The sequence below is a fragment of the Candidatus Nitrotoga sp. BS genome, assembly GCF_927797785.1.
In the GTDB taxonomy this organism is placed as follows: Bacteria; Pseudomonadota; Gammaproteobacteria; order Burkholderiales; family Gallionellaceae; genus Nitrotoga.
This window is the reverse complement of record NZ_CAKMLL010000045.1, coordinates 1-48,357: the sequence shown is the minus strand read 5'-3', so window position 1 is coordinate 48,357 and position 48,357 is coordinate 1. Positions and strand designations below refer to the sequence as shown.

The following is a 48,357-nucleotide window of genomic DNA, read 5'->3' as shown; positions in this document are numbered from 1 at the left end:
GGGTAGTGGCAAACAATGGATGCCCTGGATTCATATCGACGACCATGTGGCCATTTGCTTGGCATTACTTAATAGCACTGAGCTTAATGGTCCATTTAACCTGACCGCACCTAACCCGGTTACTAACCAGGTATTTGCCCAAACACTAGCAAAAACCCTTCATCGTCCCGCTTTTCTACCTGCACCAGCATGGGTTCTTAAGCTCTTGCTGGGTGAAATGTCTGAATTGCTGCTGGGCAGTCAACGTGTTATTCCCAGGCGGATGTTAGGTGCTGATTATCAATTCAAGTTTACTGAATTGGGAGCAGCGCTACGTCAAGTTTTGTGTGATTAGATTATTGATACCATGTGGGCTCAGGTCTCACACAACTTAAAGTAAATCCGCTGTGATGAAATAAAACGATGAAGGTGGTTTATACAATATATGTAAGACCTGTTCCCGCTTCCCCTCAAGATACAATCTATCCGGTAACGAAATTCAATTCTGTTATAATCCGAAAAAAGTGGTATTAGTTTCTAGTCTTCTTGCCACTGTCCATACTGGTTAAAACCCACACTCTATCTGCCTAAGACTGGCGCCGTAAATGGCGACAGGCCGATTTTTTCTAGGAATAATTTATGACTTTCTCAGCTCTCGGCCTGTCCGATGAACTCGTTCGAGCCGTTACCGAGCGTGGTTACACTGAGCCAACGCCCATTCAGGCGCAGGCGATTCCTGTTGTGCTATCCGGCGGCGACCTGCTGGCTGGTGCACAGACCGGCACCGGCAAGACGGCTGGTTTTACCCTGCCTATTCTGCAACGTCTTACTGCTTCTGCGAAACCTGTAACCGGTAAGGCACCGATTCGCGCGTTAGTTCTTATTCCCACGCGCGAGCTTGCCGCACAGGTAGAAGAGAGCGTGCGCGATTATGGCAAATACCTGAAACTTACTTCGATGACGATGATTGGTGGCGTTAACATCAATCCGCAAATACAGCGCTTGAAAAGCCGCGTGGATATTTTAGTTGCCACGCCCGGTCGCTTGCTCGATCACTTGCAGCAGAAAACGCTGGATCTGTCACATGTAGAAATTCTGGTGCTGGATGAGGCCGACCGTATGCTGGACATGGGTTTTATTCGCGACATCAAAAAAATCCTGGCTATATTGCCCAAGCAACGGCAAAACTTGTTGTTTTCCGCCACCTTCTCCGACGAGATCAAAATGCTGGCCGATGGACTGCTCAACAAACCGGCGATGATAGAAGTGGCGCGCCGCAACGCTACTGCAGAGCTGATTACACAGAAAGTTTACCCGGTGGATCGCGAAAGAAAGCGTGAGCTACTCACTCATCTTATCAAGGAATACAACTGGCATCAGGTGCTGGTATTTACGCGCACAAAACATGGTGCCAACAAGTTAGCTGAGCAACTCAACAAGGACGACATTCCGGCACTGGCCATCCATGGTAATAAGAGCCAAGCAGCGCGCACCCGTGCATTGGCGGAATTTAAAACCGGCAAGCTACAGGTACTGGTGGCTACGGACATTGCTGCGCGGGGCATCGACATTATTGAGTTGCCGCACGTAGTTAACTTCGAGATGCCCAATATATCGGAAGATTATGTTCACCGCATTGGACGTACCGGTCGTGCGGGCAGCGAAGGTGAGGCAAGTTCGCTGGTATGTATTGATGAGCATAAGCTGCTGCATGACATTGAACGACTGACCAAACGCGAAATTCCGGTTGTGCAGGTGCCCGGCTTCGAACCAGATCCGCGCATCAAGGCAGAGCCTATTTTAAACGGTCAGAATCGCGGTCAAGGTAGTGGACGTGGGCAAGGACAAGGGCAAGGACGTGGTGGTCAAGGTCATGGTCGTACTCGGGCCGCGCCACGCACGGGCAATGGTCCGGGCCGCACCAGTGCTGCTACTGGCAAGCCTGCTGTTCGCGCACCTGCATCACACCGTTCCGGTGGATACAATCGCTAAAAAATGTATTCGCCAATACGCAGAGTCGGGTAATTAACCGAACCGCCCCCGACCAAGCTGATCAATTTTTTACGAAATTGTCAGCCGTGATGGCGAGCATCACTCAACTGTTCCAGAGCACCTGAAATGAATATCACAACAGACGAAACAATCATATCTGCGACCAAGCTGTGGTTGGAGCGGGCCGTCATTGGCCTCAACCTGTGCCCGTTCGCCAAGGCCGTTCATGTAAAAAATCAGATACGCTACGTGGTAAGCAATGCAGTCACGCATGAGGACTTACTAAGAGACCTCATGCGAGAGCTGGAAGTATTGGCCGAAACACCAGCAGTAGATATCGACACAACCTTGCTTATTCACCCCAGCGTGCTTACTGATTTTTTCGAATACAACGATTTTCTTGATGTAGTCGATGCGGCATTGGAAGACATGGATTTGGAAGGTGCGTTGCAAGTGGCCAGTTTTCACCCGCAGTATCAGTTCGCCGGGACGCAACCTGACGATATCGAAAACTACACCAACCGGTCGCCATATCCCATGATGCATTTGCTGCGTGAAGCGAGTATGGTGCAGGCGGTGTCGGCTTTTCCCGAGGCCGAGAAAATATTCGACAAGAACATTGAAACACTGCGTTGTTTGGGTCACACAGGTTGGAATGATTTGGGGCTGGTTCAGGTTAGCCCTCCCCCGAAAAAATAATGTCTGCGCAAAGTGCTTTATCGGTGACATCGCCCACTTTCTCTTCACTTACCCCCGATTGCGTTATGAACGCATTGGACAGTCTGGGCTGTTACAGCGATGGTCGCCTGTTGGCGCTTAATAGCTATGAGAACCGCGTCTACCAGGTCGGCATGGAAGAAGGCTTGCCGCTGGTAGCAAAATTCTATCGGCCGGAACGCTGGACCAATGCCGCCATACTCGAAGAACACGCTTTTGTGCAGGAGTTGGTCGAGCGCGAAATTCCAGTGGTACCTGCGTTGGTGCTGGGTGGTAAAACACTGCACACCTTCGAAGGATTCCGCTTCGCCGTTTTTTCCAAGCACGGCGGACGGGCGCCTGAGTTGGAAGATCGAAACACGCTGGAATGGATGGGGCGTTTTCTTGGTCGCATCCACGCCATAGGCGCGCTCAAGCCGTATCAGCATCGACCCATACTGGATATTGCAAGCTTCGGTGTAAAACCACTTGATTTTTTGCTGACCAATAATTTTATCCCGGCTGATCTTGAGACTGCCTATCGCAGCGTAGCAGAGCAGGCGCTGGCGGGTGTGCGGCATTGCTTTGAGCGTGCCGGTAGCAATGTAAAATCACTCCGTTTGCACGGAGATTGCCATGCGGGCAATGTGCTGTGGACGGATGATGGTCCGCACTTTGTTGATTTTGACGATAGCCGCATGGGGCCTGCTGTGCAGGACTTGTGGATGTTGTTGTCGGGTGAGCGTGTTGACATGGTGCGGCAGTTGAATGACGTGCTGGCGGGGTATGAAGATTTTTACGATTTTGATTCACGTGAATTGCATCTGATCGAAGCACTGCGCACCTTGCGCCTGATTCATTATTCCGCCTGGCTGGCACAGCGATGGGATGATCCAGCCTTCAAGCAAGCCTTCCCGTGGTTTAATACTCAACACTATTGGCAAGATCGAATTCTCGAATTGCGCGAGCAGATCGCGCTGATGGATGAACCGCCACTATTGTCTGCTTAATTGATATGCAAACTGATTGCGCTTGCGGCAGCAATAAAAACTTCACCGACTGTTGCGGGTGTTATATCGAGGGCAACACGCCTGCCCCCAGCGCTGAAGCATTGATGCGTTCCCGCTATGTTGCTTACACATTGGGACGCGAGGATTATTTACTGGCAACTTGGCATCCCTCAACACGCCCCGCCACGTTGGATATGGTTGATAAAATTGAGACAAAATGGCTGGGGTTGGAGGTAAAGCGCCATGAGTACACTCTTCAGGAACCAGACCGCGCCGTAGTGGAGTTTGTGGCGCGCTACAAAGTGGGGGGGCGTGCACATCGACTGCACGAAGTGAGTCGTTTCGTGTGCGAAGGCGAGCAATGGTTCTATGTGGATGGCGACATTCGCTAAATTAGACTTGGTTTCTTACAGCCTCTAGACTTACTTATTTTTTGCAATAACTATTTTCGCGAGAACATTTATCATGGCAACGGATTCAGTAACACAGCCTGCACTACCAGCAGCCGGCGCACCCGCACCTGTTTCGCGTGATTTAATCACGCGCGAAGTGGCGCGCCGTCGCACCTTTGGCATCATCTCTCACCCGGATGCGGGAAAAACTACACTGACCGAAAAATTACTGCTATTTTCTGGTGCGATTCAATTGGCGGGTACGGTGAAGGCACGCAAGAGCGGTCGCCACGCAACGTCCGACTGGATGGACATCGAGAAACAACGCGGCATTTCTGTAGCCAGCTCAGTAATGCAGTTCGAATATCGTAACCATGTGGTTAATTTGCTCGATACCCCCGGCCACCAGGATTTTTCTGAAGACACCTACCGCGTGCTCACCGCTGTAGACTCCGCGCTTATGGTTATCGACGCGGCCAAGGGTGTTGAAACGCAAACCATCAAATTGCTCAATGTTTGTCGCATGCGCAACACACCTATCATAACCTTCATTAACAAGATGGACCGTGAAACACGCGATCCGGTGGAACTGCTGGATGAGGTTGAGTCGGTTCTTAATATCCAGTGCGCACCGGTGACTTGGCCACTGGGAATGGGTAAGACTTTTCGTGGCGTCTATCACTTATTGCGTGATGAGATTCTATTGTTCGCGGCGGGCGATGAACGTGCCGATCAAGATTTTGAAATCGTTAAAGGCATCGATAACCCGCGCCTTGTAGAAATGTTTCCACTGGAAATAGAACAACTTAAAGCAGAAGTTGAGCTATTGCAGGGCGCTTCTCATCCTTTTGATCTGGCCGCGTTTCTGGCCGGCACACAAACCCCCGTATTCTTCGGCTCTGCCATCAACAACTTCGGTGTGCGCGAAATCCTCAACGCCCTGTTGGATTGGGCGCCGGCGCCGTGTGTACGCGATGCCACCGCGCGTGTTGTCGCGCCTAACGAGGCGGCTTTTACTGGCTTCGTATTCAAGATACAAGCCAACATGGACGCGAATCATCGTGACCGCATCGCCTTCTTGCGTGTTTGCTCCGGACACTTCGAGCGTGGCATGAAGATCAAACACCTGCGTATTAACCGCGAAATTCGTGTGTCCAACGTTGTCACTTTTATGGCCTCTAATCGTGAGCAGGTAGAGGAAGCCTACGCTGGCGACATCATTGGCTTACCCAACCACGGCAACATGCAAATCGGCGACAGTTTTTCTGAAGGCGAGTTATTGCAGTTCACCGGTATTCCTTATTTCGCGCCAGACTTCTTTCGCTCCGTGCGTATCCGGAACCCGATCAAGGTCAAGCAGCTGCATAAAGGGTTGCAGCAACTTGGTGAAGAGGGCGCAGTACAAGTGTTCAAGCCAGTTAATGGTGGTGATTTAATTCTGGGCGCGGTCGGCGTACTGCAGTTCGATGTCGTTGCCAGCCGCTTGATGGGCGAATACGGCGTGGATGCAGTATTCGATGGTACCAATACCACGAGCGCGCGCTGGGTGACTTGCGACGACAAAAGAATGCTCGCCGATTTTGAGAAGGCTTTATCGCACAACGTCGCCTACGATGCCGCCAATAACATGGCCTATCTCGCACCGAACAACGTCAATCTCAATCTCACCCAGGAACGCTGGCCAAAAGTGATTTTCCACACCACGCGCGAACATGCGGTGAAGTTGTAGTGAATTGTCTACCATGAAGACTTCCATGCAACAATTTGAATTCAAGCTTAATGGCGAATTTATCGAGCTAAACCAATTACTGAAAATGGTTGGTGTGTGCGATAGCGGCGGAGCGGGTAAGACGCTGGTCGCGGAAGGTGTCGTATCGGTGGACGGGCATGTGGAATTGCGCAAAACCTGCAAAATAAGGGCAGGATCAGTGGTGACATTAGGCGACGTGCGCATCACAGTGCTTGCATAATTTTCATGCTGTATATCTCCCACAACGTTATTATTGCTGATCATGAGATCGAGTTAACCGCCGTGCGTGCTCAGGGGGCGGGTGGGCAGAACGTCAACAAAGTTTCCAGTGCTGTGCATTTGCGTTTCGACATCAATGCCTCATCGTTACCGGAAGCATTTAAAGCACGACTCCTTGAACTGCACGATCACCGTATCACCAAAGACGGCGTGGTAATTATCAAGGCACAGGAATTTCGCAGTCAGGAAAAGAATCGTGATGAGGCATTGCGACGCTTGAAAGGGTTGGTGCAAAGCATCGCGGTGTTGCCCACCATCCGTCGTGCAACCAAACCTACGCGCAGTTCGCAGAAGAAGCGTATGGACAGCAAAGCCAGGCATGGTGCAACTAAAAGTATGCGCGGCCGGGTGGTGGAATAATTTGGCAGAGCCCATTTCTGCATGAGATGGATCCAGGAGTTATATGGCAATTAAAGCAACTATTTTCAAAGCCAATCTGCAAATCGCAGACATGGAGCGTCACTATTACCAAGATCACGCGTTGACTCTTGCACGACACCCTTCTGAAACAGACGAGCGCATGATGGTGCGGTTGTTGGCCTTTGCGTTGCACGCCCATGAATATCTGGAATTCGGCCAGGGGATGACCGCTGATGATGAGGCAGATTTGTGGCGGAAAGATTTAACAGGTGCGATTGAGTTGTGGATAGACGTCGGGCTTCCCGACGAAAAACTAATACGTAAAGCCTGTGGCCGCTCTGATCAGGTAATTGTTTACACCTATGGCGGCCGTGTTGCAGATATGTGGTTCGCACAACACAGCAGTCAATTCGAACGGCTCAAGAATCTGAGTGTAATTAACCTGCCCATGGAAAATACGCGCGCCATCGCCAAGCTGGCTCAGCGCAACATGCAGTTACAATGCACCATTCAAGATGGGCAGATATGGTTGAGCGATGGGAATGACAGTGCGCAGGTGGAACGGGTGGAGCTGAAAGTACCATCCACTCGCGGGCATTGAGCGCCGACACCGACAGGCTGCTAGTCGGCGCTCAATGAATTGCTTAACTTCAATCGTTGCCGCCACAACACTGTGCTTGCCCAGCTCAGTGCGGCAAGCATAACCAAGCCACCCAGCGTATGCGCCAGCGCACCCCAGAGCTGAGCGTTGGGGCGCTGACTAAAGCTGTCGAGTAAATATATCCAATCGTGCGGCCCGTCTTCGCCGGTGCCACCGCCGAGCAAAACTAATTGCGGTCGCAGTGCATCATAAATGTAAGGTGCAAGGTCTATCAAACTGACACTCATCCACCATAGCCCGATCGCCGCACCGAAATTGTCGCGATTTTTCCAGATAAAGGCGATGGCAATCCCGCCCGGTAATGCCAGCTGGAATAAGCTGCCACCGAGGATGGTGAACCACTGGCCGAAGGGCATAAACAGCACGTGTCCAGCCTCGTGAATGGGAAGCAGGATGTTGTGCATGAAGGAACCGTTAATCTCGCCGCTGCGGTAATCGTAAGCAAACAGTCGCCAGCTCCACCAAGCCAAAAATACAAGCAGCAGACAACGCCCATAGAAAGATAGCTGATCCATCTGTTCCTTGGGAGTAAGAAAATCCTGCGTGCGTTTATGCCAACTGCGAGTGGACGTGCCTGGATCGGTATCGTAGATCACTGGGACGTCTGTCAATGGTTGCCACTTAAAAAAATAAATGCCACAGACAGGGCAAGCGGCATTGCTCGGTAAAGGTTGCGGTAACTTGTATCCGCACTTGGGGCAATCAGTGTAGATATCAGACATTGCCTTCACGCTTTGCCGATAAGAAAGCCGCAGACTTGCCGAAAGCTGCGTTGTACTGATTTAGGTGGACGGGCTTTCATCGTCAACGTGATCGGACTGATCTGCGGAAGGCGGGGATTTCTCTTCTAGTTTGCGCTGTTTTTTTTCTTCTTGCTTTTTTTTCTTGGCTAATTCTTTTTGACGCTTTTCGAATTGAAAATTAGGTTTTGCCAATTTGTCGCCTTTATTAATTAAGATTAATTTAAATGCCAGATTTGCAGTCGCTATTTTCACACATTTACGACGATACATGGGACTTGCTTTTGGATTGCCGCTGCAAACCGTAAAATTCGACCACACGAATTTACATGATCGGAGCGTTATGCTGCACGCACCGCATTCTAAATTTCAGGTACGTTTTGCCACTGCACACGCAAACTGTTCAATGCAAACCGCCCCCCGGTTAAGGTGCAAAGCTTAATCCCGGCAATTGAAGCCTGCTCTCCTTATTCAACGCAAATGCTTGCGCCCCTCCTTTGGATGTTCCAACATCTGGCAGGCGCGGCGATAAGCCAGCAAAGTTTTCTGGGCGTGGCCCAGTACGCTGTCATATGGATAATTGCCCGTTCCGTTCGCGATGCCGACCGGGAAACCGGTAAGCAGCTCTATCCCTTCGCTCGCATGTTCTGCAGTGTAGATATGAAATAAACCTTTAGCGACGGCCTCGATGACCTTGTGTTCCAGCATCAGATGACGGCGGTTACGGTATGGAATCAGCACACCTTGGTTTCCGTCCAGTCCGGCCGTTTCACAGACGCGAAAATAGCCTTCTATTTTTTCGTTAATTCCACCCACCGGCAACACTTCTCCGTGCTGATTGACCGCACCGGTTACTGCGATACCTTGCCTGAGGGGCAAGCCCGACAAGGATGAAAGCAAAACATAAAATTCGGCACAGGAAGCAGAATCACCTTCCACACCGTAATAATCCTGTTCAAACACAATTGATGCATTAAGTGCGAGCGGTGCAACATGGGGGAACAGGGCAGACAAGTAGTTCTGTAGAATGAATACGCCCTTGTCATGGATAGGCCCGGACATTTCTACTTCGCGCCCGATATTGAGTAAACCGTCTTCACCGGCATAGGTGCGCGCAGTGATTCGCAGCGGAAAGCCAAAACGGTAATCTCCCAGATCTATCTGGGAAAGACCGTTAAGCTGGCCTACTTTCTCACCATGCACCGTAATCAACACATCACCTTCGGCAATAGATTCCTGCAAGCGCTGATCGGGGTAATTGTGGCGTGAGATACGCGCACGAAGTGCAGCTTCTACATCCGCTGCCTCGACCAAAAGACTGGCACGGGCACGGCAGAGCGCAGCGCTTTCCATTATCAGCGCCTCAGTGCGGGAGAAAATTGCGCTTTGGCGAGACTGATCGTCCGTTTCGCGGTGGGAATCCTCTAGCAGACGAGCCGCGGCGGCGGCGGAAAAATGAGGTAGTCCCAGCGCCTGGCAAGCGTGGGCGATAAAAATTGACGAAGCGCGGCGGGTTTCAGGGCTGGATAAAAAACTTTCGGCAAAGTCTACCTTGACCCGAAATCGGCGTGCAAACTCCGGATCTCTCTCCTGCAACTCATAATATTCATCTCGCGAACCGATCAGAGTAATCTTGACATCAACATTCACCGCTTCTGGCTCGAGCGAAACAGCCGTAATCGGTGTGAGCGCTGTACCCGGCTCTTCGATTTTCAGCTTGCCGCTACGCAACAAGCGTCGCAGCTTCTCCCACACCACATCGTCAGTTAGCAGATCGCGTAAATGCAGCATGAGGAAGCCTCCGTGCGCTTTGTGCAGGCTCCCAGCGCGGATGCAGGTAAAATCAGTTACCAACATATCGTTTTCGGTCTGATATTCAATGCAGCCGAACAGTGAGCGGAAGAATGGGCTGTCTTCGACGATTACGGGTGCACCGCTCAGGCCATCATTGTCCACTACCAGATTAACCCGGTAACGGGATAATACTTTGCTGAGCGCCTCCTGCCGACTTTCTTCGTCGGTATCGGAAACCTTGAACTGCTCCAGATTATCGAGTATGTCCTGCATGACCTGCGTCAGATATGCGCCAAGCTTGGCGTGATCTTTGACCTCTGTAATCAATCCATCTCTGATTCCCTGTAATTCATGATTCAGCAGCGGCTTTACCACTTGGCGCAGCAATGCCGCCAAAGCATCGTGCATCACTCGTTCCAGTGGCCGGGTTTTCTCGAAATAGCTGGCAATCTTCGCGCGCAGTTCCTGCTCGGCCTGCTCTATTTCAGCTCGGTGTTCTTTCGGCAAGACTAGCACTTCATCTTCGGTAAGTAAGTGCCTTTTTTTACCCAGCAAAGTAAAAACCATACGCCCTGCCTCACGCTGAATAGCGAACTTGCGGGCTTCGGCAAAGGCTTCGAGTTCGGCGTAGCTTTTGCTTTCTTCATCCTTGTAGGTTTTTTCAATGCGTGCGCTTTCAGCTTTGAAATCCTGCCCCGCCAAGCATTGTGGTATTTCCGTCTGCAAGGATTTCGTCATCCGGGTCATGAGTTGGCGCAGCAGACGTCCCTGCCCGGCAGGCAAACATAAAGCCTGCGGTCTTTCCGGCGCATCGAAATTGTGCAGATAGCATAAGTCGGGCGGTACCGCCTTAATTGCAGCGGTCGCCTGCATCGCTTGCCTGAGCAACGAAGAACGGCCACTGCCGACCTCACCCAGTACAAACAGGTTGTAGTCTGGTTGATCCATTCCTAGCCCAAAGTGTGCGGCCATTTCTGCACGCTCCTGCCCGATCCAGGGTAGTGAATATGGCAGCAATTCTGAAGTGTCAGAGAACCCAAGCGAATCGGGATCGATGGTGAAGCGAAGATCGGCGGCAGCCAGGTTTGAGATCAGCATTTTTAAGTATAAAGTTACACAGGATATCGAATTGTAACCATTAATCTGCTTTACATTACGCCTGTGTCAAGACGGATGCGTCTCTATAGATGCGCACTGCACTGCCAATTCCGCCAATTTAGTCGCCGTGCAAATGCCGTTTTTAAAATGAAAACAAAATAAAGATCCAGCGATGAAATTAGATGTTGCCCATATTACGTATTTAGAGTTGCCCTTTAGCCGTGAAGGATATTGGAAGCGTATCTGGCTATTTGAAAGTGACGGTTATTCTGCTGTTTAGTCGGAAAATTACTTCACTGAGGTAGAATGTGCCCATGGACAATTTTACAGATTCGCTGAATCGCATGTTTACTGCCTCGGCTGAACGGCTGATGGAGCACCTGCCACAGTTTCTCGGGGCCCTTGCGCTGCTGCTGGTTGGCTGGGCGCTGGCTCGGTTGCTGCGAATCGCTACCCGCCGAGCTGTCACGCTGTTGGACTCGTTGGTAAGTCGCAGCACAGGGCAGTCCCGCTGGGATGTTAGGCGCTCGGCCGCTGTATTCGGCGGGGTTGTGTATTGGGTGGTGTTGTTGTTTTTCGTCACTGCAGCGACGCAGATGCTCGGACTGCAATACTTCACGGACTGGTTGGCACGATTACTCGAGCATCTGCCTGCTCTGGCTGCCGGGCTGCTGATAGTTGTCGCGGGATTCGTCTTGTCCGGCTTCTTCGGCGATCTTGTGCAGGCCACCGCCACGCGGCTGGCACCGCCACAGCGCCGGGCGCTGTCGCGCCTTGCACAAGGCGCGACGCTGGCGGTAGCGCTGTTGGTCGGGGCAGACCAGGTCGGACTTAAGGTCACGTGGGTTGCAATCCTGGCTGCGGTTATCGTGGCAACGGTGCTTGGCGGCGTGGCACTTGCTGTCAGCTTGGGCGCGCGCGGCTACGTCGCCAACCTGATCGGCGCGTTCTACATGCGTCAGGCGTTGCAACTCGGACAGCGCGTGCTCGTCGCTGGCCACGAAGGGTACATCGTCGATGTCACAGCCACTTCATTAGTGCTCGAGACTAACAACGGCCGTATTCTGCTGCCCGGTCGCGTCTATCATGACGAAGCGATCGTGATCTTCGCCCGCACGGATGCCAACTGAGCGGCGCGCGATGGCGGAGTCACGAGATCATCCACTCAGCTTAGCTTTCATGCGCGGGCACCCGGCGCAAGCCGCACGCGTGCTTGAAGCACTGCCCGCAGGCGACGCAGCACAGTTGTTTGCCCGCGTACCAGCGCGGGTAGGGGCCGCAGTGTTGACTGCGATGCTACCCAATCGGGCGGCACTTTATATTGCGGCACTGGAAGATGCACGCACACTGGAGTTGCTGGCCAATATGGGTACCCAGCCGACGGTGGCGCTTCTGCGCCACTTGCCGGAGCTGCGGAGGCAGACCCTTATTAGCGGGTTGCCAACCGTCGCAGCGTTGGCCTCGACCCTGTTGCTCGGTTATGCCGAAGACACGCTGGGTGCCTGGGCCGATCCGGACGTGGTCACACTGAGTGCCAAGACACGCGCCGCCGATGCATTGGCGCACGTGCGTGTGGCACCGCCCGCGCACCCCTTGCTGTTCGTCGCGGACGGCGAGCTCCGGTTTGCGGGTACGGTGTCTCTCCAGGCGCTGATACAGGCGCCGGGCGAGACCACCTTGGCCACGCTGATGCGACGCCCGAGCGTCGTGCTGGCGGCCCATGCGCCACTCGTGGGCACGGCAGAACATCCTGGCTGGGAGCAATTTTCACTATTGCCGGTGGTGGAGACGAACCATCGACTTGTGGGCGTGCTCACACGCGATGCACTGGCTCGGGCGCTGAAACAAGCCACATCGCCCGGCATCCGAAGCGAGGGCGATGCGAGCTTGGCGGGGATGCTCACGCGCGGTTACTGGCAGGCCTTGTCCGGCTTGATTGATGGCGGGCTTTTCCTGTTGCCTCGAGTAGCACCGGCGCTACCGCTAAACGAAGTGGATACCAGCGCAACGAGGTCTTCGAATGGCAGCTGACACACTGTTCATGGAGCCGGCCGACGCAGCACTAACCCACCGCTTCTTGCTTGACTACCCGCAGGAAGCGGCGCGCCTGTTCGAAGCCATGCCGACCGACGAAGCTGCCGTGCTACTGGCTGGGCAGCCGCCGCACGCAGCCTTGCGTGCCTGGCAGGCACTGGCGCCGGACGTGGCGGTGCAGGTGCTAGAGCAATTGCCTGTACCGCTGGCCGAGCACCTGTTGGCCGAGGCCGAGCCGGTGGTCAGCATAGCTGCGCTCACGCAACTGGATGCGGCGCAGCGCGAGGCATGGCTGAAGCGTCTGCACGCGGAGGTGGCGCACGAATTACGTGGCCTGCTCGCCTACCCGGAGGACTGCGCTGGCCGAATGATGGATCCGCGCGTGAGCCCTCTGCGTAGCGGCATGACAGTCGCCGAAGCCGTCGAGCGGCTGCGCCAGTTACGGCGTAGCGGTCTGCGCGAACTTTTCGTCGTCGACGACGACGGGCGCTTGACTGGCCGCGTCGAAGTGCAGGATCTGGCGCTCGCCAACCGTGATCTGCCGCTGTCCGACATTACACGCGCCATCGTTGCGCAGGTCGGTGATCTGGATCCGCGCGAGGAGGTGGTTGAGACCTTGCAGGAGCAGCCGATCACCGTGTTGCCGGTTGTCAATATCAGCGGACGTTTTATCGGTGTCATCCGACAGGCCGAACTGATGGCTGCCGTCGTGGAAGAGACCAGTCTCGACATCCAGACCATGGTCGGCGCCAGCCCGGACGAACGTGCGTTGTCGTCACCGATGTTCGCGGTGAAAAAGCGCCTGCCATGGTTGCAGATCAACCTGCTGACGGCCTTTCTTGCCTCAGCCGTGGTGGGGTTGTTCGAAACCACCATCGCGCAAATTACTGCGCTAGCGGTGCTGCTGCCGGTAGTCGCCGGCCAGTCGGGCAATGCTGGCGCGCAAGCCCTGGCCGTTACGATGCGCGGCCTGGCGCTTCGTGAAATAAGTCTGCGTCACTGGCCGGCCGTTGTGGGCAAGGAAGCTCTGGTGGGCGTCATGAACGGCATCGCGGTGGCAGCCACTACCGGGCTGGTGGTCTTCGTATGGAGCCGCTCCCTGGCGTTAGTTGGCGTGATCATGCTGGCGATGGTAATCTCGATGTTCGCTGCTGGCCTGGCCGGTGCTCTGGTACCGATATTGCTGCGACGTATCGGTCAGGATCCGGCCACCGCGTCTTCGATCATTCTCACCACAGTGACCGACATCGTCGGCTTCTTCTCCTTCCTCGGTATCGCAGCATTGTTCGCGCCTTTGTTGATGGATATCGGTGGCTGAGGTGCCGCCTTGGCAGCCCAACCTGCCGAGCTAAATACAGTTCACATAGCTTGCATAGCATGCTGACTTGATTTATATAATACGCGTCGCAATCCCAACATAATTTATCAAGGAGATAAAAATGTCTAATGAAGGCTATCACGAATCCATAAATGAACTTACCGATGAAACGAGAGATATGCACAGAGCAATTACATCACTCATGGAAGAGCTTGAGGCAGTAGATTGGTACAATCAAAGAGTTGATGCATGCAAAAATGAGGACTTAAAAGCGATTCTTGCTCATAATCGAGACGAGGAAAAAGAGCATGCAGCAATGGTTCTTGAATGGATCAGAAGGCAAGACCCTCGTTTTGATAAAGAGCTAAAAGATTACTTGTTTACGGATAAACCAATAGCTCACAAATAAAATACATAACGAATAAGCCCAACATCACAGGGGGCTGAATTAACCAATGTGTTGCCAACGAGCCGATACAACGGGAGGCACATAAGGCTTGTTGCTCGCGGCGACTGGCCAAACACAAGCATATTCGTGCCACTCACCAGGCCAAACGTGCGCGCTATCCGAACCGTATTGAGTCTTGAGATTATTTTGACTAATTGAGGACAAAATGACATGGACCAGCACATCAAAGAGCTTCTGCTGAGTGGCGTTGTCCTGGCGCAATTCACGGAATAGCGGAAACCGCTTGACGAAATGGGAGGCAGGCACCAAGGTTTCGACTGCCAAGTAGCCCATCATATTCAATCTTAGGAGACGACTATGACCACCCTCCCAAAAAACTGCGGATACTGGAGCCACGCGTATGATTCCGAGCGAACGAAGCAATAGGCTTGATCGGCCCGTCGATCAGCAAATTGATCATGTCCTGGGTCCTGAGGATGCGGAAATTACGCTCGTAGAATACGGCGGTTATGACTGTCCAAGTTGCCGTGCTGCGAATGAAGTCATTGCCGGCTTGCGTGACGAATTTGGAAATCGCTTACGCTATGTTTTTCGTCATCGGCCAATAACGGATAGCGATATCGCTCGTCGCGCGGCCGAGTTGGTAGAACGCGCTCAAAATGAGGAACAGTTCTGGGCGATGCACCTCGAACTCATGACTCGCTCCAACCTGTTGACGGAAGACGATTTGGGCGCCGTCAATGCCAGACTGGAAGAACAGAACGACCATCAAATACCTGACTCGGCCACCGATGAAGCCCGCGCAAGGGTGGACGGCGACGTCAGGAGTGCGGATGCCAGCGGCGTCCTCGTCACACCTACATTTTTCATCAACGGTCGCCGCTACGAAGGGCCATGGGATCAGCATGCGCTAAGCGACGCAATGCTTCGAACTCCGGGTCATCGGGCTCAACTTGCGACATTAGATTTTCTGCGATGGGGGCCGTCCGCCGGATTACTGTTACTGCTTGCGACGCTGGTGGCCGTGGCTCTAACCAACTCCCCACTTGGCCATGCCTTCAACGAGTTCTGGGAACAACCTTTTGAGTTCACGCTCGGCAAGTTTTCGTTTGGAATGTCAATCCATCACTGGGTCAATGACGGTTTGCTCACGCTTTTCTTTCTGGTGGTCGGTCTGGAAATAAAACGTGAGTTTACGGTGGGTCACCTGGCCAATCGCCGTTCTGCTGCGTTGCCGATCGCAGCTGCGATAGGTGGCATGGCGGTGCCGGCACTACTCTATATTTGGGTCATTCCAGAAGGCCCATGGTCAAACGGCTGGGGTATTCCCATGGCGACGGATACCGCTTTCGCGATTGCGGTGATCGCGGTGTTGGGCTCACGTGTGCCAGTGGAATTGCGCGTGTTCCTGACCGCCGCAGCGATTGTAGATGACATTGGCGCAATTCTTGTCATCGCGATTTTCTATTCTGCAGATATACAAGTCACTTACCTTGTCGCCGCAGCCGCCACGACGGGTGTGCTGGCGTTACTCAATCGCGCCCACGTGTACCGCCTTTCGCCGTATGTGTGTGTCGGCATCGTGTTGTGGTCGTTTATTCACGCTGCCGGATTGCACGCTACTCTTGCTGGTGTCGTATTGGCGATGTTTATTCCCACGAGACCACCGCCCAATCTCAAGGCATTAATGGCGCAAGCGAATACCATTCTCGATGCGGACATGCGCTATGGCGGTGATGTCTTGCGGCTCGGACCTTCACTGTCAGCGATATCCGCTCTTGACGCTGTTCATGACCGGTTGGAATCGCCAGCAGATCGATTGCTGCGTCAGTGGGGTAACCGGTCAAGCTACGTGGTACTCCCACTTTTTGCACTGGCAAATGCCGGTGTTGTCATGTCAACAGATATATTTGAGACCCATTCGGGTTTGGTTTTGGCGATCATGACAGGCTTAATCATAGGTAAGCCATTGGGAATGGGCGCAGCTGCGGCGATAGCTGTGCGTATGGGTATCGCCAGGAAGCCAGATGCATATACATGGCGCCATTTGATCGGTGCTGCTGCGCTTGCCGGTATTGGTTTTACCATGTCCTTATTCGTTGCTGGCCAGGCATTTGCGTCGGAGGAAGACTTCGCCGCAGCAAAGATTGCAGTTTTTGCCGCTTCGGTTATCGCCGCCTGCGTTGGCACCGCATTGCTTTATAGTGCTCCGGCCAAGTCAGTTGATTAACGTCCCAATTATTTTCTCTCCATTGGCCTGATGGAAGGCAGCTACCACTTCGTGCAATTACCAATAATGGCAACGCTCATAAATCAGTCATCGTATATTTAGATTGCAAACACAAAGCGACAGAAGTGCCAAATATGATCGATTTTAATACAGGAAGTTATTGCGGAAATTCCAGCAAAACTAGGTGGCGAGTGGTTGGCAGACATGTTCACAATGTTCGAAGTGGTCTTACACACCGTCATCTTCGGCGGCTTCCCCGCATCTGTCACAGCACAAAAGTTCTCAAGCGTGTTTTCACGGAACGCTTTATTACCGTGGCACAGGACCACAGCTGCAAACGACTCATCAGTTAACACGCCCCAAGGGATTGTCATGCTCGGCGGCTTGCGCCGGAATAGTTTCATGCGATGCAAGCCAGGCATGCACCTGGGCGACCACTGCGGCGCCTTCACCCACAGCGGCGGCGACACGTTTTGTTGAGCCGGCACGCGCATCACCGATCGCGAATACCCCCGCTACCGACGTTTCAAGCGGCAGTGGATGATGATCCTTTTTCAGGTGCGTCAACTGCACGTTGTCGACCGGCGACAGATCGATCCCGGTGCAAACGAATCCCTTATCATTGAGTTCGACACCGCAACTATCGAGCCAGTCTGTGTTCGGATCGGCACCCACGAACAAAAAAATACGCTGGACGGATTTAGTATGCTTACTGCCGTCTTTACGATTGAGCCACTTCACGCCACTCACGCCTTCTTCGGAACCTTCAATTGCCACAATCTCTGATTCCGTATAGAGCGTGACGTTGGGCAGCAATCCGATACGGTCAATGAGATATTTCGACATACTTTTTTCAAGGTTGGAGCCGCGAATCAAATGGTGGACGTGTGCCACATGGCTGGCCAGAAATACGATTGCCTGGCCAGCCGAATTTCCGCCACCTACAAGCACGACTTCCTCCTGTGAGCATAGCGCCGCTTCGATCGGCGATGCCCAGTAATAAACGCCGCGATCTTCATATTTCTCGAGCCCGGGAATGTCAGGACGACGATATTTTGCGCCTGTCGCGATGACAACAGCTTTAGCAAAAACCTGTCCGCCAGAATCGAGCTGAATCGCGCGTGGAAAGCGAGTGCAATCGAGCGACATCACTTCAACGGGCACCACCATTTCAGCACCGAATTTCAGCGCCTGAACATAAGCGCGTCCGGCGAGCGCCTGACCGGAAATCCCGGTCGGGAAACCCAGGTAATTTTCGATTCTCGAACTTGCGCCCGCCTGACCGCCAAACGCATGAGTATCGAGCACAAGCACAGAAAGCCCTTCCGATGCTGCATATACGGCGGAGGCCAGACCAGCGGGGCCGGCGCCAACGATCGCAACATCGTAGACACGGTCTGGGCTCAGCTCGACATACAAGCCGAGGTGACGCGCAAGCTCCCTTTCGGTAGGGCATTTAACAACTGTTCCATCGGGACAAACAACCAGCGGCAATTCGTCTGGAAGCGGCTGATGAAGCTTCATCACTTCTCCCGCGATGCTATCCAGCATCGGATCCAACGCCAGATAAGGATGACCGTTCCTTGAAAGAAACCCCTCCAACCGCACCATACCCGCGCTGCCGGGAGTACCAATCAGCAGCGGGCCGCCTCCACCGGTGTCAATCAATTCCAAGCGCCTCAGGATCAGGGCTCGCATGATGCGCTCTCCGAGCTCGACCTCGGCTATAACCACGGCGCGCAACGAAGGCGGATCTATCAGCAACGTTTCGACTATGTCGAGCGCACGCCCATAGACAAGTGCGGGACGGCCCGAAAGTTGGGAGATTTCTGCCAAAAAATCACCAGGTTCGTGTTCAACAATCGGCGTTTCGTCGCCAAAACCGATTTTGCGTGTAATAAGGACGCGTCCACTCAGCAAGACAAACATGCCCACTCCGCGCGTGCTGGGATCAATTAATAGTTCACCCGGCTGCCACGTCTGCAACTTGCCAAATCGCCTTAAGCGATTAATCTCTGTGGGGACAAGCTTGGGAAACATTTGCGCGCGACGCGATACCAGCTTTGAAGACAAGGGCGGATCTGCCGCATTTGCTGAAGCGTCGTCTACTTGACTAGAATTTCGTGAGAACAAACCGTCAGTGACTTCTTTCATTGCCGCTTTTGATTCTTGAAAGGAACCGACGAAGGGTGTGCGGTCTGGTTACCGCTAAAATCGAGCATTTCCTGATCGATGTAACACCAGCCCCACGGGTCAGGGGGGTCGTAGGACTCCATGATCGGATGTCCTGTCGCATGAAAATGCTTGGTCGCATGCTGGTTTGTCGAACTATCACAACAGCCGACGTGGCCACACTGGCGGCACACGCGAAGTTGCACCCATTTGCCTCCGGTCTTCAGGCAATTCTCGCAACCCTCCGCAGAGGGTGTAACTTCTCGAATGCTATCAAGATGCGTACAAGCCATACAACCTCCCATAAGTTTCAAGCGATCATATCATGAGGAAATATTGTTCCGACACTGCTGCCCGGCTAAATGAGAGGGCGAAACGCTGAAAGCCATGATTGCTCAGGATTCTCACAGCGACTGGCAAAAGGCCAGCACATTTGTGCCAGTCGTCAGGTGATAAATTGGGCTTCATGCCATTTAGCTCAACCCGCCAAACTGGCTGGAGAAAACGTCCGTGTCATAGCCTGTATAATAGGATTGATAGGGGCAATGCCGGTTGCATTTCGTGTCAAACTCTGCTGAAATCCCGTATCCTGTTAATTTTCTATAATAATTTTTCATGTCAGTATCAGAAGATGGATTGCCATGCAATCATGACGTACATGAGGATCTGATCCGTAAGCTGCGAAAGCTGTTGCCGCCAGAGGCCGTACTCACCGACAAAGAAGATTTACGTCCGTTCGAGTGTGACGGATTATCGGTTTATCGCCGTCTGCCCTTGGTAGTGGCTTTGCCTGAAACTATTGCGCAGGTGCAGGCCGTCATGCGCCTGTGCCATGCTTTGCAGGTGCCCGTTGTGGCACGCGGTGCAGGCACCGGTTTGTCCGGTGGGGCGCTCCCTTTGTCTAATGGCGTGCTGCTGAGTCTGGCAAAATTTAAACGCATACTCCATATCGACCCGGAAAATGCGATGGCCACTTTGCAACCGGGTGTGCGCAATCTGGCAATCTCTGAGGCTGCCGCCGCGCATGGCTTGTATTACGCACCTGATCCTTCCTCGCAAATTGCCTGCACCATAGGCGGCAATGTCGCGGAAAATTCCGGCGGGGTGCATTGCCTGAAATATGGCCTGACGGTCCACAATATTCTGATGCTGAAAGTGGTGACGATGGAGGGAGAGTTGCTGACCATCGGCGCTGAAACTCTGGATTCTCCGGGCTATGATCTGCTGGCATTAATGACTGGCTCGGAGGGCATGCTGGCGGTAATCGTCGAGGTTACCGTGAAGCTACTGGCCAGACCGGAGCGCGCGCAAGTTTTGCTGGCGGCATTTGATGATGTCTTCAAAGCCGGAGAAGCGGTCGGGGCGATAATCGCTGCCGGCATTATTCCGGCTGGTCTGGAAATGATGGACAAGGTAGCCATTCAGGCGGCAGAGGATTTTGCGCATGCTGGTTATCCCTGTAACGCAGAGGCGATTTTGCTGTGCGAGCTGGATGGCACCAATGCGGAAGTATCCGAGCACGTCATGGAAGTGCGCGAAATATTGCACCAGAGCGGCGCGACCGAGGTGCGCACAGCCGTTAACGAAGCAGAAAGACAGTTATTCTGGAAGGGTCGTAAATCCGCCTTTCCCGCAGTGGGGCGTATTTCGCCGGATTATTACTGCATGGATGGCACGATTCCACGTCGTCAATTGCCGCATGTATTACGCCAGATCAGCTTATGGTCGGAAGAGTATGGCTTGCCAGTGGCGAATGTGTTTCATGCCGGAGACGGCAATCTGCATCCACTGATTTTGTTCGATGCCAACAAGGATGGCGAATTGGCTCGCACCGAAGAATTCGGCCAGCGTATCTTGCAACTGTGCGTTGAAGTAGGCGGATCTATTACTGGTGAACATGGGGTCGGCATGGAAAAAATTAATCAGATGTGTATCCAGTTTAAAGCGGCTGAACTCAGCCAGTTTCACGCGGTTAAAGCTGCTTTCGATCCCGACGGCTTGCTTAATCCCGGGAAAGCCGTGCCCACCTTGCAGCGCTGCGCAGAATTTGGCGCCATGCACGTTCATCACGGTCAGTTGCCTCATCCCGAGCTGGAACGTTTCTGATGTTGGAGCGCGATATCAGCGAGACACTTCAACATCAGGTGCACAGCGCCATTGGTAATGGGGCACCGCTCAAGATCGAAGGCGGCAATAGCAAAGCGTTTTTAGGACGAGAATCGCACGGCGAAATTCTGGATATCAGCGCCCATTGCGGCATTGTTGAACATGATCCGCGCGAGTTGGTTTTGACTGCACGCAGTGGTACGCCGCTCAAAGAAATTGAAACTGCGTTGGCAGAAGCCGGGCAGATGCTGGCATTCGAGCCGCCCCATTTTGGAGAAAACGCCACCTTGGGTGGCACCATTGCCTGCGGTCTATCTGGGCCGCGTCGTCCTTTTTATGGTTCCGCCCGCGATTTTGTATTGGGCTGCAAACTGATTAATGGCGAGGGCGAGATAATGCGCTTCGGTGGTCAGGTGATAAAAAACGTGGCGGGCTACGACGTCTCGCGCCTGATGGTCGGTGCATACGGCACACTGGGCGTGTTGCTGGAAATCAGCTTGAAAGTACTGCCGCGCCCGGCGGCGAGTCGCACTCTGATAGAGGAATGTACTCAAGCTGAGGCCATCAGAAAAATGAGTCAATTGCTGTCCCAACCCGTTCCGGTGGATGCGGCCTGTTATCATGCGGGGCATTGTTATCTGCGTCTGTCCGGCAGCGAGCAAGCAGTCAAGCATGCCCATGAGCATTTGGGTGGCGAAATGTTAGAAAAGTCAGATCCCTTCTGGCACACTTTACGCGAACATCATCTGCCATTTTTTGACTCTGCGAATCCGCTGTATCGCGTAATGGTAAAACCTGCCGTGCCCCCTTTAGAAATTACCGGCGAATGGTTGCTCGATTGGGGTGGTGCACAGCGTTGGCTAGTGAGTGACGAACCCATTGCGTTAATACGCGAACGCGTTGCTAATGTGGGCGGGCATGTCACCCAGTTCCGTGGCGGAGCACACAATGGAGAAATATTTCAGCCGCTCGCCGCGCCCTTGCTTGTCATTCATCAGCGCCTGAAAGTCAGTTTTGATCCACACGGGATTTTTAACCAGGGGCGCATTTACGCCAACCTGTAAATCATATGCAAACTGCCATTTCTCCTGAACGCCTTGTTAATCCCGACATTGCCGAAGCCAATGCGATCCTGCGTTCTTGCGTGCACTGCGGATTTTGCAACGCCACCTGTCCCACCTATCAATTGCTCGGCAACGAACTGGATGGGCCACGTGGCCGTATTTATCTGATCAAAGAAATGCTGGAAGGCAATCAATCCAGCGAGAAGACGCAACTGCATCTGGACCGTTGCCTGACCTGCCGCGCCTGCGAAACAACCTGTCCTTCCGGGGTGCAATATGGCCGTTTGATTGATATAGGGAGGCAGGTCATTGAGGAGCGCGCACCGCGTCCGTTGTGGCAGAAAATTGTGCGACGCAGTCTGCTGGCAGTGCTGCCATATCCCAAGCGTTTTGCGCTGGTGCTTGGCATCAGCCGCGTGGTGCGCCCATTTTTACCGCGCTCTTTGCAACGTAAAATCCCGCCTCAACGACGGGCACAGTCAGCTCGCCCGTCTGAGATTCATCCGCGTAGCATGCTGATATTGGAAGGTTGTGTGCAATCGCTGAGTGCGCCGAACACCAACACTGCTGCTGCCCGTGTGCTGGATAAACTGGGTATATCTTTAATCAGCGCCCCCAAAGTTGGCTGCTGTGGTGCCCTGAACCAGCACCTGGCTGATATTAATGGGGCGCATGACATGATGCGCCGCAATATTGATGCCTGGTGGCCATATATTGAGCAAGGTGCAGAGGCTATCGTAATGAGCGCCAGTGGCTGCGGCCTGATGGTGAAAGAATACGGTGCAACGTTGAAACACGATCCAGACTATGCCGCGAAGGCAGCACGCATCAGCGAACTGACACGCGACTTGAGCGAAATCCTGATTCGCGAAGATTTGAGTGCCTTGACCGATGTCGGCAAAGGTGTGCGCGTCGCTTATCAGTCATCTTGCACCTTGCAGCATGGGCAAAAGCTGTCTGGCGTTGTTGAAAAGATCCTGCAAAACTGCGGTTACACGCTGACACCAGTTGCTGGCAGCCATTTGTGCTGTGGTGCCGCAGGCACATATACCCTGATGCAACCAGTGCTGTCGCAGCAGCTATTGGAGAATAAATTGGGTGCGCTGCAACAGGGCGCAGCCGAGGTTATCGCCACCGCCAACATCGGCTGCCAGCTACATTTGGAAAGTGCAGCCCGTTTACCGGTGAAACATTGGATTGAGCTATTGCAACCATTTTCTCAACAAGGGCCGACTGACAGCAGTGAAAAAAGTTAAAATGTCGCAATTAAATGAATCGTAACCCTCAAGGAGAAAGAGTATGGCAATAAAATCGTTCCACCCCCCGCAACGAATCTTAATGGGCCCAGGCCCTTCGGATGTCAGCCCGCGTATATTGGAGGCCTTGTCGCGCCCCACTATCGGCCATCTTGATCCAATGTTCGTCTCCATGATGGACGAAATGAAAGAGCTGTTAAAGTACGCTTTCCAGACTAAAAATGAATTGACTATGCCCGTTTCCGCCCCAGGCTCGGCCGGAATGGAAACCTGTTTCGTCAACTTGGTCGAACCCGGCGACAAAGTCATCGTATGTCAGAACGGTGTTTTTGGTGGACGTATGAAGGAAAACGTTGAACGTTGCGGTGGTATTGCAGTAATGGTGCAGGATGATTGGGGACGCGCAGTTGACCCACAAAAACTGGAAGAAGCACTCAAAGCTAATCCTGACGCCAAGATCGTTGCGTTTGTGCACGCAGAAACATCTACTGGCGCTATGTCCGACGCCAAAACCTTGACGGCGCTTGCTCACAAACATGATTGTTTGGTCATCGTGGACGCAGTCACCTCACTCGCCGGCTCGCCACTCAAGGTTGACGAATGGGAAATTGACGCTATTTATTCCGGCACGCAAAAATGCCTCTCCTGTACGCCCGGGCTTTCACCAGTCAGCTTCAGCGCACGCGCACTTGAGAAAATCAAGAACCGCAAGAGCAAAGTGCAAAGCTGGTTCATGGATTTGAATTTGGTCATGAGCTATTGGGGCGGTTCAACAAAACGTGCTTACCATCACACCGCGCCGATCAACGCGCTTTATGGCCTGCATGAATCATTGGTGATGTTACAAGAAGAAGGCCTGGAAAATTCATGGGCTCGCCACACGAAAAACCATCTTGCCCTGCGCGCCGGTCTGGAAGCGATGGGATTGAAGTTTGTGGTGCCAGAATCTGAGCGTCTGCCACAGCTGAATGCACTTACTATTCCAGATGGCGTGGACGATGCCGCTGTGCGCTCCACTCTGCTAAACGATTATCAACTTGAAATTGGTGCGGGTCTGGGTGTAATGGCCGGCAAAGTGTGGCGCATAGGGTTGATGGGTTACGCCAGCAATCAGAGCAATATTTTGGTATGTCTCGGTGCGCTGGATGACGTGTTAGGCAGAATGAAGGCACCGGTTCAGCATGGCGTGGCAGTCGCTGCAGCGCAAAAAGTATTGGCAGGCTGATTTATTTAGTTTATGTGGTTCTCAAAGGGTATTGAAGGCCACAAATATCATAATTGTGATGTGAGTGAGTAGTCATGAGGTGTCACAGGCATTTTTAATCAGTAAATGCCGTAATATTGGCTTTCCGGAATCCCCCTTTGTGCTGAAACAAAGGGGGATTTTTCATGGCGCATGAGGATATATATGAGCAAACGTTGATACCGGTGGTTTGTTCAATAAAACAACATTGCAACCCATCCTTGCTTTTGACGAAAAAGCGCTTAATATTGCCGTCATAAGGAGATTGATTATGCGAACATTTAAATTTACATTTTGGCAGGACGGCGAGTTCTTTGTCGGCTTTCTGAATGAATACCCAGACTACCAAACTCAGGGAATGCATAAGGAAGAGCTTGCCGAAAATCTGAAGGACTTGCTGAATGATCTGGAATCGGGGCATGTGCCATATATTCACAAGGTTGAAGAGCTGATGGTTGCATAAATGAAAAGGCGTGACTTGGTCAAGGCGCTTGAAGATATGGGATGCATTCTCATCTGTCACGGCGATCGGCATGACAGGTACACCAACCAGCAGAGCAAATAATCCCAACCCGTCCCTCGTCACAACGAAATCAACGATAACCTAGCAAAATCCATAATCAAGAAACCAAGCTAGCGCTTGGCTATACAGCCACGGAGCACTTATCCCCACGCACCGCCGTGCTTTACTTGTGTAAATGAATGCTTTACAGTTTGTCTCATGATTGAATCGTTCATGCACAAGGGACTGGAAGAGCTTTTCGAGAAAGGTAAGAGCGCTAAGGTGCAGCAAGCCTTGGCGGGACGCGCATTGCGGCGACTGGATGCTATCAACACCGCCAAAAAACCGGACGTGTTGAATCTTCCGGGCTTCGACTTTCATCTCTTACAGGGCAAGCCCAAGCGATACAGCGTGCATGTAAATGGGCCGTGGTGTATTACATTCGAATGGGAAGGCGAGAATGCGCTACGGATCAATTTGGAAAACTATCACTAGGAGAGGCATATGCGGACACGTAAACCAACGCACCCCGGCGCGATCTTGCGCGAAGACGTTCTGCCAGACTTGGGAATGTCTGTAAGCGCCTTTGCTCGCAATCTTGGAGTCTCGCGCCAAACCCTGCATGCGCTACTGGCAGAGCGTAGCGGCATCTCCCCGGAAATGGCGCTACGTCTGGGTGCATTGCTAGGTAATGGCGCTCAGTTGTGGGTGGACATGCAATCGAGACACGATCTATGGCAGGCTGCGGATAAACTTCACGATGTGCTGTTGAATATCCAATGCCTCACCGACAACCAGGTATCGGCTTGATTCTCGATGTTGCCGCTCGCGGGCAGCGATCTTGAAATTACGCGCGAGCAAACTCTCACACGCAAAATAAAGCTATGAGTTATCTACTCGACACCAACATCATTTCGGAATTGGTGCGCCCCAAGCTCGCCAAAGCAGTCTTGGCGTGGTTCGAAACATCCCTTCCGAAGCCCTGCACATCAGCGTATTGACCTTGGAAGAAATCCGCAAAGGTGTTGAACAAATGCCGGACGACGCGCGCCGCGAAAAGCGCCGCCTGTGGCTCGAACACGACTTGGCTGGCTGGTTCGAAACCAGAGTACTACCCATAAATATTCAGGTGGCAGACCGCTGGGGCAGACTGATTGCAAAGATGGGACGGCCTATGCCCAGCATGCTGGACGCAGACCGCTCTGCATCATGAACTACGCCTGGTCACGCGCAACCAAAAAGATTTCGACTACCCCGGATTAGAAGTCATCAACCCGTGGGGCTAAGGGTTACGAGAGGCCTTCCGACAATTTAATTTGAACCTGGCCTCTTTATTTTCTACAAATCACCCATTCCTGCATATTTCATTTCATTCGGCGCAATAACGATTGCGCCCTACTCGGGCTGCCATCAAGGCCAGGCGTGAGTGAGATATTGTACTGCCTACCGATTGATTCTATATTTATTTATACCAGTCTGATTAATAAGTATATTCGGCCTGGCTGGCTCAGGCATTCCACATGCAGAATACATAGATATTCTTTTAGCTTCGATAAAAGCATCGTTACTATCCCTATGTGAACCAGCTGCTAGCTCATGGCTCCGTCTAGCGCTCACGCACTCTTCTGTTTTAGATTTCTCGAATAGGATATCTGCAGGTGTTTTTCCCATATTGACTGCCGCATCATTTTTTTCAGCCTCTCTAATTTTTCTCCAATGATCTGATGTCAATGCAAGTTGCCTAGCTAAACGATAATCTTTGGTGCCAATAGCTTCATCTACTTTTGCGTCTAAATACCGCGAATAAGGTGGAGGTTGAGCATTGCTCGATGTTTGTACAGATACAGTTTGATCTGTAGGAAATGGTTTCATGATCTTCACCGTGGAATTTTTATCGGTGCAAGGAGAGTTTGAATAAGAAATTTGTCCGGATTGGCTTTTACAGTTATAGGTTTGTGCTACAACCTGGCCTGATGCCCCAACCAATCCAAAACTTGCTAAAAATAAAAAAGTTAATTTCATCCTTTACACTTTCATTTTCAAAAAAATAACTTCCATGAGCCCGGTAGCACTGGTTCCCTGACCCTGAATAAGCACCTTCCATCCTTGCGAATACAGGCTCAAAGCCTGGGATACTTTGCGGTATTGGCGAATAAGGTGGGGAGCCAATCTACCGACAAGCTCAGACGATGAGGTCTGTCTTCAGGTTGGGACGGCTTCCCCAGTGAAACTCTGACTCTACAGGTGATTTCAACCAGAATTAGAATGATTTTGATTATACAAGGTTGGACTGAATAAAATGAAGCCCAACATCCCACTCACACTTGGCCTGGTGACAGGCGCGAATGTACTTGTCTTTTGTCAGTCGCCGCGAGAACCCGGCCTTCTGTGTCTCACGTTGCATCGGCACGTTGACAACGCATCTGTTTATCAAGCGCCTGTGAGGTTGGGCTTCATTTCATTCAGTCCAAACCTGCCGAGCTACCGGGCTTTTCCAGAATAATCGCGTGCGAACTGCCAGGCCACGCGCCCGCTGCGCGACGCGCGCATCATCGACCACTGCAGTGCTTCACGCCGGATCAAGTCGTCCCAGTCCTTGAGATCGACGCCGAAGACACTCAGCCAGTGTCGCACGATCTGCAGATAGGCTTCCTGATTAAAGCTGTAAAATGACACCCACAGGCCGAAACGATCCGATAACGAAACTTTCTCTTCTACAGCTTCCTCGGGATGCAGCTCACCTTCGTCGCCGTGCGCGGTCTGCAAGTTCTCGGAGAAGTACTCCGGCATAAGGTGGCGGCGATTGCTGGTAGCATAAATCAGCACATTATCCGGTACAGCAGCGAAGCTGCCATCGAGCACTGTTTTGAGCGCTTTGTAACCAGGCTCACCGTTTTCAAAGCTTAGATCATCGCAGTAGATGATGAAACGTTCGGAGCGCTCTTGCACTAGATCGACAATGTGCGGCAAATCGACGAGATCGGCTTTGTCGACCTCGATTACACGCAGACCTTTAGCCGAGTATTCCGTCAGCATAGCCCTGACGATGGAACTCTTACCCGTGCCGCGCGCGCCGGTCAGCAATACATTATTGGCGCGCTGGCCACATACGAACTGGCGCGTGTTGTCATCCACGCGCTTTTTCTGGTCGTCGATATCTTTCAGATCAGAGAGGTGAATGGGTTGCAAAACGTGCAGCGGCGCCAGCCAGCCGCGGCTTTGATGCGTGCGCCAGCGCTGGGCCAGCGCACTCCAGTCGGGCGTTGGAGGCGCTGGTGGCAGTATCGCTTCAAAAAGCGACATGAGATGCTCGGCGCGCGCGACCAATCGCTTGATATCATCGGAGCTCATAGGCTTCCTCCTTGTTCCGGCTTGTCGTAATCAATGCTCAAGACCACAGTCTACGTGCCGGGCTGCTCGAGCTTTATTTTCGGCCAAGTCGCCAGACAGTCCTCAATAACAAGAACATAAGGGGTCAGCCAGTTTATTTTTTTGCTAATCAAGAGAACTTGAACACTGAGGCGACTCTGCGTTGTGAAGTTTATGGTGGTGACGAATTTCATCAAAAAATCAGCCAATTGATTCAAGTATAATTGTATCTATAAAATAATAACTTAGAATAATAGTGTCATTTCGACAAACCTCGCCTCTTTGTATATTTTAAAATAACCTTCTAGTTCGTCGCTAGCGCAGTATTAATGTGTTTAATGAGTGCGTGAATACGTTCGGCATTTTTACCAAGGTCACTTTTACCCACCCTGGATTTACTGCGAATGTCCATAACACTCGTTTCACCAACAGCGCGAACTCGAATCACAACATCGTCTTTAAATCCAAACCAGTATGTGGAGTCGGTTGCTTCAATAATGCCTTGTGATTTATCCGCGTTAACTAACTCCCAGCCGAGTTCATGCACTGCGTTTTGTACGGTGCTAAATAACACGTCAGCACTTTTCGCATAACTTTGCGTGGAGAGGTCAGGGTAGGACTTGCGTTGTTGTTGTGCTGTTTCTTCACCAGCATATTCTACTTTATTAGGCGCGTCGGCGCGGAGGGCGGCAATAGCAACAAATTCAGGCGGGTTAACCAAGTCAGTTGAGATGTCATGGATGGGTGGCACTGACTTTGCCTTGCTCATCATGCTAAGCGGCAAACCAACGGCAATAATGGCAAATATTGCCGATATTCCTGCAGCTGCAGACCGGATGTTTTTTCTTAGAAAAATAACCTGGATTAGCAATAGCACCAAAGCGGCTATCCCCAAGTAAACACCGTAACGCAGGGTAGCAAACGCGGTACCTAGTTCTACAATGTTGTATTTATATAATGGACCGGGCAAAGCAACGAGTAAAACAGCAATGAAGCTGATAATGCTAAGAAAATGATTCATGAAGTTATCTCCGTTGCAGAGCGCCGCAATGGTTACTTTTCGACCATCGCCCCTAGTTGAACATGAGCTTGATACTGTCTAGCGTTCGTGAAACAAAACCACCCTTGGCAACTGCCTGTGTGGCGACGATAGTCTCGGTAACAATGACTTCATTATCCAGGCTGATCTTGACCTGACCGAGTTTCTGGCCCTTGGTGATGGGTGCCGAAATTTTTCCTTCAATTTCCATCGATGCTACGAGCTCCTTATAGCGCCCACGCGGAATAGTAATATGGATATCGCGGCCGACGCCCAAGGCTACCTGCTCTTGTTCACCATACCAAAGGCGTGCAGTTTTCAATGCTGCGTTGGCTTTATACAACCGATGGGTTTCGAAAAATCGAAAACCATAGTTTAACAATGACTGACTGCTGTTGGTACGCGCGTTATCGGAGCTCGCGCCTAGAACGACTGAAATCAAGCGCATATCACCCTGCAGCGCAGAAGCCACCAGGCAATAGCCGGCTGCTTCAGTATGCCCCGTTTTAACGCCATCGACCGTGTTGTCGCGCCAGAGCAGGCGATTGCGATTAAATTGGCGGATATCCTTATAGGTGTATTCTTTTTCGCGATAAAGTTTATAAGTGTTTGGATATTCACGAATAATTGCGGCGGTTAATATGGCGATATCACGAGCCGTGCTGTAATGTCCTTCGGCTGGCCAGCCAGTTGCATTCTGAAATTGAGTATTGGTCATGCCCAGCACCTGCGCCTGTTGGTTCATATAACCTACGAAGGCAGCTTCAGAGCCAGCGATATGCTCGGCCAACGCGACACTGGCATCGTTTCCGGACTGGATGACCAAGCCCTTCATCAAATCGTCGACGGGAACCTGTTTGCCTATTTCGACAAACATTTTGGAGCCTCCCATGCGCCAGGCTGTTTCACTGATGGTCACCAGGTCATTGTGTTTAATGTCACCAGCCGCGAGGGCTTTATCGACCAGGTAGGCGGTCATCAGCTTGGTGATGCTGGCCGGTTCAACGATCTTGTCCGGGTCTTTCTCTGCAAGCACGCGACCGCTTTTAAAATCGACCAGATAAAAACTGTCAGCTTCCAACGAAGGCGGGGCAGGAATCGGTTTAGCTGCGGCGAAGGTGTGACTGCTAAATAGCAGAATTAATAGATTTGAAAATAACGCGATTTTGCTCATCATATAGTGGGGAAATTTTACCGGTAAGTTTGGTTGCGACAGTATTGATGGTACTCGACGGTAACAAGAATTAAAACCTTTAAATGGCCTAATCCTGAAAAACGATACGCGACGAAACGCGGCCTTTCTGGTTTTAACTACGAATCACCCCTTGGCTTTATCGATACCAAATAACGGCTCCACTCTGACGCGATAACACAATCCGCGCGACGTCGAGAGTGTCCTTCCGTCTTGTCGCTCCATGCTCAAACAGACATCGCATCGTCAATTGAGTTCGACATTTAAATGCCGAGCCAGTAGTGCGCCTCTGACAGTGGAGTTTCTGCTGGTCGAGGTGTTCGCGTAAATAAGGCCGCTAAATTTTGCAGGGCATGTGAGCATTGCAGCAGAACTACAGGCCACGCAAATTCGGAGTGGAGATGCGCTACACCAAGTTAGACTGAGCCGTTGCACTTCAAACTTGAATCCGCAAAATCAAAAAAATGAATGTGCCTTACTTTTATTTTTGAGTGTTATATCGCTTCGCTTTTCTTTTGTTCCACCAGAGAAAAGGTGTGTTGATGAAAGTAGGTAATCCATAAAATGGATGCTGCGGCTATAGTGAAGTTTCGTCTTTTTTGGCGATACGCTCTAGCACATAGCATGTCATGCCAAGCGCAAGTTCGTGCTCACCTATAAATATTTTGTCCGCATGTCCTTTTTGGAGGAGAGCCGCATCTTCATCACTATGGGTGCGCACAACTGTCTCAACGTTTGGGTTGAGCATACGCGCGATCTCAATTATTCGGCACACATGAAACGAATCTGAGGTGGCGATCACCAATACACGTGCCCGAGCAATATGCGCCTGAATTAGGACTGCCGGGTCAGCAGCGTTGCCAGAGACGGCCAGCATGCCACGTTTGCGCAAGCCATCGACTAGTTCGCGATTTTGCTCGGCCACAACAAATGGCACTTTGCTTTTGGTTAGCGCTTCACCGATGCGGCGGCCTACGCGGCCATAGCCAACAAGTACAACTTGACCCGTCAGATGGGCTTGATCAACACTCATGGGGAGTTCCGTCAGCGGATCGTCGGGACGCTCCAGAAGGTGCGCTAATGTTGAGCGCGATCGAATCCAAGCTTGTAGTGGTTTGGTAACGTGAAATAGCAGAGGGTTAAGCGCAATTGAGATAATCGCACCCGCCAAAATAAGACTCTGGCCCTCACTTGGCAGGAGTCCTAGAGTAACCCCTAACCCTGCCAAGATAAACGAAAACTCCCCGATTTGCGCCAGGCTGGCCGATACCGTAATCGCTGTATTTAACGGGTAACGGAACGCAAGGACAAGCAAAAAAGCGGCCAATGACTTACCAACAATAATGATGAAGACTACCGTGACTAATTGCCAAGGTTGTTGTAACAAAATATTAGGATCAAAGAGCATTCCAACCGACACAAAGAACAGTACGGAAAAGGCATCCCTAAGCGGGAGGGATTCTTCAGCTGCCCGATGACTTAATTGAGACTCCCGCATGGCCATTCCGGCAAAAAAAGCCCCGAGCGCGAAGGAAACACCGAAAAGTTCGGCTGAACCAAAGGCGATACCAACGGCAACGGCAATGACACTTAATGTAAAAAGCTCCCTCGAGCCGGTCCTGGCGACTTGCCACAGCAACCAAGGAAGGACGCGGCGACCAGCAACAAGCATGAGCACGATAAATATCGATACTTTTCCTATCGTTAGCGCAAGCGTTGTCAGGATACTGTCTCCTGATTTTTCGGAAAGACCATTTGCATCGCCCCCTAACCATCCAGCTAGTGGAGGAAGAAAAACGAGTACTAATACCATCACCAAATCCTCGACCACAAGCCAGCCGACGGCAATGCGCCCATTTAAGGATTCAAGGACGCCGTGGTTTTCGAGCGCTCTAAGGAGCACTACCGTGCTTGCCACGGAAAGAGCAAGGCCGAATACGATGCCAGCGCCAAGGCTCCAGCCCCAATAATTAGAGACGGCCATACCTAGTACCGTTGCAACGGTGATTTGGATAATGGCACCGGGCAAGGCGATTCGGCGCACGGCCCAGAGATCGTTCAGGGAAAAGTGCAGCCCAACACCAAACATCAGTAGAATTACTCCGATTTCAGCAAGCTGACTGGAAAGTCCAATGTCTGCAACAAATCCGGGAGTGAAGGGTCCAAGAATTATGCCAGCAATCATGTAGCCAACCAGAACTGGCAGTTTAAAACGTGCAGCGGTTAAACCAAGGACCAATGCAAGTCCAAAACTGGCGGCAATCGTAGTGATCAAGCTGATGCTATGAGGCATGTGTCTTTATTTCGTATTATTTGATGGTTTATATTGAATAAATTTCGCGTCTGCCTTTAAAGTGGTTACCTTAAAGTCCAGCCCACAAAATTTCGACTGATTAACCCACTGTATTTATGTTAAATAAATACGAATAGAGTCTGCGGTATGGCTATTTACCTGGCTACTCGTGACATTGCCACTAAAGCATGGCGAGCTTGTTGTGCATCGAGCACCATTTCGGGGAAATCAAAACGCAATATTTTTTCATCGGCGCGTACATCAAAACCATCACAGTCGATGCCTAACATTTCCACATGCTGCACTTCGATTTTATGAAAGCGTTGGCAGTAGCGACACATTGCGCTGTGATGATCCGCGTTCATGTGCGAAATCGCCCCATTTTCTTGCTGGATTAACGGATAGGGTGGTACTAAATAGCTATCCGCCTCGACCCAATGGATTTTGCCGAAGCCGCCGATATATCGTATTGACTGCGGCATGATGCGGTAAAACGAAAAGTCATGCATGTCAAAGTAGCTTTGCGCTTCTGGAAAGTAGCGTAAATAGCGTGTGCCAACTGTGTCTTTATCCGTCATGATTTGTGCTGTACCCACCACGGTGACACGTCCTTGTGTCTGAATTTCTGGGCTATCCTGGTTATGGGTTATTAAGCTCAAACGCGGGTCATGCAGAATGTTTTTGGTATGTTCCGCTAATGTGCTGATCAGAATGATCAGGCTGCCATCATGGTCAACCAGATAGGGCGTGATAGAGCCGAAGGGATGGCCGTCAAATTTTTTGGATAGCGTGCATAGCGCGCCGTAGCGATGAGCGCGTAACATTTGGCGAGCTTCGCGTGCATTATTCATGAATGTTCCTGAAAATTATTTAAGTTGTCATACGTGGGAAGGCGGGAAAAAACTGAAGGTATTGATACGTCAAATTTTATGCGGCCAATTTCAATGCAGTTTGCGCAAGCCGTTTGCCGAGTGCGATGCATAGTCTTTTTTCGTCTTCGCTGATGGGGTGGTCGTTAGCCATCCCAGCGAAATGACTGGCACCATAAGGTGTTCCGCCCTGCTGTGTGGTGGCAAGTTCTGGCTCGGAATAAGGCAGGCCAACGATAATCATGCCATGATGCATCAGCGGTAACATCATAGACAGCAATGTACTTTCCTGTCCGCCATGCATCGAGCCAGTCGAGGTGAAAAAGGCAGCGGGCTTGCCGACCAAGGAATGTTGCATCCATAGCGAACCAGTGCCATCCCAGAAATACTTCATTGGAGCCGCCATATTGCCAAAGCGCGTGGGGCTACCAACAGCAACGCCTATGCATTCCTTAAGGTCGCTTAGCTCGGCATAGGGGGCGCCCTCATCCGGTATGTCGGGTGCGGTCGCTTCACACACTGTGGAAATCTTGGGTACGGTGCGCAGCCGCGCCCGCGCGCCCGCCACCTGTTCCACGCCACGCGCCACCAGCTGAGCCATTTGACGCACTGCACCGTGCTGGCTGTAATACAGTATGAGGATTTCTTTGTCGGTTATCATGGGCATATTGTATTACATGTTGTAACGTCATTCTAATATGTTGTTTTGTAATATATTATAAATGTAAATTTGATTGGCGGATTATCTGCATTTGTTGCGTTGAGTCGCAGATTATTTCAAACGGGATTACTGTGCGGAGATGGCGGCCAGCCAATTGTGTGCAGTTGCACGACGCCGACACTTCCCGTTAAGTGAATCCAGATGGACGTCATTGAAAGGAACAGACCATGAACACAGCTACAGATCCTGTATGCGGTATGAAAGTTGACAGTGAGTCAGGGCGCAGCTTGGAACATGCAGGCAAGCGCTATTATTTTTGTTCACAGCATTGCGTAGAAAAGTTTTCAGCAGATCCTGACAAATACCTTAACCCGGTCGCGCCGACTTCAATAATTACAACACCATCCGCTGGAGGTTATACCTGCCCAATGGATCCTGAGGTGCATCAGGACACACCCGGTTCTTGTCCGAAGTGTGGCATGGCGCTGGAGCCGGTGGATAACTTGTCGGGCAAACCCGATGTCACCGAATACGTTTGCACTATGCATACGCAGATTGTGCGCAGCGAGCCCGGCGATTGCCCAATCTGCGGTATGGCGTTGGAGTCCAGAACGGTGGCTGCCAAGGAAGAGAATCCTGAGCTGGACGATATGACGCGCCGCTTCTGGATCAGCACTGTATTGGCCGTGCCGGTCTTCGTGATGGCGATGGCTGCTGATATGTGGACGGGTTTTGCGCCGCAAATGATTTCGTTTACGCATTTACAACTGGTTGAGTTCTTGTTGGCGACTCCGGTCGTGCTGTGGGGCGGCTGGCCGTTCTTTCAACGCGGCTGGGCGTCATTGGTCAATCGGCATCTGAACATGTTCACACTGATTTCTCTAGGTGTCGGCGTGGCCTGGTTATACAGCGTAATCGGTACTTTCTTGCCGGATGTTTTTCCGGCGATGTTGCGCCGAGAAGATGGCACGTTGCCAATTTATTTTGAAGCCGCTGCGACAATCACCGTGCTGGTGCTGTTGGGACAAGTACTGGAATTGAAGGCGCGCAGCCGCACCAACACCGCGATCAAGCTGTTGCTTGGCCTGGCACCCAAGACCGCGCGCATTGTGCGCAGTGATGGTAAGGAAGAGGATATTCTACTGGAGCAGGTGCAGGCCGGAGATCTGTTGCGTGTGCGTCCCGGTGAAAAAATTCCGGTTGATGGGCAGGTCATGGAGGGCAGCAGTTCGATAGATGAATCCATGGTAACCGGCGAACCAATACCGGTGGAAAAGCAGCAAGGAGAACGCTTGATCGGCGCCACGCTGAATGGCACCGGCGGGCTGTTGATGCGTGCAGAAAAGGTCGGTGCAGATACTTTGCTCGCGCAAATTATCCACATGGTCAGCGAAGCGCAACGCAGCCGCGCACCGATACAGCGGCTGGCCGATACGGTGTCAGGTTATTTCGTGCCGGTCGTCATGCTTGTCGCGTTGCTGGCATTTGGCATATGGATGTTATGGGGGCCCGAACCTAGATTCGCTCATGCCATCGTGGCAGTGGTATCGGTGCTGATTATCGCCTGTCCTTGTGCACTGGGTCTGGCGACACCAATCTCGATCATGGTGGGAACCGGGCGCGGCGCAACCGAGGGCGTGTTGATCAAGAACGCTGAAGCGCTGGAGATCATGGAAAAAGTGAATACACTGGTGACCGACAAGACCGGCACGTTGACCGAAGGTAAACCGAAACTGACCTCAATAGTGGCGGTGCAAGGATTTATGGATAACGACATTCTGCAACTGAGTGCCAGTCTGGAGCGCGCCAGCGAGCATCCGCTGGCGGCAGCTATCATCAAGGGAGCAGAGCAACGCAGCCTGACATTGGCCGAGGTCACGGATTTTCAATCTGTCAGTGGCAAAGGCATCACGGGTCTGGTGGCTGGCCGCAAAGTCACGATCGGCAATCAGAAGTTATTTGTCGATTCGGGTATAGAGATGGCTGAATTGCTCGACCGTGCCGATGTGCTGCGAGCAGAGGGGCAGACCGTGATGTTCGTGGCTGTGGATGAAAAGCCTGCAGGTTTGATCGGCGTGGCTGATCCGATCAAGGAATCCACGCTGGAAGCGGTACGGGCATTGCAGGCTGCCGGATTGGAGCTGGTCATGCTCACCGGAGATAGCCGTGCTACCGCAGATGTGGTTGCGCGCAAGCTGGGAATCAAACGCGTGGTGGCCGAAGTGCTGCCAGAACAAAAAGCCGAAATCGTGAAACAACTGCAAGCCGAAGGTCGTATCGTGGCGATGGCGGGAGATGGTATCAACGATGCACCGGCACTGGCGCAAGCGCAGGTGGGCATCGCGATGGGAACCGGAACTGATGTGGCGATGCAAAGCGCCGGGGTGACGTTGATCAAAGGCGACCTGAACGGCATCGTCCGCGCGCGTCGTCTGAGCCAGGCCACGATGCGCAATATCCGGCAAAATCTGTTCTTTGCTTTTGCCTACAATATGCTCGGTGTGCCGGTCGCGGCGGGGCTGCTGTACCCGTTCTTCGGCTTGCTGCTCTCGCCGATGATCGCCGCAGCTGCAATGAGTTTTAGTTCGGTGTCGGTGATCAGCAACGCGCTGAGGTTGAGTCGGGTGAAGTTGTAAATCGGCACAGCCTATACCCGAGATAAAATTCAATCAGCACATCGCATGGTAGCGAGCATTTTTTTTCACCAGGGGGTGGCATGTGTATTGGAGAGAAGTCATGGTTTGCAATACGGGCTGAAGAAACTCTAATTATTATGAATTTGGGTTGGGCAAAACTCGGTTTTTTTGTGGTAGTTTAAAAGATTAAAATAACATTGACCGGGGTGCGGTGGTCATGGATACTTCAATTGTGCAGTTTAATTTCCTATCCTAATTCATTATCAACAAGTGAACTGGATATTTCTTCAAAGACTTAAATGACTGCCCCCCAGCCCGCTTTGTCGACCACAAATTATGCCTCGCAATGGCCGAAGTCTGGCTTAAGTATTGCATTGAAGTTGCTTGAGCCGGGTGCCAGTCCTCGTGATGAAATGCTGGTGGCGTCACCCATTCCACCGAACGGACCGCTCGTATCCTGTCTTATGGTCAGCCGGGGCAAACTATTGCCTGCTCGCCATGCCATTGATTGTTTTCGACGCCAGACCTACCCACTTCGAGAACTGCTCATCCTTGATGACAATCCAGTTTCGGAACTGACCGAATTTTTGGCTGCTCTGAATGATCCATTAATCCGTTACATCCAGATATCGGAAGCCCAGAATCTCCTCGGCACCCTGCGTAACTATGCTCTGGCTGAAGCGCGCGGCGAACTGGTTTGCCAGTGGGATGATGACGATCTATATGATGTACGTCGCCTTGCTTGGCAGGTCGAAGCGTTGCAAACGAGCGGGGCTCAAGCCTGTTTTCTGAATCGCTGGACCGTGTGGTGGCCGGAAGAACGTCGTATCGCAGTGTCCGGTTATCGTGCCTGGGAAGGCAGTATGTTGGCGCGGCGTGCGGCGGTACCAGCCTACCCGAACCAAAGGCGTGGCGAGGACAGTATGGTCACCGATCAGATCATGGAAGCCAACCGCGTTGTGTTAATGGATGCGCCCGAGCTGTATTGCTACACCATCCACGGTAGCAACACCTTTCACTATCAACACTTTCTCCGTATCTATAATGCCGCCAGCGAGTTTGTCGGGCGACAGTTTTATGACATTCACCTACAACTTCTGAATTGCCGTCTGCCCATCATGGATTATGCTACCGCACTGGAAAGTGCTGGCAATCTGGCAGTCTGCCAGCGTCCACAACCAGCGGTAATGCCGGATCGACTCATCGATCCGGCATTACCGCGTCAAGGGCGTAAACCATCTGGTAAAGAGCCGCTGGTATCGATAATCGTGCGCAGCATGGGGCGCGACAGCCTGATTAACGCATTGACTTCGCTGGCCAATCAGTCTTATTCAAGAATCGAGGTGGTGGTGGTGGATGCCACCGGCGGACGTCATCCTCCACTATCGGCGACAATTGCAACCGACAGTCGTTTTCGTCTGGTGTCTACCGGACGGCCATTGAAACGCCCTGCTGCAGCTAATTTCGGTCTTAGTACAGCCACCGGCGAATATATTGGTTTTCTGGATGATGACGACCTGTTCGATCCTGAACACATAGCACTACTGGTACGCCGCATTCTTGAACCAGACCATCCTGATCTTGTGTATGCCGGCATATGGCTGATTGACCGCTATCACCGCCTCACTCGAAGGCAATGTAATCCGTTTAATGTTTTGATGTTCCTGTTTTTCAACTTGATACCGGCCATCTCGGTGCTGTTTCACCGCCGAGTGATTGAACTTGGCTGCCGATTCGACGAAAGTCTGGAAATCTTTGAGGACTGGGATTTCTGGCTCCAACTTGTGCCGCATGTTCGCATAGAACGCATCGAAGCGCCCTCACAATACTATTTCATTGAGTCCGGAACATCGGGTACCAGCATCGGCCTGAATGCTGACTCGGCGCGTGGTGGACATTACTCTATGCGGGTACGCCAACGCTGGGAGCCTTGTAGCAAAGGATTATGGCGCGATTACATCACATTGACCCATGAACTGCTTGCGCGTTTCCACGATGGCGAACGGTCCGGAGTTAGACCAGCAATGCGAGAATTATTGATGCGCTATCCGGCAGAACCAAATCTCGAATTCCATCTCGGACGCACCTACCTCGCCGAAGGTCGAATTTTCAGTGCGCGCCGGCTTTTCGAATCAGCGGTTTCGCACAACCGCAGTTGCTTCGAATTTCTAATCTCGCTGGCGAGACTGTGGGAATCACAAGATTCACCGGAGGACGCACTCGCGTGCCTTGAGGAAGGCCGTCCCGCACTGTCACAGCAATTGTCGATGATCGATGCCGAAATAATCCGGCTACGCCGTTTGATCACCAGCCGGCAAGCATTGCAGACGGTGATAAGTGGTCGCACCAGTCGAAATGAGATTTGTCCATGCGGCAGCAGCGCGCGCTACAAGCACTGTTGCGGACGCTCGATGGCCAAACCCGCACCAATGATCTTGAATCAGTCATTACGTACAGAATGCGACCAACTTCAGACGGCAGGCACCGAGCACTACTGCAAAGGCGAATTGACGGCAGCAACCGAGTGCTTCGCCTCGGCCAATGCGCTGCTACCAGGTCAGCCTATGGTTCAATATGTATTGGCGCTGCTGGCTTACGATCAGGGCAAGCTCGACGAGGCTGCGAACCATGCGGACGTTGCACTGGCAGCAGCAACCGATCCGGTGATTACGGAATTTCATCGTAAATTGCATTATCGTCGGCGCCGCATAGTTGAGGCACAGCAATTGCGAAAAATCCTGCACGCTTCGGATCATCTGCTAACTACCAGTGACGTGCGCCTGGCCTTAGCATCCGCGAAAACCATCTTTGTGTTAGGTTGTTGTTCGCAGTTGCCACTGAACGAGATTGATTTCATTGGCTGGCAAGGAAGGGTGTGTTTTCTTTCAAACGATGCCGAAACACTTCCGGAATCGGAGCTGGCGGCTCAACAGGAACGAGGCAACATACTATTGATAGACGGGGTGCCCGATATCCTACCGCCTCTGTTCGACTCAAATCTGTCCGCACAGATATTATTGCGTGTTACGCGTGACTGTCCCGCCATGTTGCTAGAAATCGCTCAGACATCGTCTGGCAAGATTGGTTTGATCTACCCCGATGACATTACGGCGCAACAGGTCGGCCTGCCCGGGCTGGTGCTGCGTCTGACACTACCAAGTTCAACATTCAAAATTGCGCGCAAAGTACATGGCACAACCTTTCGTATTGGTCTTCGCGGGAGTTGCGAGGTTGATGGCTTGCACCCCTTCGATGCAGAGTTAATCCGCCGCCTGCTGGAAAGTGGATTGTCGGTAAGCGTCCACGGCGGCACTCCTCTCTTGCGTCATTTTCCACCCTCAAAACTGCCACCGGGACTGAAATTGCTGGGATTCGACGCATCTCTTGATGATTTCCTCGCCGATATCAATTGTCTGGTGTTGCGTCGTTCACCGTTGGCAGATAACGAGGCGGCAGTTGGTTTCGTTGCCTGGGCGCTGGCGGCAGGCTGCCCGCTGATCTGCACTAACAAGCTGCCGGGCGCCGAATTGATCATGGAAGGACGCAATGGCTATTGCATTGACGCCGACGACGAGGACGCGATCTGCGAACACATTGCACGGCTGCGACAGGACGCGGCACTTACACAATCCATCAGCGAACAGGCCCGCGAGACAGCCTACCGATATTTTTCATCAAAGGCCAATGGACCCTGGACACACATACTTAACGGTATGGAGGATTGATGCGCGGGATCAAACTGGTTTCCTGGTCGGGCACTTCAGGTTATGCGCTGGCGGCATTGGACTATCTACGCGGTCTGGTGGCGAATCAGGTGCCGGTTTATTGGGTTCCGCTGCACAACAGCCCCAACGGCTTTGAACCTTGGAGTAGGGAACTTGGCATGGATGCCCTGGACTTCTTTCCGGCATTCGCGGATGACCCAACATATGCCGATCTGCCACAACTTATCGAGCACTGTTGCAAACCTTGCGATTACGACTTGGTACTGGTCCATCTGCCACCGGAATATTGGCCACTATATTTCGAGCCAAGTCGCCGCAATGTCGGCTACACCGCATGGGAGACAGACCGCTTACCGCCACACTGGCCCTCTCTACTCAACCTTGCAGAGCGCGTACTGATGCCCAGCAGCATGAATCGTGAGATGTGTGAACGTAATGGCGTTATAGCGTCAGTGCAAGCAGTCCCCCACATGCTGCGCGACGTGACACCACCTGTGTTAGACGGCCATCGACGCCAAATACGCGCTGAGCTTGGCATCGACCCACACACCACGGTATTTTATTCAATTAATACTTGGGAACCGCGCAAAGGCACATACGATCTCTTGAATGCCTATGCACGCGCTTTTACAGACACAGATAACGTGCTTCTGCTACTCAAACCTGCTCCACATGGCATCGGTGCGCCGCCTTCATACGATGTCGAACCGGTGTCGACGCTACTCGAAAAATGGCGCAAGAGCGCTATGCGCGGACGCGAAATCGGCCTACCGTCGATCCGCGTGATCGATAACTACCTGTCCGGTACACAGATCAAGGATATACACCGCGCCGGGGACGTATTCGTTTCACTGACACGCGGCGAAGGATGGGGCATGGGTGGCTGCGAAGCACTGGCGCAAGGCCGTCCTGTGTTGATGACCGGCTGGGGCGGGCATCTCGACTACCTCGGCGACAACTGGCCTTGGCTGATCAACTACCGCTTGACGCAGGTGACGCCATGGCCGTGCCAAAGTAGTTATCTCGCTTCGCAGCGCTGGGCGCAGCCCGACTTGAAACATGCGGTCGAATTGATGCGTGATCTGCACCATGACCTGCCTTCGGCAATGGCGTATTCCACGCAGGCTGCCGAGGGGCTGCGCCGACGGTTATCGATGCAGCGGGTAACTGAACAATTGCTGGAGAGTCTTAATGTCTGAAATTCCGCGCATTTTTCATTTTGTATTCGGGTTGCGACCGCAGGACGAACCATTTCACTTGGTGCACTATTTGTGCTTGGAATCTTGTCGGCAAATTAACCAGCCCAAACAGATTAATTTTCACTATCTCAACGAGCCATGGGGTGACTGGTGGGATCGAATCCGTCCACATCTGGTGCTGCATCGTGTCGATCCGGAACCCTTTGTGCGTAACACTGCCTGCTACGCCAATACGCCGGAAGGACGCATTATCCGGCAGCGCAACCTCGACTACGCCCACGAATCGGATTTCATCCGCATGAAGGCATTGCAGAGCGGTGGTGTGTATGCCGACATGGATACGCTATTTCTGCAACCTATGCCAGACGAGCTCTATCGAGAGCAGTTCGTCATCGGTGCCGAACAGGACGAAATCGAAGAGCGGGATCCTATGAAGCGCTCCCTGTGCAATGCGCTGATGCTGGCTCGCCCAGAATCTACCTATCTCGCGCGCTGGCTGGAGAGCATGTATCAAGTGTTCGATGGCACCTGGAGCCGTCATTCCTGCCAAGAGGCAACGCGCGTGCGGCAGCAAATACCGGATGCAGTGCATGTGCTGCCCAAACGCTGCTTCCACCGTCACGGCGCCGACCGGATCGGCATTCATACACTGTTCGAAGGGCTAGACGAAGATTTTTCGGGCATGTATTCGATGCACCTGTGGGCGCATTTGTGGTGGGACGAATGGCGCACCGATTTCACCATGGTGCATGGCGGCATGATAGATGAAGACTATGTGCGGTATGCCGAAACCACCTACGCGATTGCGGCACGGCGTTTTCTTGACTAATTCATCGGAATAGCCCGCAAACTTTATAATTCAAGCCTGTTTGATTTCTATTTGGTGAGTAACTAAATGGCAATAAAAGCAAAAATGGCACTCTAGATTGACTGCCGGAAATGCACCAAGCAAAAATAAATTCGCCTACTATTAACTGCTTGGTTCTGGATGATAAAAAAAGCCACGCGCCATTCACAACACGTACACATCGCAGGTAGGCTCTCCATTGACACAATCACGAAATACAAACTGTAATTGCGGTAGTGGGATGCGTTTCAAACATTGCTGCGGCAATTTAGCTGGCACAAATAACCCCGATATTGATTTGAAAAAGAATATCAAAGCCAGCATCGGTCGATCGATCTGTTTGAGCGGGAGTTCTCTATCAAAATTGCTACTCTCCCAAGAAACGTGATGTTGCTTGGTTGGTCAGCAAAAAAAAGTTATGGTTCTGCACCCCCGAGACCCTGATTCAGAGTCAAACTTTCAATGAGCGATTTCCAGCAACCTTCAATTTTTCTGACGCACCAACTCATTCCAAGGCTGCTAGACCAAACGTTTTGGACTCTGCTTGGTATTGATGACGGCGGCAGAGAGCGCAACACGTATTCCAAGCATTACCACTGGGTTCACCCTGATAACCTGAGTCAGAAAAAGGAGTGGAAGGTCAAGCTGATTCACTTCGGTTGTAGCTAGTACCTGGCTGATTAGTAGGTTATTTCCTGGCGCTTGCGGATGTTAATCAATTGATAATTTGCTTAATATCCGCAAATTATCGCAATCGTTTTTCCAGCCATGCATCGACCGACCAGTTGCCGCGACTCAGTATCAACAATACGCCGAACAAAATGCCCCAAGATAAGTGCTGATTGATACCTGCCTCGCTTAAATCAGCATAAGAAATGACTGCGACTACATTGAGGATGGACAACCCGGCAGCGGCAAACCGCCCGAATAGCCCCAATACAAGCAGCGCGGACAGCCCCAACTCCGCACCGGCCGCCAGTGATGCTGCCATCTCAGGTGACAGTAGCGGCACACTGTAGATATCGCTGAACAAGTACAGCGTGCTATCCCAGTTTTGCACCTTGGTCAGGCCGGATTTGAAAAAAACATTTGCAAGATATAGTCTCAGCCCCAGATCAAACAGCGGCGCCAGATATTCTGGCAGGTGTGATGCTTTGTAATAAAATTTGGTCAAGCTTGATAACAGGTTCATGAAGCCGCTCCCAGGTTAAAATTTGTAAGAACATCTTGCTCGACCAGCTTCAGCAGCGCTGCTTGTAAATTGAAATCTGTATAAAGTTCCAGCGTGGTGGCAGTTGCTCCTCCTAGCTGAGTTCCAGCTTGTATGCTTTGCAGCCATGCCGCATCGGCTTCCGTCAGTTCGTTGACCAAGACAACATCATTCTTGCGGCTGACCAGAGCGTTGCTGGAACCGCTATCCAGATCAATATGGAAGTCACCGGACGCACCGGGTTGATGGGCATGCCAGATGGCGGCGATCGGATAGCAGGAGCGCACCAGATGACATGCCGGATGGATGTGCAGGATCAGATTGGGGTATTGCTCGGGTGGTACTTGCGCCAGTTTGTCGATGTCCAGCGTGGTGGCATCGTCTGCGAAATAAGCGCAGTGGCAGGCCCACTCCAGCGCCGTGACATCCGGCAGGTAAGCCAATTCTTGTACAGGTTCGAAGGTCGCAACAAAAGCTGCCAACTCAGCGCCATAGTGATGCAGGTTTCCGCTGTGCGAAAAATGTTGCTCGATGAATCGCCGAGTCAACAGCCGGAAAAATTCCTTACCCACGAGTTGCTCCATGACTGGATATGCGCCTGCAAGTGTGTCATGCAGATTCCCGCGGTAATTGTTGCGGTAAATTTCGATGGCGGTGGTGACAGAATAATTCGAATAACTCACATCGATTCGCGACGATGGCTCCTTGCCATGTAAGATGGTGCAGGCAAAATCGGACAGGTCGTTATTTAGCACAGGCATGATATTCCTCCAGCCGTTGCTGCGCTTTTCCCGCCTCACTCTGCAGCATTGCCAACGCGGGTATATCACTGTCCCATTCGATCAGCGTGGGACGCGGCCCGATTTGTTGCAAGGCAAATTCATACAACGCCCACACCTCGGCGCATACTTGAGTGCTATGGGTGTCTACGAGGCAGCCGTCCCTTATGCTGTGACCAGCGAGGTGATATTCCGCCACCGCGTCAGCGGGAAGCGATTTTATGAAAGCCTTGGCATCCACGCCCAGGTTGCGTGCATTTACATACAAATTGTTGACATCGAACAGGATGGCACAGCCAGTAAGCTGTGATAATTCAGATAGAAATTCTCCCTCGCTCATTTCACTGCACGTGAATGACAAGTAGCTGGAGAGGTTTTCTACCAGCAGTCGGCGACCAAGTTTTTCCTGCACCTGCTCAATTCGATTTGCCACGTGGGAAAGGGCTTCATGGGTATAAGGGAACGGAAGCAAGTCATTAATGACCATGGAGCCGTTGTTAGCGATGTCTGGCACAGAATTCCAGCATAAATGTTCTGACACGGAGGCGGGTTGCACCGCCTCACAAAGACGATACAAAGCAGATAGATGCGCCTGATCCAGCGGCGCGGTTGAAGCCAGCCCCATTCCAACGCCATGCAGACTGACGGGATAATGTTCGCGTACCTTGAGCAAGGTACGCAGGGGCGAGCCACCCCCGAAAAAATTCTCGTTATGCACTTCTATCCAGCCGAGTTTGGGCAATTTTTCCAGCACCTCACAATAGTGAGGCGCCCGCAACCCGATACCGGCGATGCACGGCAAGGAATCGTTTGCGGGCTTTTCCATTACGCGGATTTTTTCAAAACGCCACCAGCAATCTTGTCACAAGTGCCTTTAGGTAAGGCTACGAAATCCTCAGCATCATTGTTTTTGGTGGCTTGTCCAGCGCAGGAATGTGCGCTCTTGTTGCTAGAGCAATCATTCTTGCCTGCCTTGGCGACACCATAGCACTGTTCCATATCCATCTTTTTGCCAGCAGCACTGGCATTGCTGGCGAGCCCAAGTGCTAACAGGCTACCGATTGCTACAGATAATATTTGATGGTTGTTCATAGTAAAATTCCTTTTTTGAGTGGATAAAGCAGGAGATTCTGTCTCCTGCCTTATTGGTCGGGGAGAGCAAGGCTTTCTTACAATGAATGTGCAGGTAAAGATGCCGAGATGAAAAATCTTGCTGTGCTGGTTTTTCTCACCCAACCACCGTTTGGTAGTAGAAATGCATCCGTGCTTCCAAGCCGTCAATACAAAAAATGTGGTGCTTGTCCGATTCAGCTGAATGAAATAAAGTCCAATATCACAAGAGAGGGTTGATGAACAGATGCGTTACCAAAGTGTCGATGTAGCGGGAGGAATAGTGAGGCAGAGTTATAGCGGCAACTGACAAAATACAAGCATACTCGTGTCTGCTAATTGTAAGGTCGGATGCAGCACAAGGTTGTGCTAAATGAATAAGGCTCAGCCTTGTACGAAAACAATCAGCCGAAATTCTGATCATTCAGCCAAAGTTGGGCCAAAACTTGTGATAGTTGAATGCTAATTAGCAGTGTTTATCGTCAAATCCAGAATGGTATATCCAACAAAACTCGTTCAATTGAAATATTTCCTGCCATGCGTCATCTGGGAAGCCATCCCGATTCACTCTTCCGCCACCGCGGCCACTTTGTTGCAACAGATCGGTAAAATAGGGTTGGCAAAGAGGCGAATCCCAGAGTTCGACGATTTTATTAAGGACATGAGGGAACCGTTCCTCAAGTACTCGAGGGTATATTTTTGGTACGCAACCCAACGTTTCCATGACCATTCCTCTATCAATCATCACTCATCCTCCGCAATTTTCGATTCATACTGTAAGTTTTACCTTAGGATAACCTCTCCGTCAAGATAATAATGCATAAAATTTGCACATGTACCTTTACACAGCGGAACGGCGCTGCCCCAGGTGTACGTTTCTATCGCCATTCTTGACATGTATTTTGCAGCAAGTGTTCTTACTTTCTTTGCATATGCTTTCGATAATTCAGCCGCACAGAATAATTGTTTGAGAACTCAAGAAAGCACATTGCATTTACTCGGGGGGTTGGTTGCTGGCCTGGAGCTTTATTTGCACAGGAAACGTTACGTCACAAATTGAAGAAAAAAGAGTTCCAAATAGTATTTTGGGCTACGGTTATTATTAATTGCTTTACACTAGGCTGGCTGCTCACAAAAAGCGGTTCAGCCTTTTTAAGCGCCATCCTTGCTTTCTCAAGAGCAACTATCTAAACCGTTTTTTGGACAAGCTCGGTGGCGTTAGAAAAGTGACTAGGATCAGGTCTGGCGATGAAGTTCATGCACGGGGGCACTGGCTAAATAGCACATGCCGCCATGCACCCTTTATAGACTCCAGTCATTCATGATGCTGCAAATAACGCCTCAGTGAATTAATCGAGTTTGAGCATCCCCCTAGATTGATAAAATCAAACTGGAAGAACGGGAAATCAATGGAATTACCGAAGTTTAATGAAACCTTTCTTCCGATTTTGGAAGTACTTAAAGATGGCGAAATCATCAAGTGTCGAGATTTGATTCGACTTGTAGAAGAGCGTTTTTATGCGGAATTGCCCCAAGATCTACTGGAGCAGATGACCAAAAATGGGGACCGTTTAATTGAAAATCGTATTGCTTGGGGAAAGTCCTACCTTAAGAAAGGCGGGTTGGTTCACTATCCACAACGAGGCTATGTTCAAATCACCGAGAAAGGAACATCCACTAAGCCAGGAAAAGTATCTCTCAATGACATTCAATCTAATATCATTACGTTTTATGAGCCCGAAAATAAGTCTGTATCAAAAACAACAATCGAAGCGAGCGCAAGCCCACAAGATTTAATTGATTCTGGTTTTGAGCAAATCGAACGAGAAGTAAAAGATGAATTACTTTTAAAGCTTAAAGAGGTTGATCCATATGCATTTGAAAAGATAATTTTGATTTTGCTTAAAAAAATGGGGTATGGCGACTTCATAGAAACAGCCAAGTCAGGCGATGGAGGAATAGACGGTATTATCAACGAAGATCAACTTGGGCTTGAGAAGATTTATATTCAAGCCAAGCGCTATAGCGAAAACAAAGTCCGTGAAACTGATATACGCAACTTTATCGGTGCTATGAGTGGCGATACCCACAAGGGTATCTTTGTAACTACTTCTTCTTTCGATGAAAAAGCAAAAGTAAAAGCCAGAGATGCACACCACTCAATAATCTTACTGGACGGTTCCAAGCTTGTAGATTTGATGCATAAGTTCAATGTCGGAGTGCAGACAAAACATAGCTACGAAGTGAAGATTGTCGACAATGACTTTTTTGACGCTGAAGAAATATAGCCTAGTGTAGTGCGCCATTCTGTTTGGAACTTAATCGACTGTTGGCACGAATGAC

The 48,357-nt window shown here is 51.6% G+C and carries 45 protein-coding genes and 1 pseudogene; 29 read left to right on the top strand and 17 right to left on the bottom strand.

Annotated elements, in window-relative coordinates:
• From MJ769_RS04800 to MJ769_RS04760, 9 genes are all read left to right on the top strand, one after another.
• Positions 1-334, top strand: a 334-nt coding sequence (locus tag MJ769_RS04800; protein ID WP_239234772.1) for a DUF1731 domain-containing protein, incomplete at its 5' end; no start/stop codon positions are given.
• 284 nt (positions 335-618) lie between these two features.
• Positions 619-1,971, top strand: a complete 1,353-nt coding sequence (locus MJ769_RS04795; RefSeq protein WP_239234770.1) for a DEAD/DEAH box helicase — start codon at positions 619-621, stop codon at positions 1,969-1,971.
• Positions 1,972-2,097: 126 nt separating this feature from the next.
• Complete coding sequence (locus MJ769_RS04790; RefSeq protein ID WP_239234768.1) at positions 2,098-2,670, top strand: DUF1415 domain-containing protein; 573 nt, start codon at positions 2,098-2,100, stop codon at positions 2,668-2,670.
• Positions 2,670-3,677, top strand: coding sequence for a serine/threonine protein kinase (locus MJ769_RS04785; protein ID WP_239234766.1), 1,008 nt, complete (start codon positions 2,670-2,672; stop codon positions 3,675-3,677). The genes MJ769_RS04790 and MJ769_RS04785 overlap by 1 nt, the downstream gene beginning before the upstream one ends.
• Positions 3,678-3,682: 5 nt before the next feature.
• The gene (locus MJ769_RS04780; protein WP_239234764.1) at positions 3,683-4,069 is read left to right on the top strand and encodes a YchJ family protein; all 387 of its coding nucleotides are present in this window, start codon (positions 3,683-3,685) and stop codon (positions 4,067-4,069) included.
• A 73-nt stretch (positions 4,070-4,142) separates the two neighbouring features.
• Entirely contained in the window at positions 4,143-5,798 is a 1,656-nt protein-coding gene (locus MJ769_RS04775) for a peptide chain release factor 3 (RefSeq protein WP_239234762.1), read from the top strand.
• 25 nt (positions 5,799-5,823) lie between these two features.
• Positions 5,824-6,039 (top strand): RNA-binding S4 domain-containing protein, encoded by a 216-nt coding sequence (locus MJ769_RS04770; RefSeq protein ID WP_239234760.1) that lies wholly within the window; start codon positions 5,824-5,826, stop codon positions 6,037-6,039.
• Between the two features lie 5 nt (positions 6,040-6,044).
• Positions 6,045-6,458, top strand: a complete 414-nt coding sequence (arfB, locus tag MJ769_RS04765; RefSeq protein ID WP_239234758.1) for an alternative ribosome rescue aminoacyl-tRNA hydrolase ArfB — start codon at positions 6,045-6,047, stop codon at positions 6,456-6,458.
• A 43-nt stretch (positions 6,459-6,501) separates the two neighbouring features.
• Positions 6,502-7,059, top strand: a complete 558-nt coding sequence (locus MJ769_RS04760; protein WP_239234756.1) for a YaeQ family protein — start codon at positions 6,502-6,504, stop codon at positions 7,057-7,059.
• Positions 7,060-7,079: 20 nt separating this feature from the next.
• Here MJ769_RS04760 and MJ769_RS04755 read toward each other — a convergent pair whose 3' ends face one another.
• The 3 genes from MJ769_RS04755 to MJ769_RS04745 all read right to left on the bottom strand — a co-directional run bounded on the left by MJ769_RS04755 (position 7,080) and on the right by MJ769_RS04745 (position 10,751).
• Complete coding sequence (locus tag MJ769_RS04755) at positions 7,080-7,841, bottom strand: hypothetical protein (protein ID WP_239234754.1); 762 nt, start codon at positions 7,839-7,841, stop codon at positions 7,080-7,082.
• 60 nt (positions 7,842-7,901) lie between these two features.
• Positions 7,902-8,132 (bottom strand): hypothetical protein, encoded by a 231-nt coding sequence (locus MJ769_RS04750; protein WP_239234752.1) that lies wholly within the window; start codon positions 8,130-8,132, stop codon positions 7,902-7,904.
• A gap of 198 nt (positions 8,133-8,330) precedes the next feature.
• Positions 8,331-10,751 carry a Lon protease family protein gene (locus MJ769_RS04745; protein WP_239234750.1) on the bottom strand — a complete coding sequence of 807 codons (2,421 nt, stop codon included), beginning with the start codon at positions 10,749-10,751 and terminating at the stop codon, positions 8,331-8,333.
• A gap of 314 nt (positions 10,752-11,065) precedes the next feature.
• Here MJ769_RS04745 and MJ769_RS04740 point away from each other — a divergent pair, with 314 nt between their 5' ends.
• The 4 genes from MJ769_RS04740 to MJ769_RS04725 all read left to right on the top strand — a co-directional run bounded on the left by MJ769_RS04740 (position 11,066) and on the right by MJ769_RS04725 (position 14,512).
• Positions 11,066-11,881, top strand: coding sequence for a mechanosensitive ion channel family protein (locus MJ769_RS04740; RefSeq protein WP_239234748.1), 816 nt, complete (start codon positions 11,066-11,068; stop codon positions 11,879-11,881).
• A gap of 10 nt (positions 11,882-11,891) precedes the next feature.
• A complete protein-coding gene (locus MJ769_RS04735) occupies positions 11,892-12,782 on the top strand; it encodes a magnesium transporter MgtE N-terminal domain-containing protein (RefSeq protein WP_239234746.1) in 891 nt (296 codons plus the stop codon).
• Entirely contained in the window at positions 12,772-14,103 is a 1,332-nt protein-coding gene (locus MJ769_RS04730) for a magnesium transporter (RefSeq protein ID WP_239234744.1), read from the top strand. The genes MJ769_RS04735 and MJ769_RS04730 overlap by 11 nt, the downstream gene beginning before the upstream one ends.
• A 121-nt stretch (positions 14,104-14,224) precedes the next feature.
• Positions 14,225-14,512: a ferritin-like domain-containing protein gene (locus tag MJ769_RS04725; RefSeq protein ID WP_239234742.1), complete on the top strand. Its 288-nt coding sequence runs from the start codon at positions 14,225-14,227 to the stop codon at positions 14,510-14,512.
• Positions 14,513-14,551: 39 nt separating this feature from the next.
• On the opposite strand, the gene MJ769_RS04720 is transcribed toward MJ769_RS04725, so the two are convergent.
• Positions 14,552-14,848, bottom strand: a complete 297-nt coding sequence (locus tag MJ769_RS04720) for a hypothetical protein (protein WP_239234740.1) — start codon at positions 14,846-14,848, stop codon at positions 14,552-14,554.
• A 64-nt stretch (positions 14,849-14,912) separates the two neighbouring features.
• Between MJ769_RS04720 and nhaA the strand changes: the two genes are divergently transcribed.
• Positions 14,913-16,742, top strand: coding sequence for a Na+/H+ antiporter NhaA (nhaA, locus tag MJ769_RS04715; protein WP_239234738.1), 1,830 nt, complete (start codon positions 14,913-14,915; stop codon positions 16,740-16,742).
• 345 nt (positions 16,743-17,087) lie between these two features.
• Here nhaA and MJ769_RS04710 read toward each other — a convergent pair whose 3' ends face one another.
• Both MJ769_RS04710 and MJ769_RS04705 read right to left on the bottom strand, forming a co-directional pair.
• A complete protein-coding gene (locus MJ769_RS04710) occupies positions 17,088-18,896 on the bottom strand; it encodes an FAD-dependent oxidoreductase (RefSeq protein WP_239234736.1) in 1,809 nt (602 codons plus the stop codon).
• Positions 18,893-19,207 (bottom strand): UBP-type zinc finger domain-containing protein, encoded by a 315-nt coding sequence (locus MJ769_RS04705; protein WP_239234734.1) that lies wholly within the window; start codon positions 19,205-19,207, stop codon positions 18,893-18,895. Before MJ769_RS04705 ends, MJ769_RS04710 begins: the two co-directional genes overlap by 4 nt.
• A gap of 322 nt (positions 19,208-19,529) precedes the next feature.
• On the opposite strand from MJ769_RS04705, the gene MJ769_RS04700 reads away from it, so the two are divergent.
• From MJ769_RS04700 to MJ769_RS04665, 8 genes are all read left to right on the top strand, one after another.
• Entirely contained in the window at positions 19,530-21,020 is a 1,491-nt protein-coding gene (locus MJ769_RS04700) for an FAD-linked oxidase C-terminal domain-containing protein (RefSeq protein ID WP_239234732.1), read from the top strand.
• Positions 21,020-22,084, top strand: a complete 1,065-nt coding sequence (glcE, locus tag MJ769_RS04695; RefSeq protein ID WP_239234730.1) for a glycolate oxidase subunit GlcE — start codon at positions 21,020-21,022, stop codon at positions 22,082-22,084. The genes MJ769_RS04700 and glcE overlap by 1 nt, the downstream gene beginning before the upstream one ends.
• 5 nt (positions 22,085-22,089) lie before the next feature.
• Positions 22,090-23,340 carry a glycolate oxidase subunit GlcF gene (gene glcF / locus MJ769_RS04690; protein WP_239234728.1) on the top strand — a complete coding sequence of 417 codons (1,251 nt, stop codon included), beginning with the start codon at positions 22,090-22,092 and terminating at the stop codon, positions 23,338-23,340.
• A 43-nt stretch (positions 23,341-23,383) separates the two neighbouring features.
• Positions 23,384-24,565 (top strand): pyridoxal-phosphate-dependent aminotransferase family protein, encoded by a 1,182-nt coding sequence (locus tag MJ769_RS04685; protein WP_239234726.1) that lies wholly within the window; start codon positions 23,384-23,386, stop codon positions 24,563-24,565.
• Between the two features lie 289 nt (positions 24,566-24,854).
• Positions 24,855-25,046 (top strand): hypothetical protein, encoded by a 192-nt coding sequence (locus MJ769_RS04680; RefSeq protein ID WP_239234724.1) that lies wholly within the window; start codon positions 24,855-24,857, stop codon positions 25,044-25,046.
• A gap of 273 nt (positions 25,047-25,319) precedes the next feature.
• Complete coding sequence (locus tag MJ769_RS04675; RefSeq protein ID WP_239234722.1) at positions 25,320-25,580, top strand: type II toxin-antitoxin system RelE/ParE family toxin; 261 nt, start codon at positions 25,320-25,322, stop codon at positions 25,578-25,580.
• 9 nt (positions 25,581-25,589) lie between these two features.
• The gene (locus MJ769_RS04670) at positions 25,590-25,895 is read left to right on the top strand and encodes a HigA family addiction module antitoxin (protein WP_239234720.1); all 306 of its coding nucleotides are present in this window, start codon (positions 25,590-25,592) and stop codon (positions 25,893-25,895) included.
• A 145-nt stretch (positions 25,896-26,040) separates the two neighbouring features.
• Positions 26,041-26,298 carry a hypothetical protein gene (locus tag MJ769_RS04665; protein ID WP_239234718.1) on the top strand — a complete coding sequence of 86 codons (258 nt, stop codon included), beginning with the start codon at positions 26,041-26,043 and terminating at the stop codon, positions 26,296-26,298.
• Positions 26,299-26,528: 230 nt separating this feature from the next.
• Here MJ769_RS04665 and MJ769_RS04660 read toward each other — a convergent pair whose 3' ends face one another.
• From MJ769_RS04660 to wrbA, 7 genes are all read right to left on the bottom strand, one after another.
• Complete coding sequence (locus MJ769_RS04660) at positions 26,529-27,107, bottom strand: hypothetical protein (RefSeq protein WP_239234716.1); 579 nt, start codon at positions 27,105-27,107, stop codon at positions 26,529-26,531.
• 459 nt (positions 27,108-27,566) lie between these two features.
• Positions 27,567-28,436, bottom strand: coding sequence for an ATP-binding protein (locus tag MJ769_RS04655; RefSeq protein ID WP_239234714.1), 870 nt, complete (start codon positions 28,434-28,436; stop codon positions 27,567-27,569).
• Positions 28,437-28,758: 322 nt separating this feature from the next.
• Complete coding sequence (locus MJ769_RS04650) at positions 28,759-29,475, bottom strand: DUF1499 domain-containing protein (protein ID WP_239234712.1); 717 nt, start codon at positions 29,473-29,475, stop codon at positions 28,759-28,761.
• Between the two features lie 52 nt (positions 29,476-29,527).
• A complete protein-coding gene (locus MJ769_RS04645) occupies positions 29,528-30,670 on the bottom strand; it encodes a D-alanyl-D-alanine carboxypeptidase family protein (protein ID WP_239234710.1) in 1,143 nt (380 codons plus the stop codon).
• Positions 30,671-31,262: 592 nt separating this feature from the next.
• Positions 31,263-32,978: a YbaL family putative K(+) efflux transporter gene (gene ybaL / locus MJ769_RS04640; protein WP_239234709.1), complete on the bottom strand. Its 1,716-nt coding sequence runs from the start codon at positions 32,976-32,978 to the stop codon at positions 31,263-31,265.
• 155 nt (positions 32,979-33,133) lie between these two features.
• Positions 33,134-33,829, bottom strand: coding sequence for a HugZ family pyridoxamine 5'-phosphate oxidase (locus MJ769_RS04635; protein ID WP_239234707.1), 696 nt, complete (start codon positions 33,827-33,829; stop codon positions 33,134-33,136).
• A 76-nt stretch (positions 33,830-33,905) separates the two neighbouring features.
• Complete coding sequence (gene wrbA / locus MJ769_RS04630; protein WP_239234774.1) at positions 33,906-34,508, bottom strand: NAD(P)H:quinone oxidoreductase; 603 nt, start codon at positions 34,506-34,508, stop codon at positions 33,906-33,908.
• A 227-nt stretch (positions 34,509-34,735) separates the two neighbouring features.
• Here wrbA and MJ769_RS04625 point away from each other — a divergent pair, with 227 nt between their 5' ends.
• From MJ769_RS04625 to MJ769_RS14695, 5 genes are all read left to right on the top strand, one after another.
• Positions 34,736-37,144 (top strand): heavy metal translocating P-type ATPase, encoded by a 2,409-nt coding sequence (locus tag MJ769_RS04625; RefSeq protein WP_239234705.1) that lies wholly within the window; start codon positions 34,736-34,738, stop codon positions 37,142-37,144.
• A gap of 299 nt (positions 37,145-37,443) precedes the next feature.
• Positions 37,444-40,869: a glycosyltransferase gene (locus tag MJ769_RS04620; RefSeq protein ID WP_239234703.1), complete on the top strand. Its 3,426-nt coding sequence runs from the start codon at positions 37,444-37,446 to the stop codon at positions 40,867-40,869.
• Positions 40,869-42,068, top strand: coding sequence for a glycosyltransferase (locus tag MJ769_RS04615; RefSeq protein WP_239234701.1), 1,200 nt, complete (start codon positions 40,869-40,871; stop codon positions 42,066-42,068). The genes MJ769_RS04620 and MJ769_RS04615 overlap by 1 nt, the downstream gene beginning before the upstream one ends.
• Positions 42,061-42,897, top strand: coding sequence for a glycosyltransferase (locus tag MJ769_RS04610; protein ID WP_239234699.1), 837 nt, complete (start codon positions 42,061-42,063; stop codon positions 42,895-42,897). The genes MJ769_RS04615 and MJ769_RS04610 overlap by 8 nt, the downstream gene beginning before the upstream one ends.
• 217 nt (positions 42,898-43,114) lie before the next feature.
• Positions 43,115-43,303 (top strand): SEC-C metal-binding domain-containing protein, encoded by a 189-nt coding sequence (locus MJ769_RS14695; RefSeq protein WP_445083067.1) that lies wholly within the window; start codon positions 43,115-43,117, stop codon positions 43,301-43,303.
• A gap of 357 nt (positions 43,304-43,660) precedes the next feature.
• Here MJ769_RS14695 and MJ769_RS04605 read toward each other — a convergent pair whose 3' ends face one another.
• The 4 genes from MJ769_RS04605 to MJ769_RS04590 are packed head-to-tail and all read right to left on the bottom strand — an operon-like array spanning position 43,661 to position 45,996.
• Positions 43,661-44,107 (bottom strand): DoxX family protein, encoded by a 447-nt coding sequence (locus MJ769_RS04605; protein ID WP_239234697.1) that lies wholly within the window; start codon positions 44,105-44,107, stop codon positions 43,661-43,663.
• Complete coding sequence (locus MJ769_RS04600; protein ID WP_239234695.1) at positions 44,104-44,886, bottom strand: HvfC/BufC N-terminal domain-containing protein; 783 nt, start codon at positions 44,884-44,886, stop codon at positions 44,104-44,106. The genes MJ769_RS04605 and MJ769_RS04600 overlap by 4 nt, the downstream gene beginning before the upstream one ends.
• Positions 44,870-45,730: an MNIO family bufferin maturase gene (gene bufB, locus MJ769_RS04595; RefSeq protein WP_239234693.1), complete on the bottom strand. Its 861-nt coding sequence runs from the start codon at positions 45,728-45,730 to the stop codon at positions 44,870-44,872. Before bufB ends, MJ769_RS04600 begins: the two co-directional genes overlap by 17 nt.
• Positions 45,730-45,996, bottom strand: a complete 267-nt coding sequence (locus MJ769_RS04590; protein WP_239234691.1) for a BufA1 family periplasmic bufferin-type metallophore — start codon at positions 45,994-45,996, stop codon at positions 45,730-45,732. The genes bufB and MJ769_RS04590 overlap by 1 nt, the downstream gene beginning before the upstream one ends.
• Before the next feature lie 913 nt (positions 45,997-46,909).
• Between MJ769_RS04590 and MJ769_RS14690 the strand changes: the two are divergent.
• Both MJ769_RS14690 and MJ769_RS04585 read left to right on the top strand, forming a co-directional pair.
• Positions 46,910-47,205: pseudogene (locus tag MJ769_RS14690) on the top strand (DUF1294 domain-containing protein).
• Between the two features lie 218 nt (positions 47,206-47,423).
• Positions 47,424-48,302 (top strand): restriction endonuclease, encoded by an 879-nt coding sequence (locus tag MJ769_RS04585; RefSeq protein WP_239234689.1) that lies wholly within the window; start codon positions 47,424-47,426, stop codon positions 48,300-48,302.
• The last annotated feature ends 55 nt before the right edge of the window (positions 48,303-48,357 follow it).

Coding starts and splice junctions, on each gene's coding strand:
- MJ769_RS04795 (WP_239234770.1), top strand. CDS start 619: ATGACTTTCTCAGCTCTCGGCCTGTCCGATGAACTCGTTCGAGCCGTT.
- MJ769_RS04790 (WP_239234768.1), top strand. CDS start 2,098: ATGAATATCACAACAGACGAAACAATCATATCTGCGACCAAGCTGTGG.
- MJ769_RS04785 (WP_239234766.1), top strand. CDS start 2,670: ATGTCTGCGCAAAGTGCTTTATCGGTGACATCGCCCACTTTCTCTTCA.
- MJ769_RS04780 (WP_239234764.1), top strand. CDS start 3,683: ATGCAAACTGATTGCGCTTGCGGCAGCAATAAAAACTTCACCGACTGT.
- MJ769_RS04775 (WP_239234762.1), top strand. CDS start 4,143: ATGGCAACGGATTCAGTAACACAGCCTGCACTACCAGCAGCCGGCGCA.
- MJ769_RS04770 (WP_239234760.1), top strand. CDS start 5,824: ATGCAACAATTTGAATTCAAGCTTAATGGCGAATTTATCGAGCTAAAC.
- arfB (WP_239234758.1), top strand. CDS start 6,045: ATGCTGTATATCTCCCACAACGTTATTATTGCTGATCATGAGATCGAG.
- MJ769_RS04760 (WP_239234756.1), top strand. CDS start 6,502: ATGGCAATTAAAGCAACTATTTTCAAAGCCAATCTGCAAATCGCAGAC.
- MJ769_RS04755 (WP_239234754.1), bottom strand. CDS start 7,841: ATGTCTGATATCTACACTGATTGCCCCAAGTGCGGATACAAGTTACCG.
- MJ769_RS04750 (WP_239234752.1), bottom strand. CDS start 8,132: ATGTATCGTCGTAAATGTGTGAAAATAGCGACTGCAAATCTGGCATTT.
- MJ769_RS04745 (WP_239234750.1), bottom strand. CDS start 10,751: ATGCTGATCTCAAACCTGGCTGCCGCCGATCTTCGCTTCACCATCGAT.
- MJ769_RS04740 (WP_239234748.1), top strand. CDS start 11,066: ATGGACAATTTTACAGATTCGCTGAATCGCATGTTTACTGCCTCGGCT.
- MJ769_RS04735 (WP_239234746.1), top strand. CDS start 11,892: ATGGCGGAGTCACGAGATCATCCACTCAGCTTAGCTTTCATGCGCGGG.
- MJ769_RS04730 (WP_239234744.1), top strand. CDS start 12,772: ATGGCAGCTGACACACTGTTCATGGAGCCGGCCGACGCAGCACTAACC.
- MJ769_RS04725 (WP_239234742.1), top strand. CDS start 14,225: ATGTCTAATGAAGGCTATCACGAATCCATAAATGAACTTACCGATGAA.
- MJ769_RS04720 (WP_239234740.1), bottom strand. CDS start 14,848: ATGATGGGCTACTTGGCAGTCGAAACCTTGGTGCCTGCCTCCCATTTC.
- nhaA (WP_239234738.1), top strand. CDS start 14,913: ATGATTCCGAGCGAACGAAGCAATAGGCTTGATCGGCCCGTCGATCAG.
- MJ769_RS04710 (WP_239234736.1), bottom strand. CDS start 18,896: ATGAAAGAAGTCACTGACGGTTTGTTCTCACGAAATTCTAGTCAAGTA.
- MJ769_RS04705 (WP_239234734.1), bottom strand. CDS start 19,207: ATGGCTTGTACGCATCTTGATAGCATTCGAGAAGTTACACCCTCTGCG.
- MJ769_RS04700 (WP_239234732.1), top strand. CDS start 19,530: ATGTCAGTATCAGAAGATGGATTGCCATGCAATCATGACGTACATGAG.
- glcE (WP_239234730.1), top strand. CDS start 21,020: ATGTTGGAGCGCGATATCAGCGAGACACTTCAACATCAGGTGCACAGC.
- glcF (WP_239234728.1), top strand. CDS start 22,090: ATGCAAACTGCCATTTCTCCTGAACGCCTTGTTAATCCCGACATTGCC.
- MJ769_RS04685 (WP_239234726.1), top strand. CDS start 23,384: ATGGCAATAAAATCGTTCCACCCCCCGCAACGAATCTTAATGGGCCCA.
- MJ769_RS04680 (WP_239234724.1), top strand. CDS start 24,855: ATGCGAACATTTAAATTTACATTTTGGCAGGACGGCGAGTTCTTTGTC.
- MJ769_RS04675 (WP_239234722.1), top strand. CDS start 25,320: ATGCACAAGGGACTGGAAGAGCTTTTCGAGAAAGGTAAGAGCGCTAAG.
- MJ769_RS04670 (WP_239234720.1), top strand. CDS start 25,590: ATGCGGACACGTAAACCAACGCACCCCGGCGCGATCTTGCGCGAAGAC.
- MJ769_RS04660 (WP_239234716.1), bottom strand. CDS start 27,107: ATGAAATTAACTTTTTTATTTTTAGCAAGTTTTGGATTGGTTGGGGCA.
- MJ769_RS04655 (WP_239234714.1), bottom strand. CDS start 28,436: ATGAGCTCCGATGATATCAAGCGATTGGTCGCGCGCGCCGAGCATCTC.
- MJ769_RS04650 (WP_239234712.1), bottom strand. CDS start 29,475: ATGAATCATTTTCTTAGCATTATCAGCTTCATTGCTGTTTTACTCGTT.
- MJ769_RS04645 (WP_239234710.1), bottom strand. CDS start 30,670: ATGATGAGCAAAATCGCGTTATTTTCAAATCTATTAATTCTGCTATTT.
- ybaL (WP_239234709.1), bottom strand. CDS start 32,978: ATGCCTCATAGCATCAGCTTGATCACTACGATTGCCGCCAGTTTTGGA.
- MJ769_RS04635 (WP_239234707.1), bottom strand. CDS start 33,829: ATGAATAATGCACGCGAAGCTCGCCAAATGTTACGCGCTCATCGCTAC.
- wrbA (WP_239234774.1), bottom strand. CDS start 34,508: ATGATAACCGACAAAGAAATCCTCATACTGTATTACAGCCAGCACGGT.
- MJ769_RS04625 (WP_239234705.1), top strand. CDS start 34,736: ATGAACACAGCTACAGATCCTGTATGCGGTATGAAAGTTGACAGTGAG.
- MJ769_RS04620 (WP_239234703.1), top strand. CDS start 37,444: ATGACTGCCCCCCAGCCCGCTTTGTCGACCACAAATTATGCCTCGCAA.
- MJ769_RS04615 (WP_239234701.1), top strand. CDS start 40,869: ATGCGCGGGATCAAACTGGTTTCCTGGTCGGGCACTTCAGGTTATGCG.
- MJ769_RS04610 (WP_239234699.1), top strand. CDS start 42,061: ATGTCTGAAATTCCGCGCATTTTTCATTTTGTATTCGGGTTGCGACCG.
- MJ769_RS04605 (WP_239234697.1), bottom strand. CDS start 44,107: ATGAACCTGTTATCAAGCTTGACCAAATTTTATTACAAAGCATCACAC.
- MJ769_RS04600 (WP_239234695.1), bottom strand. CDS start 44,886: ATGCCTGTGCTAAATAACGACCTGTCCGATTTTGCCTGCACCATCTTA.
- bufB (WP_239234693.1), bottom strand. CDS start 45,730: ATGGAAAAGCCCGCAAACGATTCCTTGCCGTGCATCGCCGGTATCGGG.
- MJ769_RS04590 (WP_239234691.1), bottom strand. CDS start 45,996: ATGAACAACCATCAAATATTATCTGTAGCAATCGGTAGCCTGTTAGCA.
- MJ769_RS04585 (WP_239234689.1), top strand. CDS start 47,424: ATGGAATTACCGAAGTTTAATGAAACCTTTCTTCCGATTTTGGAAGTA.